Annotated in this window: 42 protein-coding genes and 1 pseudogene (2 of these 43 running past the window's edge); 25 read left to right on the top strand and 18 right to left on the bottom strand. The window is 61.1% G+C overall.

Translation table 11 applies throughout. The annotated features are described in order from the left end of the window. Nucleotides 1-448, bottom strand: the 5' portion of a protein-coding gene (locus AC1RRC_RS27790; RefSeq protein WP_493058857.1) for a flavodoxin family protein. Its footprint begins 122 nt before the window's first position; the window shows 448 of its 570 coding nt (coding positions 1-448); it begins with the start codon at nt 446-448; the stop codon falls past the left edge of the window. Between the two features lie 18 nt (nt 449-466). Further along, nucleotides 467-955 carry a DUF2938 domain-containing protein gene (locus AC1RRC_RS27795; RefSeq protein WP_493058858.1) on the bottom strand — a complete coding sequence of 163 codons (489 nt, stop codon included), beginning with the start codon at nt 953-955 and terminating at the stop codon, nt 467-469. A gap of 81 nt (nt 956-1036) precedes the next feature. On the opposite strand from AC1RRC_RS27795, the gene AC1RRC_RS27800 reads away from it, so the two are divergent. From AC1RRC_RS27800 to AC1RRC_RS27810, 3 genes are read left to right on the top strand one after another with little or no spacing between them, the layout of a single operon-like run. Next, nucleotides 1037-1471, top strand: coding sequence for a helix-turn-helix domain-containing protein (locus AC1RRC_RS27800; protein ID WP_493058860.1), 435 nt, complete (start codon nt 1037-1039; stop codon nt 1469-1471). 1 nt (nt 1472) lies between these two features. Beyond that, the gene (locus AC1RRC_RS27805; RefSeq protein ID WP_493058862.1) at nt 1473-1919 is read left to right on the top strand and encodes an AAA family ATPase; all 447 of its coding nucleotides are present in this window, start codon (nt 1473-1475) and stop codon (nt 1917-1919) included. After that, entirely contained in the window at nt 1909-2676 is a 768-nt protein-coding gene (locus AC1RRC_RS27810) for a tRNA(His) guanylyltransferase Thg1 family protein (protein WP_493058864.1), read from the top strand. Before AC1RRC_RS27805 ends, AC1RRC_RS27810 begins: the two co-directional genes overlap by 11 nt. A 44-nt stretch (nt 2677-2720) precedes the next feature. Here the strand turns inward: AC1RRC_RS27810 and AC1RRC_RS27815 are convergent, their stop codons facing one another. Together AC1RRC_RS27815 and AC1RRC_RS27820 are read right to left on the bottom strand one after the other, a co-directional pair. Further along, nucleotides 2721-4397, bottom strand: a complete 1677-nt coding sequence (locus tag AC1RRC_RS27815; RefSeq protein ID WP_493058866.1) for a hypothetical protein — start codon at nt 4395-4397, stop codon at nt 2721-2723. A gap of 42 nt (nt 4398-4439) precedes the next feature. Further along, complete coding sequence (locus AC1RRC_RS27820) at nt 4440-7508, bottom strand: TonB-dependent receptor (protein WP_493058867.1); 3069 nt, start codon at nt 7506-7508, stop codon at nt 4440-4442. 173 nt (nt 7509-7681) lie between these two features. Here AC1RRC_RS27820 and xylF point away from each other — a divergent pair, with 173 nt between their 5' ends. Genes xylF through AC1RRC_RS27840 form a run of 4 tightly spaced genes read left to right on the top strand, consistent with a single transcriptional unit; the run spans nt 7682 to nt 13799 of the window. Beyond that, nucleotides 7682-8689: a D-xylose ABC transporter substrate-binding protein gene (gene xylF, locus AC1RRC_RS27825; protein WP_493058869.1), complete on the top strand. Its 1008-nt coding sequence runs from the start codon at nt 7682-7684 to the stop codon at nt 8687-8689. Between the two features lie 2 nt (nt 8690-8691). Continuing rightward, entirely contained in the window at nt 8692-10218 is a 1527-nt protein-coding gene (gene xylG / locus AC1RRC_RS27830; protein WP_493058870.1) for a D-xylose ABC transporter ATP-binding protein, read from the top strand. Further along, a complete protein-coding gene (locus AC1RRC_RS27835) occupies nt 10215-11342 on the top strand; it encodes a sugar ABC transporter permease (RefSeq protein ID WP_493058872.1) in 1128 nt (375 codons plus the stop codon). The genes xylG and AC1RRC_RS27835 overlap by 4 nt, the downstream gene beginning before the upstream one ends. 57 nt (nt 11343-11399) lie before the next feature. Further along, the gene (locus AC1RRC_RS27840; protein ID WP_493058873.1) at nt 11400-13799 is read left to right on the top strand and encodes a glycoside hydrolase family 3 N-terminal domain-containing protein; all 2400 of its coding nucleotides are present in this window, start codon (nt 11400-11402) and stop codon (nt 13797-13799) included. A gap of 50 nt (nt 13800-13849) precedes the next feature. On the opposite strand, the gene AC1RRC_RS27845 is transcribed toward AC1RRC_RS27840, so the two are convergent. Both AC1RRC_RS27845 and AC1RRC_RS27850 read right to left on the bottom strand, forming a co-directional pair. Then, entirely contained in the window at nt 13850-15772 is a 1923-nt protein-coding gene (locus tag AC1RRC_RS27845; RefSeq protein ID WP_493058874.1) for a methyl-accepting chemotaxis protein, read from the bottom strand. Between the two features lie 96 nt (nt 15773-15868). After that, a complete protein-coding gene (locus AC1RRC_RS27850) occupies nt 15869-16780 on the bottom strand; it encodes a LysR family transcriptional regulator (protein ID WP_493058877.1) in 912 nt (303 codons plus the stop codon). Between the two features lie 132 nt (nt 16781-16912). On the opposite strand from AC1RRC_RS27850, the gene gcl reads away from it, so the two are divergent. The 5 genes from gcl (at nt 16913) to AC1RRC_RS27875 (ending at nt 24390) form a co-directional block, all read left to right on the top strand. Then, nucleotides 16913-18655 carry a glyoxylate carboligase gene (gene gcl / locus AC1RRC_RS27855; protein ID WP_493058879.1) on the top strand — a complete coding sequence of 581 codons (1743 nt, stop codon included), beginning with the start codon at nt 16913-16915 and terminating at the stop codon, nt 18653-18655. Nucleotides 18656-18726: 71 nt separating this feature from the next. Continuing rightward, nucleotides 18727-19506, top strand: coding sequence for a hydroxypyruvate isomerase (hyi, locus tag AC1RRC_RS27860; RefSeq protein ID WP_493058880.1), 780 nt, complete (start codon nt 18727-18729; stop codon nt 19504-19506). Between the two features lie 116 nt (nt 19507-19622). Then, nucleotides 19623-20510, top strand: a complete 888-nt coding sequence (gene glxR, locus AC1RRC_RS27865; RefSeq protein WP_493058881.1) for a 2-hydroxy-3-oxopropionate reductase — start codon at nt 19623-19625, stop codon at nt 20508-20510. A 115-nt stretch (nt 20511-20625) separates the two neighbouring features. Next, nucleotides 20626-22056, top strand: a complete 1431-nt coding sequence (gene pyk / locus AC1RRC_RS27870) for a pyruvate kinase (protein ID WP_493058883.1) — start codon at nt 20626-20628, stop codon at nt 22054-22056. Nucleotides 22057-22215: 159 nt separating this feature from the next. Continuing rightward, complete coding sequence (locus AC1RRC_RS27875; protein WP_493058884.1) at nt 22216-24390, top strand: putative bifunctional diguanylate cyclase/phosphodiesterase; 2175 nt, start codon at nt 22216-22218, stop codon at nt 24388-24390. Between the two features lie 69 nt (nt 24391-24459). Here AC1RRC_RS27875 and AC1RRC_RS27880 read toward each other — a convergent pair whose 3' ends face one another. The 3 genes from AC1RRC_RS27880 to AC1RRC_RS27890 are packed head-to-tail and all read right to left on the bottom strand — an operon-like array spanning nt 24460 to nt 28840. After that, on the bottom strand, nt 24460-27114 hold the full coding sequence (locus AC1RRC_RS27880) for a bifunctional acetate--CoA ligase family protein/GNAT family N-acetyltransferase (RefSeq protein ID WP_493058885.1): 2655 nt from the start codon (nt 27112-27114) through the stop codon (nt 24460-24462). A 45-nt stretch (nt 27115-27159) separates the two neighbouring features. After that, entirely contained in the window at nt 27160-27768 is a 609-nt protein-coding gene (locus AC1RRC_RS27885; protein WP_493058886.1) for an NAD(P)H-dependent oxidoreductase, read from the bottom strand. A gap of 19 nt (nt 27769-27787) precedes the next feature. Beyond that, a complete protein-coding gene (locus AC1RRC_RS27890; RefSeq protein WP_493058887.1) occupies nt 27788-28840 on the bottom strand; it encodes a zinc-dependent alcohol dehydrogenase family protein in 1053 nt (350 codons plus the stop codon). A 239-nt stretch (nt 28841-29079) separates the two neighbouring features. On the opposite strand from AC1RRC_RS27890, the gene AC1RRC_RS27895 reads away from it, so the two are divergent. Beyond that, a complete protein-coding gene (locus AC1RRC_RS27895; RefSeq protein WP_493058888.1) occupies nt 29080-29475 on the top strand; it encodes a hypothetical protein in 396 nt (131 codons plus the stop codon). A gap of 9 nt (nt 29476-29484) precedes the next feature. On the opposite strand, the gene AC1RRC_RS27900 is transcribed toward AC1RRC_RS27895, so the two are convergent. Both AC1RRC_RS27900 and guaD read right to left on the bottom strand, forming a co-directional pair. After that, nucleotides 29485-30249 (bottom strand): alpha/beta fold hydrolase, encoded by a 765-nt coding sequence (locus AC1RRC_RS27900; RefSeq protein ID WP_493058890.1) that lies wholly within the window; start codon nt 30247-30249, stop codon nt 29485-29487. 132 nt (nt 30250-30381) lie between these two features. Continuing rightward, entirely contained in the window at nt 30382-31701 is a 1320-nt protein-coding gene (guaD, locus tag AC1RRC_RS27905; protein WP_493058891.1) for a guanine deaminase, read from the bottom strand. 187 nt (nt 31702-31888) lie between these two features. Between guaD and purF the strand changes: the two genes are divergently transcribed. Then, nucleotides 31889-33277 (top strand): amidophosphoribosyltransferase, encoded by a 1389-nt coding sequence (purF, locus tag AC1RRC_RS27910; protein WP_493058892.1) that lies wholly within the window; start codon nt 31889-31891, stop codon nt 33275-33277. Nucleotides 33278-33335: 58 nt separating this feature from the next. Here purF and uraH read toward each other — a convergent pair whose 3' ends face one another. Further along, on the bottom strand, nt 33336-33689 hold the full coding sequence (gene uraH, locus AC1RRC_RS27915) for a hydroxyisourate hydrolase (RefSeq protein ID WP_493058893.1): 354 nt from the start codon (nt 33687-33689) through the stop codon (nt 33336-33338). 191 nt (nt 33690-33880) lie between these two features. On the opposite strand from uraH, the gene AC1RRC_RS27920 reads away from it, so the two are divergent. Next, entirely contained in the window at nt 33881-34711 is an 831-nt protein-coding gene (locus tag AC1RRC_RS27920) for an outer envelope protein (RefSeq protein ID WP_493058895.1), read from the top strand. A 159-nt stretch (nt 34712-34870) separates the two neighbouring features. Here AC1RRC_RS27920 and AC1RRC_RS27925 read toward each other — a convergent pair whose 3' ends face one another. Both AC1RRC_RS27925 and AC1RRC_RS27930 read right to left on the bottom strand, forming a co-directional pair. Then, nucleotides 34871-39400, bottom strand: coding sequence for a trypsin-like peptidase domain-containing protein (locus AC1RRC_RS27925; RefSeq protein ID WP_493058896.1), 4530 nt, complete (start codon nt 39398-39400; stop codon nt 34871-34873). Nucleotides 39401-39405: 5 nt separating this feature from the next. Continuing rightward, nucleotides 39406-40851 (bottom strand): metallophosphoesterase, encoded by a 1446-nt coding sequence (locus AC1RRC_RS27930; RefSeq protein WP_493058898.1) that lies wholly within the window; start codon nt 40849-40851, stop codon nt 39406-39408. A 133-nt stretch (nt 40852-40984) separates the two neighbouring features. On the opposite strand from AC1RRC_RS27930, the gene AC1RRC_RS27935 reads away from it, so the two are divergent. From AC1RRC_RS27935 to AC1RRC_RS27945, 3 genes are all read left to right on the top strand, one after another. Beyond that, entirely contained in the window at nt 40985-41590 is a 606-nt protein-coding gene (locus AC1RRC_RS27935; protein WP_493058899.1) for a YdeI/OmpD-associated family protein, read from the top strand. A gap of 62 nt (nt 41591-41652) precedes the next feature. Beyond that, a complete protein-coding gene (locus AC1RRC_RS27940) occupies nt 41653-43725 on the top strand; it encodes a response regulator (protein WP_493058900.1) in 2073 nt (690 codons plus the stop codon). Between the two features lie 47 nt (nt 43726-43772). Continuing rightward, a complete protein-coding gene (locus tag AC1RRC_RS27945) occupies nt 43773-44234 on the top strand; it encodes a YaiI/YqxD family protein (RefSeq protein ID WP_493058902.1) in 462 nt (153 codons plus the stop codon). Between the two features lie 24 nt (nt 44235-44258). On the opposite strand, the gene AC1RRC_RS27950 is transcribed toward AC1RRC_RS27945, so the two are convergent. From AC1RRC_RS27950 to AC1RRC_RS27965, 4 genes are all read right to left on the bottom strand, one after another. Beyond that, nucleotides 44259-44498, bottom strand: coding sequence for a hypothetical protein (locus tag AC1RRC_RS27950; protein ID WP_493058904.1), 240 nt, complete (start codon nt 44496-44498; stop codon nt 44259-44261). A gap of 64 nt (nt 44499-44562) precedes the next feature. Further along, nucleotides 44563-45996, bottom strand: coding sequence for a GGDEF domain-containing protein (locus AC1RRC_RS27955; protein WP_493058906.1), 1434 nt, complete (start codon nt 45994-45996; stop codon nt 44563-44565). A gap of 161 nt (nt 45997-46157) precedes the next feature. After that, on the bottom strand, nt 46158-47783 hold the full coding sequence (locus AC1RRC_RS27960) for an HAL/PAL/TAL family ammonia-lyase (RefSeq protein ID WP_493058907.1): 1626 nt from the start codon (nt 47781-47783) through the stop codon (nt 46158-46160). A gap of 52 nt (nt 47784-47835) precedes the next feature. After that, nucleotides 47836-49098, bottom strand: coding sequence for a urate hydroxylase PuuD (locus AC1RRC_RS27965; protein WP_493058908.1), 1263 nt, complete (start codon nt 49096-49098; stop codon nt 47836-47838). 322 nt (nt 49099-49420) lie between these two features. Between AC1RRC_RS27965 and AC1RRC_RS27970 the strand changes: the two genes are divergently transcribed. The 7 genes and pseudogenes from AC1RRC_RS27970 to xdhB all read left to right on the top strand — a co-directional run. Beyond that, a complete protein-coding gene (locus tag AC1RRC_RS27970) occupies nt 49421-50356 on the top strand; it encodes a LysR family transcriptional regulator (RefSeq protein ID WP_493058909.1) in 936 nt (311 codons plus the stop codon). Between the two features lie 148 nt (nt 50357-50504). After that, complete coding sequence (locus tag AC1RRC_RS27975; RefSeq protein WP_493058910.1) at nt 50505-50741, top strand: hypothetical protein; 237 nt, start codon at nt 50505-50507, stop codon at nt 50739-50741. Nucleotides 50742-50806: 65 nt separating this feature from the next. Next, nucleotides 50807-51427, top strand: coding sequence for a PEP-CTERM sorting domain-containing protein (locus AC1RRC_RS27980; RefSeq protein WP_493058911.1), 621 nt, complete (start codon nt 50807-50809; stop codon nt 51425-51427). Between the two features lie 274 nt (nt 51428-51701). Continuing rightward, nucleotides 51702-52931, top strand: a pseudogene (locus tag AC1RRC_RS27985) (allantoate amidohydrolase); the annotation flags it as partial. A 193-nt stretch (nt 52932-53124) separates the two neighbouring features. Beyond that, on the top strand, nt 53125-54426 hold the full coding sequence (locus tag AC1RRC_RS27990; protein WP_493058913.1) for an NCS2 family permease: 1302 nt from the start codon (nt 53125-53127) through the stop codon (nt 54424-54426). 49 nt (nt 54427-54475) lie between these two features. After that, complete coding sequence (xdhA, locus tag AC1RRC_RS27995) at nt 54476-55960, top strand: xanthine dehydrogenase small subunit (protein ID WP_493058914.1); 1485 nt, start codon at nt 54476-54478, stop codon at nt 55958-55960. Nucleotides 55961-55970: 10 nt separating this feature from the next. Beyond that, nucleotides 55971-57671 carry the 5' portion of a xanthine dehydrogenase molybdopterin binding subunit gene (gene xdhB / locus AC1RRC_RS28000; protein WP_493058915.1) on the top strand. It continues 651 nt past the right edge of the window, so only the first 1701 of its 2352 coding nucleotides appear in the window; it begins with the start codon at nt 55971-55973; the stop codon falls past the right edge of the window.

The raw sequence follows: 57671 nt of genomic DNA on the forward strand, positions 1-57671 counted from the left end.
GGCCGGACCACGAACCAAGGCGGTTGGCGGCTTCGTCATATGGCACACCCGCATGCTGCTCCGGCACGATTGGATTACCCACCCACAGCATGCCATGCTGCATGGCGAACACGAACATTGACATCAATGTGGATTGCTTGTCGCCCGCGGGCAGCGACGATACCGTGAAGCCCGCCGCCAGCTTGCCTTTCAATGCCTGCATGCGCCACATCTTGCCGGTCGCATCCATGCAGGTCTTGAACACGCCGCTGACGCCGCCGAGGTATGTGGGCGAACCGAAGACGATGCCGTCGTAATCCTGCAGCAGTTGCGGCGACCGGGCCACCTCTTCCGCCGTCAGCAATTCCGCGTCAATGCCCGGCGCCTGCGGCACGCCTTCCGCAACCTGCATGGCAATGTATTTCGTGTGCCCGTGGGCACTGTGATAAACGATGGCGATCTTTTTCATGCAAGGCTCCTGGTAAGGTCAAAACAAAGCGCTCAGTGCCGCGGCCAGTTCGGCAGCCAGATACAGCCCCAGCCCGAACACGGTGTGGTTGGCCACGCTGCGCAGGCAATTCTTCAGCGGCGTGGGGGTTTTGGAGGAAGCGATGCCGGCGCCCATGGCGGGCTGCATGACGAGCAATGGCGCGGCGACCGTCGCCATGCCGACCGCCAGCGCCGGTAACAGGGTTGGACTGCCGGTCCATTGCATGCCCTGCACGGTGACCAGCAGCGCCGCAAAGGCAATGCCGATCGCGTAGTGCACCAGCCAGCCCAGCGCGAGTTCGCCCGGCACGGGCGGTGACTTGGCAATGGCAGGATGCGCAAACGTCCCGTGGGCGAGATGGCCGGTCCAGCGGCCAATATAAGCAAAATTCAAGGTGGGCACGCCCAGCCGTTTCAGCAGCATCAGCCATATATCCATGACCGCGGTGGCGCCGATGCCGATCAAGATGACGTTGACGATTTCCATAATGTTCACTCCCAGTTGACTCAATTCTTCGATGCGTCCACTATAGAAGTTGAAGTCAACTTCAAGTCAAGGGGCTGGAAAATGGATATAGCGGAAGTCGCCAAAGTCACCGGCGTGCCGGCATCGGCATTGCGCTATTACGAAAAGAAGGGATTGATCGTGTCCACCGGCCGCCAGGGACTGCGGCGCACGTTCGGCAAAAATGTGCTGGACCAGTTAGCGTTGATTTCGCTGGGCCAGTCGGCGGGGCTGTCGCTCGATGAAATCCGGTCGATGTTTCTGCCGGACGGAGAAGCACAGATCGACCGCCAATTACTGGCAGCAAAGGCGGAAGAAATTGACGCACTGATCACCCGGCTGCAAGCCATGAGCGATGGCTTGCGCCATGCGGCGGCATGTCCAGCCCCCAGTCATGCCGAATGCCCGAAGTTCCAGCGCCTGCTGAAAGCAGCCGCCTCGGGCGCCATTGAGCGGCGCTGGAAAACTGCCGTGTATCAAAATCCGAAAGGTCATTAATTTGGAAGCAATACTTTTTGTCGGCATCCAGGCAAGTGGGAAGTCGTCTTTTTACAAAGAGAACTATTTCAATTCGCACCTACGGATCAGCAACGACCTGCTGAAGACCAAGCACAGGGAAAAGATGTTGTTGGGGTACTGCTTCGAGACCAGTATGCCGCTAGTGATCGACAACACCAACGTCACCAGGGCGGTGCGGGCAAAGTATATCGAGCTGCTCCGGCAGCAAAAATACACCATCAAATGCTTTTACTTCAAATCGGATGTCAGCCGCTCATTGGCCTGGAACAGCACCAGGAAAGGGCCCGACCTGATTCCGGAAGTGGGTATTCTGGGCACCTATAAACGCCTCGAAATCCCGGCGCGCTCGGAAGGGTTTGATGAAATGTATTACGTGGATTTTGATAATGGAACACATATTGTGAAGGCATGGGAAGATGAAGTTTGACGATCTGGATAAGGCAATGCGCGTGTATGAGACGACTCACGACCACTGTGTGCTGCCAGGGATTTACATGGTGGCGCGCATCGATGGGCGCAGCTTTACCCGGCTGACCAAGGAAACCGCTGGCTTCGAGGCGCCGTTCGATGCCCGCTTCCGCGACTTGATGATTGAAACCACGAAGCACTTGATGAACTGCGGCTTCAAGGTCATTTACGGCTACACGGAAAGCGACGAGATTTCCTTGTTGTTCGATCCGCACATTAACGTCTTTGGCAGAAAACTAAGGAAATACAACTCGATCCTGGCCGGAGAAGCGTCCGCGAAATTCAGCCTGACGCTGGGCAGCCTCGCGGCATTCGATTGCAGGATTTCCCAACTGCCGACCAAACGCCTCGTTATCGACTACTTCCGGTGGCGTAACGAAGATGCGCACCGCAATGCGCTGAATGCACACTGCTACTGGATGTTGCGTAAAGAGGAGGTTGACGCAAACAGCGCCGCAGCGCAGATCTCGAAGAAATCAACGGCGGAAAAAAATGAATTGCTGTTCAGCCGGGGAATCAACTTCAATGAACTGCCGAACTGGCAAAAACGTGGGATAGGTTTTTATTGGGGCTCCGAAACAAAGACTGGCTACAACCCGCAAACCAATGCAGAGGTCACGTCGATCAGGAGCGTCATCAAGTGCGATCTGGACTTGCCAATGAAAGATGAGTACAGCGACTTTGTGAGCGCGATCCTGGACCAGCACCGCATGTGATCCCTGGTGGCAGCCCAGCCGCAGCTGGACTGCCAGGCCGTGTGTCATTGCGGGTGCGCCGCCGGCAACTTCAGGGATGCCAGCACCGCATCGATATCCACGCCATGGAATCGCTGTGCCGCATCATACACTGTGCTGCATGCGACGTCGGCGGCGCCGCCCTGCTCCAGTCCCAGCCGCACTTGCTTGCGCCCGGCGCACGCGCCGCTCAACGCCAGTACCGCGCCAGGATCGGTCAAGACCACGCCCTCGACCTGCGTAATCCGCATGCCGCCTTTGAGCGCGCGGCATTGCACGCCGCTGTCCACGATGATCAGGCCGTCTCCCGGGAAATAACTGACGCCGTCACAATCTTCCCGCATTAGTCCTTCAAACGCTTGCAACAGCATCAGCTTGCGCTGCGACGGCGTGGCCGCAATGGGGCGCGCCAGCCCGGTGGCGTCGAACAGGGCGCCGAACGCCCGCCGTAGCGGCACGCCGCGTTCCAGCAATTCAGGCAGCCAGCGCGCCTGGCACCCGCCCGGCGCGCCGGATTTGCCATCGCCACCGCACTCCAGCGCATGGGCGAAATCCGGCTGCTTGCCCGCCTGCGCACTGCGGTACAAGCCGCTGAAACGCGCCAGCGCGGTATCGCCGCCCTGCCGCGCCGCCAAGGCATACACATAGGCCGGCAAGCCGCAACGGTAAGCCAGCTGGCGGCTACCGATTTCCCGCTTGCCGAGCGCACGCCATGCGCGCTGTCCAGCGCCCAGCAGGCATTCGGCCAGCGCATCATCGAGCACGCGGGCCGCCTGCTGTTTCGAGAGCCAGCCGTTTTGCACACTGACCACCCAGCGCAGGAATTCCGCACCGCCTTCGTGGATCAGGCGTTCGTCGGCATAGGCATCGAACGCGTCGCGCAATTGAAAACGGTGACTGAATTCGTGCGACACCAATAAGGTCAATTGTTCTTGCTCCGCCGCCGACGGCTGCAGCGGCCAGTTCACGAGACCAAGCCGCAGCACGTCCGCCGCATCACCATCGATGCCGACGCCGCCGGGCGCCTCCACCCGCGCCGCCGCCAACACCGGCATGCTGAACGGCGCATCGGGCATCGCCGCTTTCAGGTAAGCAATGGTGCCACGCGCCACGCGGTCGATGTGCGCGACATTCGCCGCGCCCAGTCCCGGCGCATAGTAGCGGATGCCTTCCGGCGACTCCCCCAGCGGCACCGACGACAGCAGCACACCCATGTCGCCGCCATCCCTTACCTCCGCACTGACTTCCCCACTGCCGGCCACCGTGCGCCCCTGCAACGCGAGCGCTTTCGGTGCAATGAAACGGTAAGTCCCCGGCCCGCATTGCGGACCGACCGCGAAATTACTGGTGTGGACATACACGGCATCACCGAGCGGGAACGCGGGTGGATAACCGGGCCGTCGCTCGGTTGATACCGGCACGCGCAGCCGTACGGCGGGACAGGCGCCGTCCCTGCGGTGCAGCGCATCGCCAGCGGCACTACCGCACTGGTCGAGCGGTTGCCAGTTCCGGCGGATCGCAGCGCCATCGGCGCCATGCTTGTCAAACGGCAGCTTGCCACAATCGGCGGGGAGGAAATACGACGCCACCAGGTGGTCCGGCGCGGCCATATTCAATTCGACGGTCACACCGGACGCACTGGCGGCCAGAGGCGCTGCGCCACCGGCAAGCAGCAGCGCCGCAGTCAGGGATTTGATTGCCAATTTTGATATCCAATGTATCAAGAATCGGCAATCATACTGCACTTAAAACGTCTTGCGCACCCCCACCGAGAAAGTACGGCCCGGCGAATACTTCGAGAACGTCGCGTTCGGGAACTGGAAGTACGTGCGGCGCGAGCCATTGTTCAAGTTCACGATGTCAAACGTCACCGTCGGCCAGCCATCGCGGTCCAGCACCTTTTCCAGGTCCACATTGGACGAGAAATCGAGCTGCTTGTAATCGTCCGAGTACAGCGCGGCATTCGGGATGCCGTTCTGGTTGCCCGGCGCCACCTGGCTGCCCTTCGAGAACGTGTGCGACAGGCGCGCCATGTAGCCGTGGTTTTCGTAATACACGCCCAGGTTGTTGGTGCGCTTCGGCACGCCCAGCGCCACGAAACCGGTCGAACCTTCACCGCTGGCTTGCTGGTTGATGAAGGTGATGGTTTCATTAAAGCCGAAACCGCGCCATGGCAGTAATTTATCGAGCGGCTGCACCCAGCCCAGTTCCAGGCCGCGGATGCGCAAGGTGCCGTCGGCATTGCGCGGACGGGTCAGCACCACCGTCGCCGCATCCGGACCGCCACGCGAATTGATGGCGGCTTGCTGCAGCGGCGTCAGGCTGCCGTATGTGACGCCAAAAGCAGCCAGTGCGGAAAACGGCGTCGTGATGTTTTCATTGACCGTGAAGCCATCGACTTTCTTCTGGAAGGCCGTCACGCTGATGTACCCTTCGCGCCCCGTGTACCAGTCCAGGCCCAGGTCGATGTTGTCGGAAATGTAGGGCTTCAAGCCGGCATTGCCCACCGAGCCCACGTCCGCCGATACACCGGAGAAGTTGATGCCCGGACGCAGCGCATTCGGATCGACGCGCGTCATCGTGCGAGAGACGGCGCCACGCGCCACGATATCGCTGCGCAGGTTCAGCGCCACGGTGGCCGACGGCAGCACGTTGCTGTAATTGGTTTCCTGGTACACCCACTGGTCCACGTTCGGATACTTGCTGCCGTTGAGCGTCAGGTTCGCATTGCGCGGATCGGTCAGCGAATTGTACGAACCCACCGACTGCCGGGTGCGCACATAGCGCACGCCGCCGTTATAGCGCAGCCCGTAACCCAGCACCTTGGCGTCACCGCTGGCTTCCAGGTAAGTACCGGTGGTGCGTTCGCCGATGAAGCCCGAGCTGGCGCCGGTCGATGACGATGCCGTGTACGGCGCGGAACTGTTGTAGGCGTCGTAATTGGCATCCTTGCGGAAACGTTCCCAATCGATCACTGGCATGCCGTGCGGACCGGCGACGATGTAGCTTTGCAGCTTGGATGCCGGCACCAGTGATCCGCCATAGGTCAGCGGCGTGGTGGCGCCTGCCGTGTAGCCGGTGCCATAGCCCGGATACAGCGCGGCGGCGCTGGCGCCCGGGGTGCTGGCGCCGTCGCAGGCCGGGCCGCCGTTGGGGCCCAGCAGGAACACGCTCGGATTGTTGCCGCACACGGCGGCTTGCCATGCGCCGGAATTATCCTGGGCGCGGATACGGCGGTTGATGTCATCGTAGGCGAAGCCGCCCTTGACGTTAAAGGCCTTGTCGCCCCACGTCAGGTCCGTATGAAAACCCTTGGTGCGGGTTTCACGCAATTCGTTCTGGATGTTGAGGCGGCCGCCGGCCCAGACATAGGACGCCGGGTTGTTCAAATCCAGGCTCGACACCACGCCGGGCACGCCCCCATCCATCGTGTAAGTGACGGTATTGCCGCCATTTTCCGCCGTGATCGGCATCACGGTCGGCGCTTCGTGGCTGAAACGGCTGCGGTTGAAGTTGGCCTGCGCATCGAGTTTCAGGGTCGGCGTCAGTTGCCATTCCATGCCGGGGTTCACGCCAAACAAGTCGACCTTGTCGCGGCGCGGACCGTATTCGATAAAGTTGCGCGCATTCGCGTAGGTGCCGCCCGTGACCACGCAACCGCTGGCGCAATCGCCGCGGTCCACCGTCATGTTCAGCGGAATGGCGGCATTGTTGCGCACCGCCCAGGTATAGGCGATGCGCTTCATGTCGTCATCCTTCTTGCTGTACATGGTGTCCAGGTAGAAGTGCAAGTCCTTGGTCGGCCGGTATTCCGTGCTGACGATGGCGGAAATCTTGTCGCGCGTGCCGTAGTAATCCATGGTGCGGGCCAGGCGCGGCAAAATCGCATTGTCGATTTGCTGGATCGTCAGGCCCGGATTGTGCGCCAGCAGGAAAGCCTGGTCGATCACTGTCCCAGGCACCAGGCCGTTGCCGGCATTGGCCGGCACGGTGGCGGGGATGCTCCAGTTGCCGCCCCCCGTGTTGTTGCGGGTCGGCGAGGTATTTTGCGCGGCCGACAGGTTCGGGTTGGTCCAGCCCACGGTCTCAAAGCCCACCGTGCGCGCTTCCTGGTGCGAGAATGCAATGCCGCCCAGGATGCCGAAGGTGTCGCCAAACGTTTTGCTGGCCAGCACCGAGCCGCGGCCGCCAGTCTTGTCAGCGATGTTCGCGCGGGTGCCTGTGAAACTGACGGCGAGATTCGTGCCCTCCTTGTCGAACGGGCGCGCGCTGCGCAAGTTCACGACGCCGGCCGCGCCCCCTTCGAGCATATCCGCCGTCGGGCTCTTGCTGACGGTCAGTTTGGTGAACAAATCCGTCGGCAGTAAGTCCAGGTCGACTTCGCGGTTACTGTTCTGGCCATCGATCGGGCCGGACGACGCCACCGCGATCTGCGAATTGTTCAGCAGGATTTTCGTGAAGCTCGATCCCAGGCCACGGATCTGGATGTTCATGCCCTCGCCCGTCACGTCGCGCGATACTTGCACGCCGGGGATGCGGCTCAACGATTCCGCGATGTTCTTGTCGGGGAATTTGCCCAGGTCTTCGGCATTGATGGAATCCTGGAAGCCCAGCGATTCCTTCTTGTCTTTCGCGGATGAAATCAGGCTGCTGCGGAAGCCTGTCACCTGGATCGATTGCACGTCTTGCGGTGTGGATTGCGGTGTGGACTGCGCATAGGCTTGCGCAATCGACATCGCCATCACCGTCAAACCCACCACCACCTGGCGCCGCATACGCGGCTGGGTTCCTTGTTCTACGCCTTGCTTGGCCATGCTGTCTCCTGAAATTATGTTAGCGCAACCACTAAAGTGTAGATCTGCCGAAATCTGAAGTCAACACTTTTAACATGAAATGTCTAGCGCAATCATTTCATTAGAAAGGAAATGATTGACTAAAAATGGTAGCGCTATTAATTTAATGGTAGAAAAAAATAAGGAGACTGAAGATGAATGCAATCATGAAAGCAGCCGCGCTCGCCGCTGCCCTGACACTGGCCGCCGCCGGTCCCGCGCTGGCGGACGCAAAAAACCCGAAAATCGGTTTTTCCATCGATGATTTGCGCGTCGAGCGCTGGGTGCGCGACCGTGATTTCTTCACGGCGGAAGCGGAAAAACTGGGCGCGAAAGTCTATGTGCAGTCGGCGGACGCCAGTGAACAGCGCCAGATTGCGCAAATCGAAAACCTGATTTCACGCGGCGTCGATGTGCTGGTGATCGTGCCGTACAACGCCACCGTGCTCAATAACGCGATCCGCGAAGCCAGGAAAGCCAAAATCAAGGTGGTGTCGTATGACCGCCTGATCCTCAATGCCGATATCGACGCCTACATCTCGTTCGATAACGCCAAAGTCGGCGAACTGCAGGCGGCCGCCATCACCCAGCTGAAACCGAAGGGTAATTACTACCTGCTGGGCGGCGCCCCGACCGACAACAATGCCAAGGTCCTGCGCGAAGGCCAAATGAAAGTGCTGCAGCCGCTGATCGACAAAGGTGACATTAAAATCGTCGGCAAGCAGTGGGTCAAGGACTGGAGTCCCGCGGAAGCGCTGGCCATCGTGGAAAACGCGCTGACGGCCAACGGCAACAAGATCGATGCCGTGGTGGCGTCCAACGACGGCACGGCGGGCGGCGCGATCCAGGCGCTGACCGCGCAAAAACTCGCCGGCAAAGTCGCCGTATCGGGACAAGATGCCGACCTCGCGGCGGTCAAGCGCGTGATCGCGGGCACGCAGGCCATGACGGTCTATAAACCCCTGAAAGTCATTGCCGCCGAAGCGGCAAAAATCTCGGTGCAACTGGTGCGCAATGAAAAACCGGCGTACAACGCGCAACTGGATAACGGCTTCAAGAAGGTCGACAGCGTGCTGCTGAAACCGGTGCCGCTGACCAAGGCCAATGTCGACCTGCTGGTGCAGGACGGCTTTTATACCAAAGCCCAGCTTTCCGCCCACTGAACATGTCCGGCTACTTGTTGGAAATGAAGGGCATCGTCAAGCAATTCGACGGTGTCCGTGCGCTGGACGGCATCGATATCAAGCTTCAGGCCGGTGAATGCGCCGGCCTGTGCGGCGAAAACGGCGCCGGCAAGTCCACGTTGATGAAAGTGCTGTCCGGGGTCTATCCGCATGGGACGTATGAAGGGGAAATCCTGTGGGACGGCAAGCCGCTGCGTGCGAAAACCATCCGCGACACGGAACAGGCCGGCATCGTCATCATCCACCAGGAATTGATGCTGGTGCCGGAATTGTCCGTGGCGGAAAACCTGTTCCTCGGCCACGAACTCACCTTGCCCGGCGGCCGCATGGATTACGCGGCCATGAACCGGCGCGCGCAGGCATTGCTGGCGGAGTTGAATATCAACGATGTCAACGTGGTGCTGCCCGTCAGCCAATTTGGCGGCGGTCACCGGCAACTGTTTGAAATCGCGCGCGCGCTCAACAAGAATGCGCGGCTGCTGATCCTCGACGAACCGTCGTCGTCGCTGAGCGCCAGTGAAATCCGCGTCCTGCTCGATATCATGCGCTCGCTGAAAGCCAAGGGCGTCACCTGCGTCTACATCTCGCACAAGCTCGATGAAGTGGCGGCCGTGTGCGACACCATTGTCGTGATCCGCGATGGCAGGCACATCGCCACCACGCCGATGGCGGACATGAGCGTGGAGCGCATCATTGCGCAAATGGTGGGGCGCGATATGAACCAGCTGTACCCGCCCCGCCTTCATACGCCGGGCGAGACCGTGTTCGAGGCGCGTCATGTCACCTGCATTGACCGCGACAACCCGCGGCGCAAGCGGGTCGACGATATTTCATTTGCGGTGCGCCGGGGTGAAATCGTCGCCATCGCCGGGCTGGTGGGCGCGGGCCGCACGGAGCTGGTATCGGCGCTCTTTGGCGCCTATGACGGGCCGTATGAAGCGGAAGTGTGGCTGGAGGGCCGGCGCATCGATACCGGCACGCCTTTGAAAGCCATTCGCGCCGGGCTGGCCATGGTGCCGGAAGACCGCAAGCAGCATGGCATCGTACCGGACCTGTCGGTGGGGCAGAACATCACGCTGTCCGTGCTGGGGCAATTTACCCGTGCCACACGGATCGACCAGGAAGCCGAGCTGAAAACCATCGGGCAGCAGATTGCCAGCACGCGGCTGAAGACGGCCAGCCCCTACTTGCCCATCACGGGCCTGTCCGGCGGCAACCAGCAAAAAGCCGTGCTGTCGAAGATGCTGCTGACGCGGCCGGCCGTGCTGATTCTCGATGAACCGACGCGGGGCGTGGACGTGGGCGCCAAGTACGAGATTTACCAGCTGATGCAAGACCTGGCCAGCCAGGGCGTGGCCATCATCATGGTGTCGTCGGAAATGCAGGAAGTGCTGGGCGTGTCGGACCGTGTCCTGGTGGTGGCCGAAGGCCGCCTGCGCGGCGACTTTATCAACGAGGGCCTCACGCAGGAAACCATACTGGCCGCGGCCATGAATGTAGACCGATGAAAAAACTCTTCACCCAATACAAAATGCTGGCCCTGCTGATCGCCATCGGGCTGATCTGGGCCTACTTCAGCTACAAGACCGACGGTGGTTTTATCACCCCGCGCAACATGTCGAACCTGATGCGGCAAATGGCGATTACCGGCATAGTCGCATGCGGCATGTCGCTGGTGATCATTGCCGGCGAAATCGATTTGTCGGTCGGTTCCCTGCTGGGTTTACTGGGCGGCGTGGCCGCCGTACTCGACGTCACGCACCACTTGCCGCTCCCGGTCAATTTATTGGCGGTGCTGGTGCTCGGCCTCGTCATCGGCCTGTGCAATGGCTACCTGACCGCCTACCTCGGCATTCCCTCCTTTATTGTCGGCCTGGGCGGTATGCTGGCGTATCGGGGCATCGTGCTGGGCGTGACAGGCGGGCTGACCATCGCGCCGGTGTCGGACAACATGGTGGCCATCGGCCAGGGATATTTATCGCCACAGTGGGGCGTGGCGCTGGGCGTGGTGCTGCTGGCGGTTGCGGCGCTACTGACCTGGCAACAGCGCCGCAACCGCGCGGCCCATGCCTTGACGGTGGCGCCGATGTGGCGCGACGCGGTAAAACTGGCGGCGGTTGGCGCCGTGCTGGCGGCGTTTGTCTCGACCCTGAACGCGTACGAAGGTATTCCTTTACCGGTACTGCTGCTACTGGCGCTGCTGGGCATCTTCACTTACATCACCACGCAAACCGTGTTTGGCCGCCGCGTTTACGCGGTGGGCAGCAATATGGAGGCGACCCGCCTGTCCGGCATCAATGTCAAAGCCGTCAAGCTGTGGATCTTCGGCATCATGGGTTTGATGTGCGCGCTGGCCGGCCTGGTCAACACGGCGCGACTGGCAGCCGGGTCGCCATCGGCCGGCACGTCCGGCGAACTCGATGCGATTGCCGCCTGTTTCATTGGCGGCACATCGATGCGGGGCGGCGCCGGCACCGTGCATGGCGCGCTGATCGGCGCACTGGTGATGGCCAGCCTCGATAACGGCATGTCGATGCTGGACGTCGACACTTACTGGCAAATGATCGTCAAGGGCGGCATCCTGACCCTGGCGGTCTGGATCGACGTCAGCACCCGTACCGGCAAGCGCTGACGCGCCTGCAACGCTTTTTCTTGCAACACCCTTCCAACACTCACACTCAGCTACCCGATGATGAATAACCGCCGGCAGTTCCTGACTGCCACCACGGCCCTGGCCGGTTTCGCTTCCCTGCCCGCCTCCGGCGCATTCGCCGCAACGGCGGTCCGCCCCCTGTACAAAGACCCCAACGCCCCCGTCGCGGCGCGCGTGAAGGATTTACTGGGCCGCATGACCCTGGAAGAAAAAACCGCGCAAATGCTGTGCGTCTGGAACGAAAAACGCGCCATTGAAGACCAGCGCGGCGATTTCTCGCCGCACAAAGCGTCACAAGCCTATCCACACGGGCTGGGCATGCTCGCCCGGCCATCCGACCACCAGGGCGGCGCGACACCAGACACCGCTGGCGGCGCCGGCGACGATGGGTCACGTCCCAACCGCAGCGCGCGCGAAACCGCCGACTATGCGAATGCCGCGCAAAAATGGGCGATGGAACAAACGCGCCTTGGCATTCCCCTGTTCCTGCATGAAGAATCGCTGCATGGCTATGCGGCCAGGGATGCGACCAGCTTCCCGCAAGCCATCGCCCTGGCCTCCACCTTCGACACGGCGCTGGTCCGCAAGGTGTTCAGCGTGGCGGCCCGCGAAATGCGGGCGCGCGGCGCCAACCTGGCGCTGGCGCCGGTGGTCGACGTGGCGCGCGAACCGCGCTGGGGCCGCATTGAAGAAACCTTTGGCGAAGATGCGCACGTTTGCGCGGAGATCGGCAAGGCTGCCGTGCTGGGCTTCCAGGGCGAACAGCGCAAGCTGGGGAAAGACAAGGTGTACACCACCCTGAAACACCTGACTGGCCATGGGCAACCGGAAAGCGGCACCAATATCGGCCCGGCCGAAGTCACTGAGCGCACCTTGCGCGAAGAATTCCTGCCGCCATTCGAGCGCATCATCAAGGAAACCCACGTGGCGGCGGTGATGCCGTCCTATAACGAGATTGGCGGCTTGCCATCCCATGCGCACCGCTGGCTGTTGAAGACAGTGCTGCGCGACGAATGGGGCTTCAAGGGTGTGACCGTGTCGGATTACCTGGGCGTACAGGAACTCATCACGCGCCACCGCCTGGCCGACACGCCGCAGGATGCCGCGGTGCTTGCGGTCAAAGCCGGGGTCGATATCGAAACGCCGGATGCCTTTGGCTACAAGCTGTTGCCGCAACTGGTCAAAGACAAGCGCATCGCGATGGCGGAAATCGATGCGGTGGTGGCGCGCATCCTGGAGTTGAAATTTGATTCCGGCCTGTTCGAGCAACCATATGTCGATGCCCCCCAGGCGGAACAAATGACGGCGGCGCCGGATGCGGTGGCGCTGGCGCGCGAAGCCGCCGTGCGTGCCGCCGTGCTGCTGAAAAACGACAAGGGCGTGCTGCCGCTCGATGGCCGCAAGGTTGGCAAGGTGCTGTTGCTGGGCACCCACGCCAGGGATTGCCCGATCGGCGGCTATTCGGACGTGCCGCGCCATGTGGTGTCGATTTATGAAGGGATCAAGGCGGAGAGTGAACGGCAGGGCTTCCCGTTCGCGTATGCGGAAGGCGTGCGCATCACGGAAGAACGCATCTGGGGTAAGGATGAAATCACATTCACGCCGCCTGAAATCAACGCGAAACTCATCGCCGAAGCCGTGGCAGCGGCGAAAAGCGCGGACACCATCATCATGGTCCTGGGCGATAACGAACAAACCAGCCGCGAAGCCTGGGCCGACCAGCACCTGGGCGACCGCCAGTCGCTCGATTTGATGGGCCAGCAAAACGCGCTGGCGCAAGCGATTTTCGATCTCGGCAAACCCACCGTGGTGTTTCTGCTCAATGGCCGTCCCTTGTCCGTCAACCTGCTGGCGGAACGGGCCGATGCGCTGATCGAAGGCTGGTACCTGGGCCAGGAAACCGGCCACGCCGCGGCCGACCTGCTGTTCGGCCGGGCCAACCCGGGCGGCAAACTGCCGGTCACGATTGCCCGCAACGTGGGCCAGTTGCCGATGTTTTACAACCACAAGCCATCCGCGCGGCGCGGCTATATCGATGGCGGCACCAAACCGTTGTACCCGTTCGGCTTTGGCCTCAGCTACACCACGTTCGCGTTTTCCGCGCCAACACTGTCGTCGGCGTCGATCGCACGCAACGGCGCCACGCGGGTATCCGTGAACGTGACCAATACCGGCAAGGTGGCGGGCGACGAAGTGGTGCAGCTGTATATCCGCGACGACATCAGTTCCGTTACGCGTCCGGTGCTGGAATTGAAAGGCTTCCAGCGCATCACGCTGGCCCCCGGCGAGACGCGCACGGTCACGTTCGACATCGGCGTGCGGGAATTACAGTTCTACAACGCGGAGATGCGGCGCGTGGTGGAGCCGGGCAGTTTTACGGTGTCTGCCGGGCCGAATAGTGTGGAATTGAAGCAGGTGAAGTTGATGGTTGTGTGACGCCGGGCATGGGGTGCAGCGGCGAAGGTGCGCCGCGCCCCATGCAACAATCAGCGCAACGCCAGCGCGGTCCGTCCGGACCTGCCGCCGCTGCCGCTGCCGCTGGTATCGAGCTTGAACGTCCCGATCACCTGCTCCAGCTGCGCCGCCTGTTCCTGCAGCGACTGCGCCGCCGCCGCCGCTTCCTCCACCAGCGCGGCATTTTGCTGAGTCGCGTCGTCCATCTGCGTGATCGACAAATTGACCTGGCCAATGCCGTCGCTTTGCTCATGGCTGGCGGTGGTAATTTCCGCCATCAAGGTCGCCACGTGCTGCACGGATTTCACGATATCGCTCATGGCGTCACCCGCCGTATCGACCATCTTGCCGCCCGCCTCCACCTTGCCGACCGAGTCCACGATCAATTCCTTGATTTCCTTGGCGGCGGCGGCGGAACGCTGCGCCAGCGAACGCACTTCGGACGCCACCACGGCAAAGCCCCGGCCCTGTTCGCCGGCGCGCGCCGCTTCCACGGCGGCATTCAGCGCCAGGATATTGGTCTGGAACGCGATGCCATCGATCACACCAATGATGTCCGACATCTTTTGCGAACTGGCGGTAATCTGGCCCATCATGTCCACCACACTGGCCACCACCTGGCCGCCTTTGACAGCGGCATTGGTGGTCGCCGACACCAGCTTGTTGGCTTCTTCGGCATTGGCGGAATTCTGCTTGACGGTGGACGTCAGTTCTTCCATCGCCGCCGCGGTTTCCTCGAGGTTGGATGCCTGATGTTCTGTCCGTGCGGACAAGTCGAAATTGCCGGAGGCGATTTCAGCCGATGCGGTGGAAATCATGGTCGTGCTGTCGCGCACCTGCAGCATGGTGGTGTTCAGCGACGACACGAACTTGTTGAAGGCGTGCGCCAGCGCACCGACTTCATCTTCCGATTCCACCGGCATGCGGCGGCTTAAGTCTCCCTCGCCACTGGCGATTTCCGTCAGCATTTCCGCCGCGTGGGACACCGGCGCGGCAATCGCGCTGGCGACAAAGAAGATCGCCGCCATGCCGATCCCGCCGCCGATCACCGCCCCCACCAGCGCGGAAATCATGGCCGAGCGGCCGATATTGCCCAGCACTTCGGATTCCGGCACTTCGGCCACCACATAGGCATTCAGTTCGGGAATGAACGACGACGCCACGAATTGCGGGCCGCCATCACCTTTATAGCGGCCTTGGGCAAATTTCTGGCCACCCAGTAATTCTTTCGACAGGTCGGCGCTGAAACCAGGCATATCCTTGAGGAAATGCTTGCCGTCGACCAGCGCCGGATTGCGGTGCACAAGGAAGGCGCCATTCGGGCGCACCAGCGCCACCGAACCGGATTTGCCCAGCTTGTAGCCACGGATGGTGTCGGCCAGCGTGTTCACGCCCAGGCCCAGGCCGGCCACCGCCAGCTTGCCGCTGGCGGTCTGCACGCGGGTATTAATGAACAACATGTATTTGTCGGCGCTGACATCCTTGTCGATGTCCAGGGTGTACGGCGCGTTGCCGTTCACGAAGCCATAGAACCACTGGTCGCTGGCCTTGTCTTTCGACAGCGTGCGGTCATAGCCGGCGTCGGTGAAATACTTGCCCGTTGCATGCGAGACCCAGAACACGGTGGCCGCATTGTTTTTCGCCTTCAACTGCTTGGCATATTTTTTCCAGGCGTCGACGCCTTCGTCCGGCAACCCGGCCTCTTCCCAGTCATGCAGGAACGTATCGTTGGCCAGGGTCAGCGACACCGACAGCGGCTGGTTAATCTGCCGCAGGATGTCGTTACGGATTTCACCGATCTGCGCCGGCAATTCCTGCTCGACCACGCGCACCCGCGCGTTCTCGCTGGTCATGTAGACGCTGAGCGACGAGGAAATAAAAATGAAGAGTAACAAGCACAAACCCATGGCGAGCATAAGTTTGTTCCTGATGGACAGACGGCGCAGCAAGGCCATTGGAGCACTCCCGATATTTTATGAGTGGCCGTGCATTGATAGCCGGCCTTTATTTAAGTGTACATAGAACCCTTATATGCACACAGTAATTTTGCTTCATTTGTTGCGAGTCCAATACCCCGGTTGCGCGTATACCTGCTTTAACTCGTCTATAAAGAAACGTATCTTGGCAGGCAAGTGTCTTTGTTGTAGATAAACCGCCATGATGTCGTAATCGGGCAGCGCAAAGTCGTCCAGCACCGTGATCAGGCTGCCCTCGGCCAGTTGCGACTGGATTTCCCACGTCGAGCGCCACGCCAGTCCCAGCCCCTCGCACGCCCAGCGGTGCAGCAGTTCGCCGTCATTGCAATCCAAGTTACCTTGCACTTTAGTAGTAACTGGTTTGCCGCCCTGCTGGAAGTACCAGCCGCGCTGCTGCCCGCCCTGCAAATTAAACGCCAGGCAATTATGGTGCGCCAGGTCATCGAGGGTGCGGGGGATGCCCATGCGGTCAAAGTAATCCGGTGTGCCGCACACCACACGCCGGTTCTTGGCCAGCCGGACCGCCACGAAGCTGGGATCGATCACGCCGCCGATGCGGATCCCCAGGTCGTAGCCCTGCCGCACCAGGTCGATCACCTGGTCGGTCAGGTTGAACGACAGTTGGACATCCGGATTCTTTTTCAGGAAGGCCGGTGCGTGCGGTGCAACATGCTGGCGCCCGAACGACGCCGGCGCGGACACGATCAGGTGGCCGGTCGCCTTGTGCCGCCCTTCCGCGATATTGCGCTCGGCCACGTCGAAATCCGACAGCAGTTTGCGGCAATCGTCGAGGAACACATTGCCCTGTTCGGTGAGGGTCAGATGGCGCGTGGTGCGGTGCATCAGCTTGACGCCGAGGCGTTTCTCCAACGCATCAATGCGGCGTCCCAGCATCACCGGCGTAATGTTTTGCACTAATGCGGCTGCCGCCAAAGATCCTTTTTCGACCACCGCCACAAAGGCTTCGATTTGTTTGAATTTATCCATGTCAACATTATTCCATACTTGGAGTATCGAATAAACCGATTGTTTGTGGTCTTATCAAGCGAAGACAACGCCTATAGCATACAAAACATCCGCAACAGGTTCACAAACCAACAAACACTCAGGAGAACAAAAATGGCAAAGATGAAGGCAGCTGACGCAGCCGTCCACGTGATGCAGAAAGAAGGCATCAACGTTGCATTCGGCGTACCAGGCGCAGCAATCAACCCACTGTACGCCGCACTGAAGCGTAACGGTACCATCAAGCACGTGCTGGGCCGCCACGTTGAAGGCGCTTCCCACATGGCTGAAGGCTACACCCGCGCCGCTCCAGGCAACATCGGCGTCTGCATCGGCACTTCCGGTCCTGCCGGCACCGACATGATCACCGGCCTGTACTCCGCACAAGCCGACTCGATTCCTATCCTGTGCATTACCGGCCAGGCGCCGCGCGCCCGCCTGCACAAGGAAGACTTCCAGGCAGTCGACATCGCCGCCATCGCCAAGCCAGTGACCAAGTGGGCCACCACCGTGCTGGAACCAGCGCAAGTGCCACGCGTTTTCCAGCAAGCTTTCCACCTGATGCGCTCCGGCCGTCCAGGTCCGGTCCTGATCGACTTGCCATTCGACGTGATGCAAGCCGAGATCGAATTCGATCCGGACACCTACACCCCGATGGAAGTGTACAAACCAAAAGCCTCCCGCGCACAGATTGAAAAAGCGCTGGAAATGCTGAACGACGCCGACCGTCCACTGATCAACGCCGGCGGCGGCATCATCAACGCCAACGCTTCCGCGCTGCTGCAGGAATTCGCTGAAATCGTCAACGTGCCAGTGATTCCAACCCTGATGGGCTGGGGCACCATTCCTGACGACCACCCGCTGATGGCGGGCATGGCCGGCCTGCAAACCTCGCACCGCTACGGCAACGCCACCGTGCTGGCTTCCGACTTCATCTGCGGTATCGGTAACCGTTGGGCCAACCGCCACACCGGCTCGGTCGAAGTGTTCACCGAAGGCCGTAAATTCGTCCACGTCGACATCGAGCCAACCCAGATCGGCCGCGTGTTCGGTCCGGACCTGGGCATCGTGTCCGACGCCGGCTTCGCGCTGGAACTGTTCGTCGAAGTGGCGAAAGAATGGAAAGCCGCCGGCAAGCTGAAAGACCGCACCGGCTGGGTACACCAGTGCCAGGAACGCAAGCGCACCATGCTGCGCAAGACCGACTACGACCAGGTGCCAGTGAAGCCACTGCGCGTGTACGAAGAAATGAACAAGTACTTCGGCCGCAACACCCGCTACGTGTCCGCCATCGGCCTGTCGCAAATCGCCGCCGCGCAATTCCTGCACGTGTATGAGCCACGCAACTGGATCAACTGCGGCCAGGCCGGCCCTCTGGGTTGGACCATCCCTGCTGCGCTGGGTGTCCGTACCGCCGACCCGAAATCGGACATCGTCGCGATTTCCGGTGACTACGACTTCCAGTTCCTGATCGAAGAACTGGCCGTGGGCGCGCAATTCAAGCTGCCTTACATCCACGTCCTGGTCAACAACTCGTACCTGGGCCTGATCCGTCAATCGCAGCGCGGCTTCGACATGGACTTCTGCGTCCAGCTGGCGTTCGAAAACATCAACTCGCCGGAAGTCAACGGCTACGGTGTGGACCACGTCGCCGTGGTCGAAGGCCTGGGTTGCAAGGCGATCCGTGTGCACAACCCGGACGACATCATCCCGGCATTCGAACGTGCCCGTGAACTGATGGCGCAGTACAGCGTGCCGGTCGTGGTGGAAGTGATCCTGGAGCGCGTGACCAACATCGCGATGGGCACCGAGATCAACAACATCACGGAATTCAACGAAGTCCTGGATATCAAGTAATCCGTAGCCCATGCAGGGGACTCACCTCCCCTGCAAGCAACACCAGACGAAACAAAAAAAGGATACAAGACATGCCAAAGTTCGCCGCCAACCTGACCATGCTGTTCAATGAACTGCATTTCCTGGACCGTTTCAGCGCCGCGTCGCGCGCCGGTTTCAAGGGGGTCGAATTCCTGTTCCCATACGATTTCGAGCCGGAGCAACTGGCTGAAAAACTGCACCAGTTCCAGCTGGAGATGGTGCTGCACAACCTGCCGGCCGGCCACTGGGCAGGCGGTGAACGCGGTATCGCGTGCCTGCCGGACCGCGTTGGCGAGTTCGAGCAAGGCGTGGAACAAGCGATCCGCTACGCAAAAGTATTGAAAACCCAGCGCATCAACTGCCTGGTCGGCATTCCGCCGGCCAACGTGGAAAAACAAAAAGCGCAAGACACCCTGGTGCGCAACCTGAAGTTCGCCGCGAAAGAACTGAAAGCCGCCGGCATCCCGCTGCTGATTGAACCAATCAACACCTTCGACATTCCGGGCTTCTTCCTGTCGGGCACGAAACAGGGCCTGGACCTGATCGAAGCCGTCGGTTCGGACAACCTGTTCCTGCAGTACGACATCTACCACATGCAGCGCATGGAAGGCGAGCTGGCGAACACCATCAAGAACAACCTGTCCGTCATCAAGCACATCCAGCTGGCGGACAATCCTGGCCGCTTCGAACCAGGCACCGGCGAAATCAACTACCGCTTCCTGTTGAACTACCTGGATGAAATCGGCTACGACGGCTGGGTTGGCTGCGAGTACAAGCCGAAGAACGGCACCGTGGACGGTCTGGGCTGGCGTCAGGCATTGGCTTCGTAATACCTGATATGTGGAAGCCCGGCCTGAAGGCCCGGCACCCATGTTCAATTAAATGTGGATGCCCGGCCTGAAGGCCCGGCACCCATGTTATCCAAATAAATTCTAGGAGAATTATCATGGCAAAACTCGGATTCATCGGCCTGGGCATCATGGGCGCACCAATGGCTGGCCACCTGCAAGCCGGCGGTCACAAACTGTACCTGCACGACGTTAAAAACCCGCCGGCAACGCTGGTCGAAGGCGGCGCCACCGTGTGCACCTCGGCTGCCGAAGTGGCCAAGCGCGCCGACATCATTTTCCTGATGGTGCCGGACACCCCGCACGTGGAAGAAGTGCTGTTCTCGGAAGAAGGTATCGCCGCAGGCCTGACCGCTGGCAAGATCGTGGTCGACATGTCGTCGATCTCGCCGATCGCCACCAAGGAATTCGCCAAGAAGATCAACAAGAAGTCCTGCGCTTACCTGGACGCGCCAGTGTCCGGCGGCGAAGTGGGCGCCAAGGCAGCCAGCCTGACGATCATGGTTGGTGGTCCACAGGAAGCCTTCGACACCGTCAAGCCACTGTTCGACCTGATGGGCAAGAACATCACCCTGGTGGGCGGCAACGGCGACGGCCAGACCACCAAGGTCGCCAACCAGATCATCGTGGCGCTGAACATCCAGGCGGTTGCCGAAGCCCTGCTGTTCGCCTCGAAAGCCGGCGCGGACCCAGCCAAAGTGCGTGAAGCGCTGATGGGCGGTTTCGCCTCGTCGCGTATCCTGGAAGTGCACGGCGAGCGCATGGTGAAACGTACCTTCAACCCGGGCTTCCGCATCTCGCTGCACCAGAAAGACTTGAACCTGGCCCTGCAAGGCGCCAAGGCCCTGGGCGTATCGCTGCCGAATACCTCGGCCACCCAGGAATTGATGAACGCCTGCGCGGCCAACGGCCTGTCCGGCCTGGACCACTCGGCCCTGTGCCAGGCCATCGAACTGATGTCCAACCACAAAATCGCACAAGGTTAATTTGTGCCACTAAAAGCGGGGCGCTGCCCCGCTTTTTTTACGCCTGTACTTTTGAAACATGGGTGCCGGGCCTTCAGGCCGGACATTCACATATCAGTCCAAGAAAAAAATCATCATGCGCCGTGAACGTAAAGCCAAAATTGTAGCCACCCTGGGTCCCGCCAGCTTTGACCGCGCCGTCATCCAGGCCCTGTTTGAAGAAGGTGCGGACGTGTTCCGCTTCAACTTCAGCCACGGCAGCCACGCCGACCACAAAGCCCGCCACGACGTGGTGCGCGCCATCGAAAAAGACTTGGGCCGCCCTATCGCGATCCTGGCCGACCTGCAAGGCCCGAAACTGCGTATCGGCCAGTTCGCCGGCGGTAAAGTTACCCTGCAGGCCGGCGCGGAATTCACGCTGGACCGCAACCCGGAACCGGGCAACGAGCATCGCGTCTGCCTGCCGCACCCGGAATTGTTCGAAGCGGTCCGCGCCGGCCAGGCGCTGCTGATCGACGATGGCCGCGTGCGCCTGAAAGTCACCGACAGCGGCGATGATTTCATCCGTACGCAAGTGGTCAACACCGGCGTGCTGTCGGACCGCAAGGGCGTCAATGTGCCGGACGCCGTGCTGCCGATTCCCGCGCTGACGGAAAAAGACCGCCGCGACCTGTCGTTCGCGCTGGAACTGGGCGTGGACTGGGTCGCGCTGTCGTTCGTGCAGCGTCCGGAAGACGTGATCGAAGCGAAAGAACTGGTGAAAGGCCGCGCCGGCGTGCTGGCCAAGCTGGAAAAACCACAGGCGCTGGAGCGCCTGGAAGAAATCATCGAACATTCCGACGCGGTGATGGTGGCGCGTGGCGACCTCGGTGTGGAATTGCCGCCTGAGCGCGTGCCGGGCGTGCAAAAACGCATCGTGCGCCTGTGCCGCAAGCATGGCAAGCCGGTGGTGGTGGCAACGCAAATGCTGGAATCGATGGTCACCGCCCCGGTGCCGACCCGCGCCGAGGCGTCCGACGTCGCCAACGCGGTCTATGAAGGCGCCGATGCCGTGATGCTGTCGGCCGAATCGGCCAGCGGCCTGTACCCGGTGCAAGCCGTGGCGATGATGAACCGCATCATTTCCGAAGTGGAGCGCGACCCGCTGTACCCTGCCCTGATCGAAGCCCAGCGCGACGTGACGCAGCAAGCCAACGCCAACAAGGGCGACGCCATCAGCGCGGCGCTGCGCGACGTCACGAAAATCATGGGTGTGACGGCGACGATCGCCTACACCACGTCCGGCCACAGCGCCCTGCGCACCTCGCGCGAACGTCCGCTGGTGCCGATCGTGTCGATCACACCGAACCTGGAAACCGCGCGCCGCCTGGCGCTGGCCTGGGGCGTGCACAGCACCGTCAGCGCCAACGTCTACACGGTGGATGAGATGGTGGCGGCCGCCTGCCGCACCGCATTGGCCGAAGGCTTCGTGAAGCCGGGCGACCAGGTGGCGATTGCCGCCGGCACGCCGTTTGGCCAGCCGGGCACCACCAACCTGCTGCGTTTGGCGGAGATCTGGCCGCAGTAATGAGGTAAAAGGCCGCCGCTTTGCCGCGGCGGCCTTTTACCTCACCGAAATCTCGCGATTTCTTGATATATATCAATCAATTCACCATTGAACTACATCTAGACTTGTGGCTTAAAAGTCTACTTGCCGGCGCAACGCCGGCATCCCCAAGCCATGAGCATGCCTCCCAATTTAGACCAACTGGCCGCCAGCATGACGCCGCCAGCCACAGCGATCGCCGAACGCCTGGCTTACCTCGATATCCAGCCTGACGACCTTGCCGCGCTGCGTGCGGTCAGCCCGCTGCTGAAGCCGCACCTGGATACGGTGATTGAAGCATTTTATTCCCACCTGCGCCAATTCCCTGCACTGCGCGCCATGCTGGCAGACCCGCAAGTGGCGCAACGCCTGCAAAAATCCCATGTCGCGTACTTCGAACGCCTGACACAGGGAGAAATCGGCGCCGATTACGTGCAAAACCGCCTGCGCATCGGGCTGGTGCATCACTATTGCGGGCTGGAACCCATCTGGTACATCGGCGCTTACCGCAAATACTTGAGCGAACTGGCGGCACTGATCCAGCACTTGCTGGCGGAGACCCCTGCGCATATTGTGCCGGCGCTGCAGGCGCTGGGCAAAGTCGCCAGCTTCGACATGGCGCTGGCGCTGGACACCTACATCGAATGCGGCCGCCGCCAGATCATCGAACTCAAGGAATATTCGGAGCAAATCATCAGCAGCCTGCCGTGCGGCGTCATCGTGGCGGACGGTGAAGGACGGGTGCGCACTGTCAACCAGGCCATGCTGGATATGTCGGGTTTTTCCGAGGAGGAATTGCTGCAGCGGCGGCGTGACACCCTGATTCCCCTTGGCCGGCACGAGCCCGGCGAGGCCAGTCCGCAACCCTACGAATTCCTGTTCCGGCGCCGCGATGACGGCACGGTGTGGGTCAAGGCGACCTTTGCGCCGATGCACGCGGCGGATGGCGGCACCGTGACCGTGATCGAGGATATTTCACAGCGCAAGCGCTATGAGGAAGACCTGGTGCGGATGGCCAACTTTGATGCGCTGACGGGCCTGGCCAACCGCAGCCTGCTGTTGAACCGGCTCGACCACGCGATTGCCGGTGCGCGCCGCCAGCAGCGCTGCACCGCGGTCCTGTTCCTCGACCTGGACCGCTTCAAGACCATCAATGACAGCCTGGGTCACGACGCCGGCGACCGTGTCTTGATTGAAGTGGGACGCCGCCTGCAGCGCGTCGTGCGCGAAACCGACACGGTGGCGCGGATGGGCGGCGATGAATTCGTGGTCTCCCTGTCGGATTTGCATGACGAAACGCCGGCAGCCATCCTGTCCCACAGCATCCTCGACGCGGTGTCACGTCCCATGCTCATCCATGGCCACGAAATTGCGCTGTCTTGCAGTATCGGTATCAGTGTCTTTCCGCAAGATGGGGCCGATGCCAGGCAACTGCTGAAGAACGCCGACGCCGCCATGTACCAGGCCAAGGCGCTCGGGCGCAGCAATTATCAATACTACTCACCGGAAATGAATGCCCGGACCCTGGATCGCCTGACGCTGGAAAACAACTTGCGCCACGCGATTGAGCGGCACGAACTGCTGGTGCTGTACCAGCCGCAATACAGCCTCGCCACAGGCGCCATCACCGGTGTGGAAGCCTTGCTGCGCTGGCAGCCGCAGGGGCGCGCCATGATCACACCCGATGAGTTCATCCCGATCGCGGAAGAGACCGGCCTGATCGTGCCCATCGGCGAATGGGTGCTGCGCACGGCGTGCGCGCAACAAGTGGCCTGGCAGCAGGCCGGGCTCGGCTGTCTGCGCGTCGCGGTCAACCTGTCCGCGCGCCAGTTCAGGCAGGCCGGCATGGAAGCCATGGTGGAGCAGGCGCTGCACGATACCGGCTGCGACGCCGGTTGCCTGGAACTGGAAATCACCGAAAGCGTGTTGATGGATCGCCCCGACAGCGCGGTGGCAACCTTGAAGCGCCTCAGTGACATGGGCGTGCGGCTGGCCATCGACGACTTCGGCACCGGTTATTCCAGCCTCGCTTACCTGAAGCGCTTTCCAATCGATGTCTTGAAGATCGACCGCTCGTTTGTGAGCGACATCCCCGGCAGCACCGACGATGCCGCCATTGCCACTGCTGTGACCGCGCTGGCGCACAGCATGCAGCTGGCGGTCGTGGCCGAAGGTGTGGAAACCGAGGTGCAGCGCGACTTCCTGGCCTCGCTGCAATGCGACTATGCGCAGGGCTACCTGTACAGCAAACCTGTCTCGGCCGACGCCATGGCTGCCCTGCTTTCAGCCTGCGCCACGCTGGCGGCCTGCTGCTAGCGGCCTGCGGTTAGCGGCCTGCATTTAGCGGGCCGGGGCTAGCGGCCTGTGGTTTGCGGCGCGCACTGGCTACAGCGCCAGCCGCAGCGGCACCGCACCGTCTTCGGCGTGGCCAGTGGTAAAGCCCAGCGAACGCGCCAGCGCCAGCAAGCGTTCATTGTCATGCAGCGCCACGCCAGTCATCGCCTGCAGGCCGCTGGCGCGGCTGTATTCAATCAGCCGCTGCATCAGCATGCGGCCCAACCCCTGCCCCTTCAAGTCCGAGCGGACGGTCACGGCGAATTCACCGTCGATATTGTCCGGATCGGCCACCACCCGCGCGACACCGAGCGTTTCCGTTTCCCCGCCAGCCGTTTGGCGCACCGCGACCAGCGCCATTTCGCGCGCATAGTCGATCTGCGTGAAACGCGCCAGCTGCGCCGGACTCAGCACGTTAACGGCGGTAAACATGCGGAAATGGATGTCTTCCGCGCTCAGCGCCCGGAAGAACGCCACATGGGCGGCGCCGTCTTCCGGCCGGATCGGGCGGATCACGATGTGCCCATCGCGCCACGCATGGATTTTCACCAGGTCTTGTGGGTACGGCATGATGGCCAGCCGCGCGCCGGCGGCCGGTTGCAGGCGGATGCGCGCATCGAGCGCCAGCACGCCGCCGGCATCGGCCAGCAGCGGGTTGATGTCGAGCTCCGCGATCTCGGGAATATCGGCCGCCAGTTGCGCCACCCGCACCAGCACGTCGCACAGCGCATCCATATCGACCGGCGCCTGCTGCCGCACCGCGCCCAGCAGGCGCGCGACCCGGGTGCGCGACACCAGGTCGGCCGCCAGCACCCGGTTCAGCGGCGGCAAGCCGATGGCCTGATCCGCAATGGCTTCCACCGCGACGCCGCCATGGCCGAACAGCACCACCGGGCCAAACAGCGGATCGGCGCCGATGCCGACGATCAATTCGCGCGCCTGGGGCCGGCGCGCCATGGCTTGCACCGTATAGCCTTCCAGCCGCGCCTCGGGGCAACGCAACGCCAGCGACGTGCCGATCGCATTGAGTGCGGCCAGCAGCGCCTGTGGTCCCGCCACGTCGAGCACCACGCCGCCGACATCGGATTTGTGCGTGACATCGGGCGAGCGCAGCTTGACCGCCACCGGGTAGCCGATCTCCGCCGCGGCGGCCAGCGCGTCATTGGTGTCGCGGGCCACGCGCGTTTCCACCGTGGGAATGCCATAGGCGGACAGGATCGCCTTGGCTTCGGCTTCCGGCGCCGTGGCCACGCCTTGCGCCAGCAGGCCGCGCACCAGGGCGCGCGCCGTCATGGTGTCAACGCCGGGGCCGCGCAGCGGCGGTGGCGATTCCAGCAGCAGGCGCTGGCTGTCCGCATAGCGCACCATTTGCAGGTACGCTTCGACCGCCGATTCCGGTGTCTCGAATTGCGGCAGCCGGGCCTCGGCGAAGATGGCCCTCGCCTGGCCCGCCACGGCGCCGCCCATCCAGCAAAACAGCACCGGTTTGCCGGCATCCGCCGCCAGCGGCGCCAGTTCCCGCGCCACCTCCGCGCTGGAAACGATGGCGGTCGGCGCATGCAGCACCAGCACCGCGTCCACGTCGCTGCTGGCCAGCAGCACGCCCAGCGCATGGCTGTAGCGCGCGCCCGGGGCGTCACCGATGATGTCAACCGGATTCGCATGCGACCAGGTACGCGGCAAACCCTGGCCCAGCGCAGAAATGGCTTCTTCGCCCAGCACGGCGGGGACGCCGCCGCCGTCGATCATGGCGTCCACCGCCAGCACACCCAGTCCGCCGCCATTGGTGACGATGGCCAGCCGCCCGCCGCGCGCCGGCCGTGACAGCGCCAGTGTGGCGGCCGCCTCGAACAACTGTTCCGCGCTGCGCACGCGCAGCATGCCGGCGCGCCGGAACGCCGCTTCACACACCAGGTCGGCGCCGGCCAGCGCGCCGGTATGGGTGGCCGCCGCGCGCGCCCCGGCCGGCGCACGCCCCGCCTTCAAGACCAGCACCGGCTTGCCACGCGCCGCACTGCGCGCCGCGGTCATGAATTTGCGCGCGTTGCCAATGCCTTCCAGGTACAGCAGGATCGCATCGGTCTGCGCGTCGCCCGCCAGGTAATCGAGCATGTCCGCCACATCGACGTCGGCGCAATCGCCGAGCGACGCAAAGGCGGAAAAGCCGATCCCGCGCGCACCGGCCCAGTCCAGCATGGCGGTCACCATCGCGCCCGATTGCGAAATAAACGCGATCCGGCCGGGGCGCGCATCGCAGGGCGCGAAGCTGGCGTTAAGTTTCGCATGGGGCGACAGCAGGCCGACGCAATTGGGCCCCAGGATACGCAGCAGGTGCGGCCGCGCCGCATCGAGCATGGCCTGGCGCAAGGTGGCGCCGCCGCCGGCCGGCGCATCGAGGCCCGCCGTCATGACGATCACGGCACGCGTGCCGCGCGCGCCCAGTTCGGCCACCACGCCGGGCACGGCGTCCGGCGGCGTGCAGATCACCGCCAGCTCGGGCGCCTGCGGCAGTTCGCCAATCGACGCATAGCAGGGCAACCCCGCCATCTCGGCGTGATGCGGGTTGACCGGATACAGCGCGCCTTGAAAACCGCCCTGCAGCAGGTTGCGCAGCACGGTGGCGCCGACACTGCCGGCGCGCTCCGAGACACCGATCAGCGCCACCGATTGCGGTGCAAAGAAATACTTGAGGTTACGTATGGTCATGCCTGCTCCGATCATGTTCAGCCGCCGTCCCCCGGACGACAGGCGTTATTCCGCCGCCGCGCCCAGCGCGCGCATGCGCGCCAGCCAGCGCTGCGCGCGCTGCGGGTTGAGCTTGCCAACCATGCCGATCAGCGTGCGCCGCACCGGCGCAATCCCGACAAAGCCCAGGATGTTGCGTTCCAGCGAACGCACCGCGTGGGCCTGGAAATACCAGCGGTATATCGTGGCCGGCATGCCCATCGTGACCACCACGCGCGCGCTGCGCCCGGCCAGCGCCTTGTGCGCAAAGGGATTGCCGCCTTCGGCCCGGAAGGCAAAGCCGGGGCGCGCCACCTGTTCCAGCAGCGCCTTCAACAACGCCGGCATGTCGCCCAGCCACAGGGGAAACACCAGCACCAGGTGGGTGGCGCCGGCGATGGCCTGCTGCACCGGCAACAACACGGCCGGTGTCTCGCCCTGCTCCCAATCGTGCTGGCTACGCAGCAACGGGAAGTCCAGCCGTGCGATGTCGACCCGGGTCACCGCGTGCCCCGCTTCCCGTGCGCCGGCTTCATAGGCATCGGACAGCGCGTGGCAAAAGTGGCGCGCGCCGGCATCAGGGTGGCCTTCGATGATGACGATGCGCTGCGCGTTGGCAACGGTGCCCGCCTTCATTCGTACCCCAGCAGGCAGCTCATGCGGGCGCTCCGCCCGGGGTGATGATGACCTTCAGCGCGCCGGTCTTGGCCGCATCGCCGAATGTGGCGTACGCCTGGCCGATGTCTTCCAGCGCAAAGCGGTGCGTGATCAGGGTGGACGGGTCGAGTCGCTTTGACTGCACGGCTTTCAGCAATTGCGGGATCACGGCGGTGTCCACCAGCCGCGTGGTGATCGTGATGTTGTGCGACCACAGGCGCGCCAGGTCCAGTTCCGCCTTGCCGCCGTGCACGCCGACGTTGGCCACCGTGCCGCCCGGCGCAATGATGGCCGTGCACAGTTCAAACGTGGCGGCAATGCCGACCGCTTCGATGGCGGTATCGACGCCGCGCCCGCCGGTCAGTTCCAGCACCGCCATTTCCGCCGCGCGACCCACCGCGCGCACCGTATGGGTGGCGCCGAACTGGCGGCTGACGGCCAGCCGGTGTTCGTCGAGGTCGACCATGATGACCTCGGCCGGGGCAAAGAATTGCGCCGTCATCAGCGCCGCCAACCCGATCGGGCCGGCCCCGACAATGGCAACCGTGCCACCCGGCTGGATTTTGCCGTTCAACACGCCGCACTCGAAGCCGGTCGGCAAGATGTCGCTCAGCATGACCAGCGCTTCTTCCTGCGCGCCGGGCGGAATGTGATGCAGGCTGGTGTCGGCGTGCGGAATCCGCACATATTCCGCCTGGGTGCCATCGATCCTGTGTCCCAGCAGCCAGCCGCCGCTGGCGCAATGCGAATACATGGCTTTGCGGCAGTATTCGCACGTGCCGCACGACGTAATGCAGGAAATCAGCACATGGTCGCCAACGCTGAAATTACGGACCGCGCCGCCAACCTGCTCAACGATGCCGACGCCTTCGTGGCCCAGCGTCGTGCCGGGCAGGCAATCGGCCACGTCGCCTTTGAGGATGTGCAAGTCGGTGCCGCAAATGGTGGTGTGGGTGATGCGGATAATGGCGTCGGTTGGCCCCGCCAGTTCCGGCATGGGTTTGTCCTTCAGGACGGGACGGCCGGGACCTTCATAAACAAGCGCGCGCATGGGGGACTCCGTTTGAGTGGGATGTCATTCAAGGTAGTCCAGCGCGGGCGTCAAGTCATCGCGATAATTTGATCGGGGTCAAAATATCGGGGAATTCTTTGCTTAAATGCAGCGTGGCGCGCGCCGAATGGCCCGCAGCGGCATTTTTCATTTCAGATGGGAAAGTTTGATCCACATCACGCCGTCCAACATTTCCACCTTGCACACTGGAGCACACCAATCACCCACAGGAGCCCAGCATGCCGACCGCCAACCCAACCGCCAATTCCCGCCTGACGTACGACCCGTTGCATACCGCCCTGCTGGACCAGATCTTCCGTACCACCGGTTCGCAAAAACAGACTTTCCCGCACGAGTTCAGCGTGCTGGTGGACCGGCTGGAAGACGATTTCCGCGCCAGTGAAGCCGTGCTGGAGGCGCTTGGCTACACCAGGGTGGCGGTATATCGCGAACAGCATGCACGGGTGCTGCTGAACCTGCACCATGCCATCTCGGCGCTACAGCGCGGCATCGGCACCCCGGCGGCGCATGCGCTGCGGGACCTGGGGCTGTGGCTGCCGCACCACCTGGAGACACTGGATGCGGAAGTGGCGCAGGCGGCAGGCGGCAAGCGGCCGCTGGCCGCCTGCCACTGAGCCAGTCCGTCACACGCGTTCGCGCGATACGGCCGCCAATGCGGCAATCGCATCCGTCACCAGTTCCGGCTCCGACATTTGCGGGAAATGGCCGCTGCCCGCCGCCTTGATGCGGCGCCCCAGCGGCGACAGCAGCGCCAGCGCTTGCTGGCTGCGCTCACGGGCAGCCAGCGCATCGCCGGAAGCGGCCCAGCCGGGCGGCGGCTTGGCGCCGGACAGCACGGTGACGGGAATCGCGGGAAAAGGCGGCGCCGCATGGATTTGCGCCACGGATTGCGTTTCGTTGGCGACTTCCCCGTTCGGATCGGGTTTGACGAACGCGTTCAGCACCCGGTTGATGAAGCGCGCCACGGGCCCGGCATGCGCCTTCATGGCGCCCACGTCCTCTGGCGCCGCCGCTTCCAGGAACAGCACGCCGGCCACCTCTTGCGGATGCAGGCGCGCATACAGGTTCGCATATAGCCCGCCAAACGAATGCGCCACCAGCACATATGGCGCCGGCACGCCGGCCTGGCGCAGCAAGGCGCGCAACTGGCGCACACCGAGTTCCGCCGTTTGCGGCGCCACCGGTTTGCCGCTGCCGCCAACGCCGGGGCGGTCGTAAATGAACACCTGTCCCAGTTGCGCCACCCCGGGAAACAGCCGGAACCAGCCTTCCATCGGGCCGCCCGCGCCATTGATGAACACGATCGCGGGACCGCCCTGCCCCGCCATTCCGTAGGCCAGTTTCTGGCCATCGATGGCGGTAATGCGTTTTTCCGGTAAATGCTGCATGCGTCGCCTCTGCATAAAAGAAGAATAGCGATGTTAGCATTTCAACCACATTTTCAACTTATTACTGGCTTAACGCAAAACGGGCCGATATCCCGTGGGATACCGGCCCGCTTCTTTGACAAAAGTCAGTACTTATTCGCCGCGCTGGTGCACCTGCTTGCCGGCCGAATACGTCGCGGCAACGGTGCGGTCGTCGCCCAGCAGCGCCAGCGCGAACAGCAATTCTTCCAGGCTGTTGGTACGCGTGGTGCGGCGTTCCAGCAGTGGCGTGGCTTTCGGGTCGAGCACCACGAAGTCCGCTTCCGTGCCGGCCGCGAAGTTGCCGATGGTGCCTTCGAGCTGCAGCGAGCGGGCGCCGCCCAGGGTCGCCAGGTAGAACATGCGCAGCGCCGGCATGTAGGTGCCGCCCATGCGCGCCACCTTGTAGGTTTCGTTCATGGTTTGCAGCATCGAGAACGACGTGCCGCCGCCCACGTCGGTCGCCAGCGACAGCGTGACGTTTTGCTTGTCGGCTTGCGCGAAGTCGAACAGGCCGCTGCCCAGGAACAGGTTCGAGGTGGCGCACATCGACACGGCGGCGCCGGTGGCGGCCATGCGGGCGCGGTCTTCATCGTCCAGCCACACGCAGTGCGCATACATCGAACGCGGGCGCAGCATGCCGTAGTGGTCATACACGTCCAGGTACGAGCGCGCGTTCGGGTACAGCGATTTCACCCATGCCACTTCATCGGTGTTTTCCGCCACGTGGGTTTGCAGGAACACGTCGGAATACTGTTGCGCCAGTTCGCCGCACAGCTGCATTTGCGCTTCGGTCGAGGTTGGCGCGAAACGCGGGGTCAGCGCGTACAGCTGGCGGCCCTTGTTGTGCCAGCGCTTGATCAGCTCTTCGCTCTCGCGCGCGCCGGTTTCCGCGGTGTCTTGCAGGAAGTCCGGGCAATTGCGGTCCATCATGACCTTACCGGCGATCATGCGCAGGTTGCGTTCTTCGGAGGCCGAGAAGAAGGCGTCCACCGATTCCGGGTGCACGGTACAGAACACCATCGCGGTGGTGGTGCCGCAGCGGGTCAGTTCATCGAGGAAGAAGTCGGCCACGCCGCGTGCGTGTTGCGGGTCCTTGAACTGGCGCTCGGTCGGGAAGGTGTAGGTATCGAGCCATGGCAGCAGGCCCGGCGCCGGCGACGCGATCATGTCGGTCTGCGGGTAGTGGATGTGGGTGTCGATAAAGCCCGGCATGATGACCTTGCCACGGTAATCGCGCACTTGCGTCCCTTCCGGCAGCGTGTCTTTGAGCTTGTCGTAGTCGCCGGCCGCCTTGACGCGGTCGCCATCGACCACCAGCAGGCCGTCTTCGAACCAGCTGTAGGCATTGTCATTGAACGCTGGATCCGCAGTGAAGTGCAAAATGCTGGCGCGGAACGCCTTGATGGTTGTCTCTTGTTGTTGAATGGTCATGATTATTAGTGTTAGGTGGGTCGGTCGGCATGGCCAGGCGAGTCTGTCACCACATGCCATAAGAAGTTATCACCGATGATTCGCCCGCTCATATGAGTGTATATATGGCCATTATCTGAAACCAGCCCTACCTTGTGCAGTGCGGCGCGCGGTACTGTCTCGTTTGTAACATTCCAGGAGTCCGACCATGTGTGGCATCGTCGGCGTGCTGACGCACGCCCCTGCTAATCAAACCCTCTACGATGCGCTGCTGTTATTGCAGCACCGCGGCCAGCAAGCCGCAGGCATCGCCACCGACAACGACAGCGTGTTCGCCATGCACAAGGCGAACGGTCTGGTCACCGATGTCTTCCGCACCCGTAACATGCGCACCCTGCGCGGCCGGGCCGGCATCGGCCATTGCAGCTGCGCCGCCTATGGCCCGTCCTGCGACGAGGAAGCGCAACCGTTTTATGTCAACGCACCGTACGGAATCACGCTGGCCCATAACGGCCAGGTCGCCAATGGCGACGCGCTGCGCCGCGAATTATCGGTGACGGGACGGCGTCATATCAATACCCCGTCCGACGCGGAAGTGCTGCTCAACGTACTGGCGCACGAAGTGCATGCGGCCAGCCAGGGCGAATCGCTGGCGCCGGCCATGCTGTTTACCGCCATCGCCTGCCTGCAGCGCCGCGTGCAAGGTTCCTATGCCGCCGTGGCGCAGGTGGCGGGACATGGCATCCTCGCGTTCCGCGATCCGCAAGGCATCCGCCCGCTGTGCCTCGGCGTGCGGACCACCAATCAAGGCAACGAATACATGTTTGCCAGCGAATCCGTCGCGCTCGAAGGCATGGGCTTCAGTTACGTGCGCGATGTGGCGCCCGGTGAAGCGGTGTATGTCAGCCTCGATGGCGAACTGCATGCGCGCCAGCTGTCCGTGCAACAGGGCGCCCGCCCTTCCGCCTTTGAATTTGTCAGCCTGGCGCGGCCCGATTCCATCATCGATGGCGCCTCGGTGTATGCGGCGCGTTTAAGGCTGGGCGAACTGCTGGCCGAACAGGTGCGTGCGCAGCTCGACGTCAGCACCATCGATGTGGTGATGCCGTTTGACGACATCGCGCGTCCCGCCGCCATCCAGCTGGCCTTGCGACTGGGCCTGGTTTACCGTGAAGGGTTTATACAGAACCGCTATCCGGGCCGCGCATTCGACTTGCCGCCATCGGCCGTGGTGCGCAAGCCGGTGTCGCACCGCGTCAACACCATCGGCGCCGAATTCAAGGGCAAGCGCATATTGCTGGTGGAAGATGCGATTGTCGACGCGGCCAGCACACGCGAGATTGTGCAACTGGCGCGCCTGGCTGGCGCCACGTCGGTGGCGCTGGCGTCCACCGCGCCGCCAGTGCGGCATCCAAAAGTGTATGGCGTCGACTGGCCGGCCCGCAGGAAGCCCGCCAGCATGGGCGCCACGCATGACGAAATGCGCGCCAACGTGACGGCCGATGCGCTGGTGTTCCAGGATTTAAAAGCGTTGAAGGCGGCCATTGCCGGCGCCAATCCGGCGCTGCGGGAACTCGAGATTTCCTGCTTTGAGTAACGGTAAATAAAACAAAGGGCGCATCAAGCGCCCTTTGTTCATTGGATCCCCGCGAAAATCAGCTGCCGCGGTAGGTCGAGTACGCCCATGGCGACACGACGATCGGTACGTGGTAGTTGGCGTTCGGATCGGCGATACCGAAGGCGATCACCACTTCATCGATGAAGCGCGGCGATGGCAGGTTCACGCCCTGGCCCGCGAAGTAGTCGCCCGCGCCGAACACCAGTTCGTATTTACCGGCCTTGACTTCGTCGCCTTGCAGCAGCGGCACGTCGCAACGGCCATCGGCGTTGGTGGTGTCGGACTTTACCAACACTTTCTCAACGCCGTTCACGCGGTACAGCTTCACTTGTACGCCCGCGCCCGGCTTGCCCTGCGTGATGTCCAAAACGTGGGTGCTCAGCTTGCCCATAGAGTGTCTCGCTTTCTTTTCGATTGAATTCGGTTGAATTGACAGGCTCCGTTTGGAGGCCCGGTATGAAAATCATATACGGCAGAGCACTGTCGGATATATGTCTTGATGGATAACAACCATGAAACGGGCGGACATAATCGGGCCTCCAAGACCTTAAAAACCATAGATCAAACAAAGGGAGACGTAAGATGCACAAAGCTTTACGAGTAGCAGCCACCGGCACCATCGCAGCCATGGCATTCGCCACCGGCATGCAGCAAGCGAGTGCCGCGGACTGGTCCGACACCTCGATCGGTTACCGTTATGGCACCAAGTTTGCAGAGCCGTTCAATCCGAAGGACATCGACAAGCACATCGTCAATGTGACCCACGCGAGCGGCAACAAGTACGGCAGCGACTACTTCAACGTGGACTTCCTGGAATCGGACAGCACCGACGCCAGCGCACAGGAAGCCTACGTCCTGTACCGTCACACCTTCGACATCGGCGCCATCAGCGGCTCGCCAATCAAGTTCGGCCCGGTGCGCGGCGTCGGCATCACCGCCGGCTTTGACTGGAACACCAAGAACGATCCATTCTACGCATCGAAAAAACACATGCTGGTGGCCGGTCCGACCCTGATGATCGACGTGCCTGGTTTCCTGAACGTGAGCCTGCTGGCTCTGTGGGAAAGCAATAAGCCGGTCGGCGTCAAGAGCCGCTACTCGTATGACACCCACGCGATGCTGAACGCATCGTGGGGCATCCCGCTGGGCAGCGGTTTCTCGTTCGAAGGCTACGCCAACTTCATCGCCTCCAAAGGCAAAGATGAATTCGGCGGCCCGACCAAGCCGGAAACCAACATCGACGCACAGATCATGTACGACCTGAGCCCGTCGCTGGGCATGAAGCCAAACAGCCTGAAAGCCGGCCTGGAATACCAATACTGGCGCAACAAGTTCGGCAACAACTCGAAGGGCGCGGCAGGTTCCGGCGCCTTCGCGAAAACCCCGATGGTGCGCGTGGAGTACCACTTCTAAGCGGTATCCGGCTGAGTAATCCAGCTTAGTTATCAAACTTAAACAATCAAGTGTGTGAACTTGGGCCCGGGCAACCGGGCCTTTTTTTAAATGGCACATTCGGCTGGCAACTCACAGTTGGGAACATCAGTTTGTCCGGTCACGGCATAGAACCTACCGCTACCGCGCAACGATCAGGCGGCATTCCAGATTCCATTTTCGGAGGGACGCATAGCCTTTCACGCGCTGGTATGCCACTCCCTGATCAAAGATCACACACTTCAGGTCGAAGTCCCGGATGATTTCACCTAGTTGCCCCTCAACAAAGGTGCGTAGGCGGTCACAAAATTTGTACGCATGGCCATCTACAACTCTGATCTTGAAATTGCATTGCCCATAAAACATGTCAGTTTTCCAATCCAAACTGAGGAGGGCAAGGGTTGGCTCGAGGCCAGCATATTGAGCAAGTAATGCACTAGCTTGCTCATTCTCCCGTTCCAATCCTGGAATGTTGGGAAGACTGCAATAAGTCCCGTATGTATAACGTTGCGGCTCGGTTATCTGAATGGGAATTTCCCTGTGAGCCTGCCGTATGGGTACTACATAGTTTTGTACGAATTTCGCCCATGAATCCGGCAGTATACGAGTTCCTTGCTGTAAATGTTCGCGGCGTTGATTTAGTTTCTCCAGTAACTCAATGTAAAGCGCCTTTATGTACGGCCTTGGTTCAACGATGCGCTGGAGCATCCAGAGTTCTGGTAAGGTAAATTGATAGAGATGCTGAATATCGTCGTGATCGAGTAAGTCACGGTATTCCTGCGCCGCAAGGTCGGTACAGCCGAGGACGAGCAGGGTTAATGCTCGATTGGATTGTAAACAACAAGTTCGCTCCTGCTTCAACGCTTCATCGGTCCTTTCTAACGATTTGCTAAATAGTACCTGCGCCCGCGCATGGTCACTGTCAGCCAACTCGACCAGGCCAGCAAGGTAAAGATACCAAGGTTCACTGGTATTAGCTTCCAACAAATTCGCTGCTTGGCTTCGAGCTGCCGCCTTGTCACCCAATGCGAGATTAATCCCCACTGAGAAGCCGAGGGCGGATTCGTCCGAAGGGGTGCGCACCAGAATCTTTGCAAATAATTTTCCCGCAGCGTGAAGGTCACCGATTAGTAGAAGGCATTGCGCGCGCTTCGATTTCCTGTGGTCTTCACAGGGCATGATGAGTTTGGCTTGCCGATAGTCGCTCAGTGATTCTCGCCACATGCCAAGTTGGAAGAATGCATCGCCACGCCAACGGATGGCATCGGCGTCCAGCGGGTTCAGGCGAAGTGCTTCGTTAAAAACCGCAATGCCCTCCCCCACTCTATTGCATTGCACTAAGCTGTCAGCAAGATATTTCAACGCCCAAACGCTTGAGTTGTGAATTTCGGTTCCATTTGCGTAGGGGTCAACTCCCAAAGCACGCACAATAGAGGCAACACTTTCGTCGTAACGATCAAGTTCCCAAAGTACGGCACCTTTTCGTAGAAGTACCCAATCCGAATTGGGATCCAGCCTTAGTGATTCGTTCAGGTCGACTAACGCCTTCATTGGGCGATGAGCGCACCAATACGCGCAGCCACGATCAGCCCATGGATTTGAATCGGAAGGATATAGCCGAACCAATTCATTCAGGTCGGGCAGTGCCTCGCGATGCCGGTTGAGTGAAAAACGGAGTTGAATTCGTAGTTCTATAAGATCCCGCGACAGGCGAGCGTCGGATGGGACAGGGAGTGCTGCAAGGATCGGGAGTAGCCCGGCACGCCACTGCGTTTTTGTTTCGACATGCAATAGATTCTGCACACCTTGTATGCAGCAATCGGCTGTCAAGAAACCGGTCTGTAACAGCTTTAGCGCTTCCCAGTGACGTGAATTTACGCATAACTGATGAAACGCGAGCTCGCGGGCCTGCAATTTAGTAGCCGGGTCCAAGGCGAGCGCCACGGCATCTTGCCAATTTTGCGCATGCAATAGATCGGTCATGGCAGAGTTCTCTTCGAATTGCTTGCATTCGATTTCGGATAAACTCCTCACCTTCTCCAATGCGGCGCGCACCTCCGGTTCCAAGTCTGCCAGCGCAGCGCATTGGTCAATGGAACCGGAGTTCCTGAGCAGCGCCGGGATACGGGAGCGAACCGAGGCCGGTATCCGAGGATTACTCAACAACGGATGCAGCAAGTCGTCGGTCCTCAAATCGGAAAGACTCTTCAGTATTCGGTCAATCCTCCAGTCTGGCAAATTCGGATCTTCAAGCGTGGCATAAGACCATTGTGTGGCGATGTCGCGAGCCCGGTGCTGGACAGTCGACCACATCAGTCGACTTGCAATTTCGAATTGCACGTGAGAGGAGGGCTTTAGGTCGGCATCGGCAAGGAAGCTGGCAAGGTGTTCGTCGGCAGTGATGTGCGTAAGGTCCCAAATAACACCACTGGCACGGCCAGCGTCCGCCAATTGAAGTAGTAATTTCCGCAAGTTATCAAGCCGCTCCTTGAGAATCGGCAGATTAGCCAATCGGCCAATCTGACCTATTGGAGCAAGGTGCCGACTATGGCACTTGAGAGCCGAGTCACCGTTGACTGCGTCAATATAGGCAGTTGGTGCGAGCAGATCGAACAACTCTACAGCAAACTCGTCGCGGCGGCTGAACCCATCCTGCACCATCTCGATAATGAGATCAATAGTTCGCCGATCCTGCAGCAGCGATAGCGCGTGCAAAATCGGAACGATATCATTGGACTCCGCCCAGAGTCCCATAACGAAGAGTGCTACTGCTTCCTTTTTTTGCTTGACTAACTCTTGAATGAGCGCACAGGAAGTTAGCGTTGGCTCGTGCAGCCGCGCGAGCTTACGTGCAGTCATATACTCGCAAAATGACTGGTGTATCCAATTGATCCTGCTTCCATCGGCGACGATGAGTCCGGATCGATTGCAAACTGTGTCAAACAATCGCTCTGCCGTACGCCTTGCGAGGATCCGTGTGTATCCGACATCATTGGTGAGAAAATTGCCCAGCGCAACGAGGGCAGCCGGATATTCGATCATATCCTTGCTATCTAACATTTCGGCCGCAAGATATTCCAAGGCGTCCTCAAACACGTCGGCCAATTCCCGCCCCATGTCTGTGGCGAGGCCCCTGCCTTTAGCCTCCGATAACCAAGCGTTGACAAAATGCTCATATGAAGCTGTACGCCGCATGGATTGGCTGCCATTCCGCATTTCCGGATCCGCATACGCGTCCATTGACAGTTTTAACAAGAGGGGATTGCCCAAAATAGCATTGAGTGCACGTTCAGAATTCCAGCGCAGGAAACTTTCGGACTCCGCTTCGTTCATCTGGTTGCCGATAAGTACGGCCTGCTGAGTGTCGTCCAGCGGCAATATCTCCCCCTTGTCGAATCGATTAAATTCAAAACCCAACTCAACGGGACGCGTCGCTACAATGAAAGAATAGTTTTCTGCAACACGGAGGATAATCGCATGTACCGCCTCGCGTTGCTCCTTAGGTACCTCATCAAGGCCATCAAGGAGGAGGAGCCAGCGAATTTGAAATCGGTTCGGCCAATGCTCCAAGAAGCCAGCGGGCAGCCGCCGCGTGAGCAACACCTCCATTGAATTTGCCAAGGTGTTTGACAGCGTATCTTCTAAACTGCCATGTGACGCACTCGCGATGCTTCGTAACGACAGCAGTAGGGGAAAAAATGCTCCTTGTTCATGTGAGCCAGGCAAAAGCGACGTGCACAACTCTGACGCGACTCGCCGGAGAAATGTGCTTTTCCCGGCTCCGGGAGGGGCTTGCAAGATTATGCGGACCTTGCCGTCCGGTGTTGTCGACTTTGCCAAAAGGCTTTGCACTGAAGCGATGTCCCCGTGGCCCGTCCGGACGGTGGGACTGACATAATGATCCTGATGGCGCCCACTCAGCGAGAGGGAGCGATAACGCGACGGACAGAACTTGGATAGCAGCTTACGGTAAGTATCAAAGGCCTGCTCTTGTTCGTCGCCGGGAAGCGGGCAGATGGGAGGGAGTTGAGTGCTATCGTTCCGTGTCACATATTCCAGTGGACATGCAAACATCGTTCCGCCGACCGCTACCTCTTGGGATAATGCACCTGCGTCGCCATCCCATACTGGTTGATCCGCTGTTACTTCTAAACGTAAGATGCCGACGACGACACCTTCAACGATGCAGGGTGCCCCGGACATTCCCGTCAAGCGGTGTCCATGAGATGCGCCAAGCTCACGGCAGAACAACTGGTGCAATCGTCTCATTTGCGCGGAATTGCAGCACGCCGTGATCGTGCCACCAACGTGCATGCCATCTGGACGAAGGTCGGGATAGCCATACGAAATCCATTGTTTTCCTTGGTACGATGCACGCAGGCTACCTAACGGGAGCGGTTGAACGTCGTGCAAGGGCGCTTCAAGCTGTAACAGCGCCCAGTCGTCCTTTGCATTTCCGCCACATACTTTGGCTGGTGCGACCTTATTCAACAAAGCACAATGAAAATGAAGGGTGATTCGCTCAAGGTGTGAGCAGTACTCCGAACCAATTGGATTGGCCACAACATGCCAGGCGGTCAGGGCATATTCTGGCGCGATCAGAAATGCGGTGCCATCGTTTGTTCCCGCCTGGACAGACGCAATGCCCTGCTCGAATCCTGTGGGTTCCATGGCTATTATTCTTGATCTGGAGAAAACGTTTTTATCTGAGCTGCCGGCTTTCGTCCATCAGCGAAAATTTCAATCTCAGCGAAGGTTGGGCGAAATTCAATGTAGTCTTGCACGTCCCCGTGCTCAAGGGTGCGCACAAAGTTCTCAAGCGCCTTCTGCGCCTCTTGCGGAGGCAGATCAAGCAACTCAAATGGAAAGCGGATGAGGTCACACCAGGTGCCGGTGTTCAAATATGTCCCTTCTTCCATATGAATTTCCTTCGCGAGATGCGTATGGCCGAAGACCACAACGTCAAATCCACGCTTCAGCAGATTTCGCGCTGGCTCCCGATAGGTTGGCAACTCCGTGTCCATGTTGAATGAATAGTCATGTCGACCGGCTTGCAAGGCCGTCATGAGCGGACTGATGCGTTGACTCAGCGGTTTTGATTTTCCCGCAACAAGTAATTGCAAGTATCCCCAAGCTGACCTATGCAGCCCTCCTGCAATCTCACCACGATGTCGGGTCGCACCCATACCGCCCTCTTCAGGCATCGACTCGTCCAGATAACGCTCCACAGCCGCTGGCGCTATATGCCGCTCTAGCAACACCGACTTCAACAACGCCTTCCCTGCGCGGGAGCCATTGACCTCACCCTTTTGTTGTGGTCGACCGGCCGCTGTCGGACGATGGAGGAAAGAGCGCGCATGAAGGGAGGCCAAAAATAACAGGTGGATTCTATATTCTGGCGCCAAGGCCAGCAGAATCGGTAAAACGGCCTCGGTCTCCGGCTTGAGCAAGTCGATAAAGGGGTAGCGTGGCTTTATGCGGTTCATCACAGCAGATACAAGCAGACTGCCCAATGGGGGATTGAACACCGTATCCTGCTTGATTTCCTCGCCACGGGATTGACTGGCACGCATACGCCTTAGCCGATCATAGTTGACCGTGTTAAATCCATCATAGCGATTGCCGTGCTCGATCAACACGTTACCAGTCACGTAGGCTTCACCGTCATAGATAAAGCGGACGCAGCGCTCATCCGCACCAAGTTCGCTGAACAAAGTGGCGCGGACCAATGGCAATGACAATTCAACGTCGTGGTTCCCGAGTAATATGGTCAAGCTGTGTCCATGAGCAATGAACTTGGCAAGCGCTTGAAAAAAAGGCCGATCACGGCGGATCATCATCGCAAGGCGGCTTGCTGCGGCTTGACCGTCGGGGATGAATGGATACCAAGGTCCGGCGTCGTCCCACTTTTCCGCGAGAAAGTCGACAAAATCTCCGTTGATCACCAATTCAACCGGAATTCCGTCCTGAGTGTGCCTGCGGTGCAGCATGCACACGAACTCCGCCAATAAGGGAACGGCCCTGCACATCCGAAAACCACGATCGCTGACGTGCTTCGGATCACCGTATTCGCCGCCGATGTGCAAATCGGAAATGACATAGAGCTTTCTGTGCGTGTCCATGTGCGCCCCGTGCGGTGCTACCGATGTGGAATCGTACCATGTGCTAATCAGCGATATCCTAGCAGGCATTAGGCTGGACGTCGGAAAGCCCCTTCAGTATATTTCTGCAAATACCCCCTGACTGGATACCGCCATGCCCACCCTGGATCCCCGCATCGACGCCTATATCGCCGCCTCGGCCGAATTCGCGCAACCGATCCTCGAACACATCCGCGCGGTCGTGCATGACACCTGTCCCGACGTGGAAGAAACCATGAAGTGGAGCTTTCCGCATTTCCAGTACAAGGGCATGCTGTGCAGCATGGCATCGTTCAAGGCGCACTGTGCGTTCGGTTTCTGGAAAGGCGAATTGCTGATAGCGGCGGAAGATGACAAGGGCAAGGACGCCATGGGCCAGTTCGGCCGCATTACCTCCGTCAAGGACTTGCCGTCCCAGCGCACGCTGGCGTCGTACATCAAGAAGGCCATGAAGCTCAACGATGACGGCGTCAAGGCGCCGGCCCGCGCCAAGCCGGCCACGCCGCGTGAATTGACGGTGCCGGACTACCTGATTGCGCAACTGGAACAGTCGCCGGCCGCGCTGGAGCATTTCACGGCTTTTAGCACCAGCAAACAACGCGACTATGTCGAGTGGCTCGAGGATGCCAAGACGGAAGCGACGCGCGTGCGGCGCATGGAACAGGCGCTGGCATGGATCGCCGAGGGGAAATCGCGCCATTGGAAATACGAAAAGTGCTAAATGTGGGGTAGTTCCCGCCGGGACTGACAGTCACCGCCATATATGAGTTAGAGTTCTGTCTTATGGAATCGACAGTACAAAGCGAAGAATTCATCCGGTTGAACTTCCCCAGGCTGGCAGCGGCGCTGGAATACATGCCGGTCGGCGTCACCATTGTCGACACCGACCTGACCATCCGCTACTGGAATCCGGCCTTTTGCCAATTACAGGGGTTTCCGGTTGAGGTGATGCACCCCGGCGTCACGATGGCCGAAGTGTTCCGCTTCATCGCGTCGCGCGGCGACTACGGGCCTGGCGACATCGAACAGCATGTGGCCACCCGGGAAGCGCTTTGCCTGAAGTTCGAACCCCACAATTTCACGCGGGCCCGGATGGATGGCGTGCTGCTCAATATCATTGGCCGCCCGATCTATGGCATCGACGGCGCGGTCAGCGGTTTCGTCACGATTTATCACGATGTGACGTCCGAACGGCACTACGAAGAACAACTGGAAGCCAAGAACAAGGAATTGCAGCAGGCCAAGCAACTGGCCGAGGCGGCAAGCCTGGCCAAGGGCCAGTTCCTGTCCAACATGAGCCACGAAATCCGCACCCCGCTCAATTGCGTGATCGGCATGGCTTACCTGGCGCTGAAAACCGAGCTGGACCCGCGCCAGCGCGACTACCTGGAAAAAATCCGCTTTGCCGGCGAACACGTGCTGGGCATCATCGACGACATCCTCGATATCTCCAAGATCGAGGCCGGCAAGATGGAAATCCAGCACATCGACTTTTCACTCGACCAGGTGATCCAGACCTTGACCACGGTGGTGGCGCCGAAAGCAGCCACCCGCAACCTGGAACTGGTGTTCGATCTCGATCCCACCTTGCCGCCAGTGCTGGTGGGCGATCCGCTGCGGCTGGGCCAGGTGCTGATCAATTACGCCAACAACGCCATCAAGTTCAGCGAACAGGGCCGGATAGAGATCCGCATGCGCAAGATGGTCGGCGACGCCAACGATTGCCTGGTGCGCTTCGAAGTAAGCGACCAGGGCATCGGGCTGACCCAGGCGGAGATGGCCAAACTGTTTGTCTCATTCCAGCAAGCCGACACCTCGACCACGCGCGAATACGGTGGCACCGGCCTCGGCCTGGCGATCTGCAAGCAGCTGGCCCAGCTGATGGGCGGTGACGTCGGCGTTTACAGCCAGCCCGGGGTCGGCAGCACGTTCTGGTTCACCGCGCACCTGGGCGTATCGTATAAGACCTTGCCCGCGCTGATCAGCCAGATCGGCGACGCCGCCGGCGAACTGCTGGCCAGCGCCCGTGCCTCGGCCATGATGGCGGTGTTGACGGAAGCCCGCATCCTGCTTGTCGAGGACAATACCTTCAACCAGCAAATTGCCCAGGAAATGCTGGAAGAAATGGGCGCCGTGGTGTGCCTCGCCAGCAATGGCGCCGATGCGCTGGAACTGTTGCGCCAGGCCGAGTTCGACTGCGTGCTGATGGATTTGCAAATGCCGCTCATGGATGGCCTGGAAGCGACCCGCCGCATCCGCGCCGACCCGCAACTGGCCCATATCCCGGTCTTGGCCATGACAGCCACCGCGACCACCGAAGCGCGCATGCGCTGCATCGATGCCGGCATGAACGATTTTATTTCGAAGCCGGTCCATCCTGCCCTGATGTACCAGACCATCGCCAATTGGCTGCCCCGGCGCGGACAACCGGGCGGGACGCGGCAACCGCCGGCGCCACCGCCCGCGCCGGCCCCACGGCCGGCCGGCGGCGGCGATCCGGCCGTGTTCGACTTGTCGGTGCTGTCCACCCTGCTCGGCGACGACCCGCCCAAGGTGCGCAAGTTTGCCTACAAATTCCTGCTCAGTTCACAGGAAGGGGTACGCGACATGGAGGCGGCGCTGGCCCTTGGCGACGTGCAGCCGGTCCGCGAACTGGGCCACCGCATCAAATCCGCGGCGCGCAGCGTCGGCGCGTTCCGTATGGCTGATTTGTGCGAAGCGCTGGAGGAACTGGCGCCGGGCGATGCGGCCAGCGAGCTCGCTGGCGCACTGGCCATCGTGGCCCAGCTGAAAGAGGTACTGCAGCAAGTAACGCAACAAGTGACGCAGCTCACCGCCTGCGCCACAGATGAGTAGCAGACGCTGTATCATCGCACCTCGCCTTACCAACACTGGGTTTATTTATGCACATCTGGGTCGATGCGGACGCCTGCCCCGCCGTCATCAAGGACATTTTATTCCGGGTCGCCGAGCGCATGCAGCTGAGCGTCACCCTGGTCGCCAATCAACTGATGCGGGTACCGGGATCACGGTTTATCCGCGCGCTGCAAGTGCCGGCTGGCGCCGATGCGGCTGACGCGGAAATCGTGGAACGGGTCAATCCGGGTGACATCGTCGTCACCGGCGACATTCCGCTGGCCGCACTGGTGCTGGAAAAAGGCGGCCTGCCGCTCAATCCTAGGGGCGAGTGGTATACCAAGGACACGATCGCCCAGCAATTGACCATGCGCAGTTTCATGGAAGAGTTGCGCGGCGCCGGTGTCGATACCGGCGGCCCGGCCGCTTTTTCTCAAAGCGACCGGCAGAATTTCGCCAATGCGCTGGACCGGGAACTGGCGCGGCGTAAGCGGCAGCCGGGCGGCTAGCGCGGTTGCGCGCGGCGGGAACGGTTACAGCGCAATGTCCAGGCGCTTCAAGCGCTGCCCATACACACCATACACGCACGCTTCGCCATCGACCGTACCGCACAATGCCCACCCGGTGCGGATCTTGCGCACGGTAACCGGTACTTCCAATGCGCGCGACAGTTTCTCGGCCCAGCCGGCGGCGGCGCCCTGCCCTTTGAACAATTCGTGGCCGTCAACAATGACGGTGGCATCGAACACGGATGCTGAAAAAATTGAATCCATAGCGGTCTCCTGATAACGTAACGTGGCGCCATCATAAGACTTGCCGCGCGTTCGTGCAAAAGCGTCAGGCGACCTGCATCGCCACCTGCGGCGCCGACGTCGCATAGCCGTTGCGCCCCGCTTCCTTGGCCTGGTACAGCGCGCGGTCGGCCGACGCCACCAGTTGCGCGGCCGGCGCCGCATCGCCACGGCCATCCGCTTCCGTCCCGCTCCACGCCGCCACCACGCTGCCGACACCGATGCTGACCGTCACATGCGGCCCGGCCAGCGACGCCCCGTGCGGCAAGGCCAGGGCCACAACCGCATCGCACATGCGCTGCGCCAGGCGCTCCGCGTCGGCCATGCTGGTCTGCGGCAGCAAGACCACGAATTCCTCCCCGCCATAGCGGGCCACCAGGTCGCCGGCGCGCCGCGTGGCCCCGGCCAGCGCCTGCGCCACGGCCCGCAGGCAGGCATCGCCGGCAGGATGGCCGCGCGTATCGTTGTAGCGCTTGAAGCAGTCGACGTCGATCATCAACAGCGCCAGCGGCGCCCCGGCCCGCATCGCGCGGCGCCATTCGCGCTCGAGTTCCTGATCGAACGCGCGCCGGTTGGCGATGCCGGTCAAGGCATCGGTCGAGGTCAGGCGGCGCAGCACTTCCATCATGTCGAGCAAGTGCGCATACATCAAGCCGCTTTCCAGCAACAGCACCAGCAGCACGAAACTGGCCGCCAGCAAGCCATAAATGCGCCCCGCATAAAAGCCGAGGTCGAAGCGGCCGCCATTGAGCATGGCCGACAAGGCGATATCCACCAGCCACGCGCACATCACCACCATCAGCCACATATCCAGCACAGCCCTGCTCCGGCAACGCCACAGCACCACCAGCGCGGCCACGCTCAACAGCCAGACCGTGGCGATCACTTTGATCATCGCGGGCGAATACCGGTTGCCCACCATGATGTCCGGCAACAGCGACTGGCCCAGGGTGACCAGCACCGTCAGTCCGCCGACCAGCAGCGGCACAAACAACAACGCCAGCGCCAGCGGCCAGCCGTGACCCAGCGGTGGTTGCTCGGCTTCACCGCGCTTGAGCAATGCATAGGCAATCACAAATAGCGGGAAGCCGCCATGCCAGAACATGTACAGCCACGCGGTGCTCTGCGGCCCGGCCCCCAGCAATCCGGCATCGCTGAACACACCCGGGTAGGTCAGCATGTGGACCACGGCAATCAGCGCGCAAAACAGGTAGCCGCCCGCCAGCACAAACAGCGAGCGCATGCGGAAGGAATGGAATTGCCCGAACAGCAGGATGGCGGTGACCAGGTCGCAGATCACCAGTGCGGATTCGTAGACCGGGATAAAAGCCCAGATCCGCGCCAGTTGCGTCTTGGCGAACGGCGCCATCGCGGCGAACACCGCCAATGACAGCAATACGACGCCCCACGCCAGCCGCCGCGCCCGTGGGCTGGCAGGCAACGTGGATAAAAATGCCTGCTCACCTCGCGGCGCGCCCATATGCTCCCCCGTGAAACTGTTTTTATAGTAACTATCATAAGGATACTATCGAGGACGGCGGGGCAACATACGGGATCCACCTACAAACGGGATTACGGGCGGTAAACGTAAAAAAACCCCGGTCACCCGGGGTTTTTCAGTGTGGCGTACTACCGACAGGCTTATACGAACGCGCCGATCTTCGCTTCCACCGCCTTGCGCACCGAACCGCTGGTGATGAAGGAGTGTGCCACTTGCACGTCGTTGTGGAACCAGCGGTCGCCTTCCAGGCAGGCCGGGATCTGCTTGCGGATTTCTTCGTAAGCAGCTTGCGTGCCCTCGCCCAGCACGAAGCCTGGCAGCAGGTGTTCCGTCATGGTCAGGCCCTGGGCCGCGAACAGCATTTCCACGCCCACGATGTACTGCGTGTTTTGCACGATGGTGTGGGCTTTGCGCGCGCACCAGGTCGAGTTCGAGATGTGGTCTTCCGAGTTGGCTTTCGACGGGATCGAATCCACCGAACCCGGCATCGACAAGGTGCGGTTTTCCATCACCAGCGACGACATCGAGCACTGGATCACCGGGTAGCCGGTGTTCACGCCGCGCAGGCCGGACATCAGGTTGCGTGGCAGGCCCCACGACAGGGTCGGGTCGATCAGGCGGGCGATGCGGCGCTCGACGATCGAACCCAGGTCGGTGATCGCCATGGCCAGCAAGTCCATCGCTTGCGCCAGGTATTGGCCGTGGAAGTTACCGCCGGAGATGATCTCGAAACCGCCGCCATCCTTGCCGAAGATCAGCGGGTTGTCGGTGGCCGAGTTGATCTCGTTTTTCACGATGCCATCGATGTAGTCCAGCGCATCGAACACCGGGCCATACACTTGCGGCGTGCAGCGCAACGAGTACACGTCCTGGATACGCGGGGTGTATTCGATGTCGGTGCGGCGCAGTTCGTCCGGGAACTGGATCGCGCGCGCTTCGTGCGTGGTGCGGGTCGAACCCTTCAGCAGCTTGCGCACGGTGGCGGCAGTCTTGATCTGGCCTGGGTGCGGGCGGGCTTGCTGGATACGCGGGTCGAAACCAGCCATCTCGGCACGCATGGCTTCCAGGGTCAGGCCCAGGGATACGCAAGCGTCGGTCAGCAGGTTGCGCGCATCTTCGGCGGCCATGACAGCCACGGCCAGGGACGCGGTGCAACCGTTGATCAGCGCGGAAGCGTCCTTGGCTTTCAGGTCGAACTGGACCGGGCCCACTTCCGATTTGGTGATGGCTTCCGGCGCGGACATGCGCACGCCTTTGTAGATCACTTCAGCTTCGTCGAAGCCGGCAATCGCCGCGCCCAGGTAAGCCAGCGGCGCCAGGTCGCCGGACGCGCCGACCGAACCTTTTTGCGGCATGATCGGGTGGATGCCGGCGTTGATGAAGGCCAGCAGGCGGTCCACCACTTCCACGCGCGGCGCGGAATAGTTCGAGGCGAAAGCGTTGGCGCGCAGCAGCATGGTGGCGCGCGACACTTCTTCCGAGAACGGCTCGCCGATACCGCCCGAGTGGGCTTTGATCAGCTGGGTCTGGAACAGTTCAATGTGCTCCACCTTGATGCGGGTGTCTTTCAGCAAGCCCACGCCGGTGTTGAAGCTGTACATCATGGGCGCTTCATCGTGCATCCAGGTCGATTCGATGTAGTCGCGGCTTTCCTTCAGCGCAGCGCGCGACGATGCGGCCAGTTCCACCTTCGCGTTGCCGCGTGCCACCGCCAGTACTTGTTCAGCGGTCAGGGTGAAGCCGTCGATAATCACTTTTTCAGTCATGGTATTTCCTTCGTGTCAGAGGAATCCCCGCTTGGCGCGGGGATGTCGTCTATCAGTTCGCGCCCGATTCGAACCAGGTACCGATCAGCGCACGTTCCGCGTCGGTCATCTGGGTCATGTTCGCCAGTGGCATGTCCTTGTTCTGGACGGCGCGCTGGAACACGCGCTGTGCCTGCTGCTTGGTCTGCTCAGGGGTATCAAGAATGATGCCGCCTGGCGCCGAAGCAAAGCCTGGCTGGGTCGGGTTGGCCGAGTGGCAGGAGGCGCAACGCTGAGTCACAACAGCCTGTACCGAAGCCAGGTCGGCGGCGTTTGCTGCGGGAGCAGCAGCAGCGGCATCGTGGCCGTGGGCATCCGCAGCGGCAGCGACTGGCGCTGCGGCTGGTTTGCGTGGTGCGGGAGCAATCGCCACCGCCACAGCGACCAGCAGGGCGCAACCAGCGGCAGGGAAGCCGATCGACACTTTACCGGCGTGACGCAGGTTGAAGAAGTGACGGATCAGGACGCCGGCAGCCATGATGGCGGCCAACACCAGCCACGAGTACGAGTGGGTGTAGGTCATTGCATAGTGGTTGCTGATCATGATCAGCAGCACTGGCAGGGTGAAGTAGTTGTTGTGCACGGAACGCACTTTGGCGCGCTTGCCGTAGATCGGATCAGGCGACTGGCCTTTTTCCATGGCTTGCACCAGTTTGCGCTGGCCAGGAATAATCACGAACAACACGTTACCCACCATCATGGTGCCGATCATGGCGCCAACGTGGATGTAAGCAGCACGGCCCGACAGGGTGTGAGTCAGCACGTAAGCAGCGGCCACGATCAGGACAAACAGCACGGAGCCCAGCGCGGCCGGATTTTCCGACAGCTTGGTCTTGCACAGCAGGTCATACACCAGCCAGCCACCGAGCAGGGTGCCGATACCAACGCCAACAGCTTGCAGGCTGGTCAGGTCGGCAACGTTTTTGTCGATCATCATCGCCGAGGCGTTGAAGTAGTAGACGATGAACAGCATCGCGAAACCGGTCAGCCAGGTCGCATACGCTTCCCATTTGAACCAGTGCAAGTCTTCCGGCAATTCGCCAGGGGCCACCAGGTATTTCTGCGGGTTGTAGAAGCCGCCACCGTGCACGGCCCACAATTCGCCGCTCACGCCTTTTTTGGCCAGTTCACTGCCTGGCTTCGGTGGCCGGATCGAGTTGTCCAGCCAGACGAAGTAAAACGATGCGCCAATCCACGCAATGCCGGTAATCAAGTGCAGCCAGCGTACCAGCAGGTTCAGCCACTCCACCCCATACGATCCGAATAAAGCTTCCATGAGTTATTCCATTCTTAGTCTTGTTCATCTGCCTCGTTTTGGGCTTTCAGATGAGCGAGGCTGACGCCCCCAATCCAGTCGTGCTACTGCCGCCCCTACGACTGTGATGACTACCTGCGCTTGGCAAGCACCCATCAACCTGCACCCGGGCTCGGAAGGTGTCTCCTCTCTTTCCGGGATGGTGCAACGATATCGCCCCTGCCCCGCGCGAGTCCTGCACCATTCCATATAACTTGCATATGTTTCCCGTTATAGGTCTTACGCGCAGGAATATGCGAACCTGTTATGCATAAGTGAAAATAACCGACCTCAGGAGAGACACATGTCACGCTTGCCAGAACACCTGGACCTTCACCTCATACGTATCCTGTACCTGCTGTTGTGCGAAAAGAATGTTTCGCGCGTGGCCCTGAAATTGAATCAGCCGCAGCCGTCGATCTCGGCCTCGCTGCGCAAATTGCGTGAATTGACGGGCGACCCGCTGCTGGTGCGCGGTGGCCGCGGCATGGTCCCGACCCAGCACGGCGAGAGCCTGCTGAAGCCGGCCAAACGCATCCTCGATGAAACCGAGGCGCTGTTCAGCCCGAAAACCGCGTTCGTGCCGCAAGAGGAAGCCCGCACCTTCCGCATCGCGGCGCCGGACTATATGAATACGCAATTCTTCACGGAAGTCATTGCCCGCGTGCGCCGCGAATCGCCGAAAAGCCGTTTGGTGATCCACGCGCTGGGCCCGGACGCCGACTATGTGCGCCTGCTGTCCGATGGCGAACTGGACCTGGTGATTGCGAACTGGGACGAGCCGCCGCATCACTTGCACATCTCGAAACTGTTCGATGATCCGATCGTGTGCCTGATGCGCGCCAACAGCGCCTATGCGCGCCGCACGCCGAAAGACGGCATGACGGTGGAAGATTACCTGACCCTACCGCACGCCGCGCCGGCGCTGATCTTACCGGGCTACCACGGCAACATCGACGCCTTCCTCGAGCAGCAAAACATGGAACGCAATATCGTGGTGGAGTCGGCGCACTTCCGCATGCTGCCGTACATCGTGTCGCAGACGGACCTGGTGTTGACGGCCGGCCAGCAGTTCGCGAATTTCTATGAAAACACGCTGGGCTTGAAGTCGTACAAGGTGCCCGTTAAATTCCCGCCACTGCGCTTCTACCAGCTGTGGCACGAACGGGCGCACCAGGCGACCGAGCACAAGTGGCTGCGCGCGCAAGTCAGCACGGCGGCAAGGTTGCTGGCGAAGTAAGCTGTCCCGACGTGATGATCGGTGTCGTTCCGGCAAACCTTATGGTGGAACTGCATGGTGTGCAACGCACCGCGCAGGCATTGGGCTTGACCGTGAACGGCTGACGCGGCGCCTGCAACGTGACACCGCCCCGGCGTCGGCCGATCCGATGGCGCCGCAGTTTGTGGAACTATTGGCGCCGCCGGCATCATCGAACAGCGCATCGCCGCCGACGCCGAAGCGCTCGGCGGAAGGCGTTCGTCCCCAGTTATTGTGGCGTTACATTTTTGTTGGCATCGGCATCTTGGCAACAATTGTGACTGAAAAGGTGTCGGGAAATTTGACACCAGCGAGTTTGTCGAAGGGCAATAAAATTGCCGAATGGACTATGTCATTGATTTATTGAAATTTTACACAGACTGGCACGCGGATTGCTTTGATTGCCGCACTATCAATCCTGTGGAGTTCAGTATGTTCAAAAAAATGCTTGTTGCTTTAACTGTAGTGGTGGCCGCCAGCGCTGCTCAAGCCACCGTACTGTCGCCGTCCAATGCCTACGCTACTTACAATGGCGGCATTCTCTTTGGGCCGGTATTTGCCGGCGATGCCGGCCAAGGTGAAATGAGCCGTCTTTATGAAACGTTTGATTTGCCTGGCTACGCCGCAGGCACGACGGTGACCTCGGCCACCTTCACGATTTCCAGCGACAGCCGTTACCTCAACGCGGGCAATCCGCTGGGCCTGTATGCGGTCAACAGCGACACGCCTGTGACCAACTGGTCCGCCAATCCGGCGCTGGGCACGCTGATCGCCTCGTTCAATCCAGGCCAGGACATCACCAACCTGTCGTTCGACGTGACGGCGTTCATCAACAGCCAGTACAGCGGCGACGGCAAGGCGACCCTGGCCATTGCAGGCCTGACTGAAGGCCTGGGACAGAATTCCTGGACCTACTTCTCCAACCAGGATGGCGCGCTGGACGTGATGGTCAGCCAGGCCTCCACCGTGCCGGAACCGTCGACCATGGCGCTGCTGGCCCTGGGCGCGCTGGGCGTGGCTGCATCGCGCCGCAAGGCCGCTAAAAAGCAGTAAGGAAAGTCAAACCTGTGCAGGCGAGGGCGAAGGCAGGAACTTCCGCCCTGCATGGGACCCGACAGAGCTCACACGTTGGCCACGAAGGACGTGATTATCGGACCCGCGCTTCGTCCGTTAGTCCGCCCCCCCTCCCCGCGCTATAGCGCTCCCGTTTCATCACATATCGTCACGACCATATAAATCCGGCCTGGCCGACCTCTATGATCGATGCGCATCCTCACCACCGGACCGCACGATGACGACTCTGAAGCAACTAAATACCCCGCAACAGCATACGCTGGGCGCCACGGTCGTGGCATGGGCTGAGCAGTTGAGCACGCTCAGTGAAGACAAACACGGGCTGACTTGCACCTACATGACGGCCACGCACCGCGAAACCGCCGTGCAGCTGATGCAATGGATGCGCGAAGCGGGCATGCACGCGCACATCGACGCGGTCGGCAACGTGGTGGGCCGCTTCCTGTCAACCGATCCGCAAGCCCGCACCCTGATCACCGGTTCGCATTACGACACGGTCCGCAATGGCGGCAAATATGACGGCAGGCAAGGCATCCTGAGCGCGATCGCCGTCGTCAAACACATGAACGACAAGGGGATTTCACTGCCCTTCCACCTGGAAGTCATTGCCTTTGCCGAAGAAGAAGGAGTGCGTTTCAAGAGCACCTTCCTCGGCTCGTCCGCCGTGATCGGCCAGTTCGACCCGGAATTATTGGAGTTAAAAGACCGCGACGGCGTCGTGCTGCGCGACGTGCTGGCCGAAGCCGGCCAGGATTTAAGCAGCATCGACGCGATTGCCCGCGATCCGTCCGATTTGCTCGGTTATGTGGAATTGCATATAGAGCAGGGCCCGGTGCTGCTGGACAAAGGTTTGCCGGTCGGGATCGTGACCTCGATTGCCGGCAGCCGCCGCTTCCTGGTGGAGTTCACGGGCGTGGCCAGCCATGCCGGCACCACGCCGATGGCGATGCGCAAGGACGCCGCCACGGCCGCCGCCGAAGTATTGTTATATGTGGAACAGCGCTGTAACGAAGACCAGGCGTCTTCGCTGGTGGGCACGGTCGGCCAGTTGCAGGTGCCAAACGGTTCCGTCAACGTGATCCCGGGCGCCTGCCACTTTTCGCTCGACATCCGCGCCGGCAATGACACGGCGCGGGACGCGGCCGTGGCCGACATCCTGGCAAAAATTGAAACGGTGTGTCAATCGCGCAACATCGACGTCACCATCGAACCCATCGTGGAAGCCGGCTGCGCGCCGTGCGCGCCATGGCTGATGGCGCAGCTGTCCGCCGCCGTGGAACGGGCCGGTGTCACCCCGTTCCAGCTGGCGTCCGGCGCCGGTCACGATGCCATGCTGATGGCGCGCGTGACCGACGTCGCCATGCTGTTTACCCGCTGTGGCAATGGCGGTATCAGCCATAACCCGCTTGAAACCCTGTCGGCCGACGACGCCGATGTCGCGGCCCGCATCCTGCTGGATTTCCTGCGCCACTTCAAGCCCAAACCCGCGCGCGCAGCGACCCGCGGCGCCCGCGCATCGTCTCCAGTGGAAGCGCCAACCGGGGAATATACGGAATAATCAATAAAGGTTATGCCCTTTCTCATAAGCAGCCGAGCACCTCATCAGCGACAGTACATATAACGCGGCATATAGAAGACCGCGTGGCTAAACGAATGAGAAAGCGGAGAGACGCGACATGAACTTCCTGGATAACTATTTCAAGCTCAGTGAACACGGCACCAACGTGCGCACCGAAGTGCTGGCGGGCTTTACCACCTTCCTGACGATGGCGTACATCATCTTCGTCAACCCGTCCATCCTGGGCGATGCGGGCATGCCGAAGGATGCGGTCTTTGTCGCCACCTGCGTGGCGGCCGCCATCGGCACCCTGATCATGGGCTTGTACGCGAATTTCCCGATCGGCCTGGCGCCGGGCATGGGCTTGAATGCCTATTTCGCCTACGGCGTGGTGCAAGGCATGGGCTTTTCCTGGGAAGCGGCGCTGGGCGCCGTGTTCATTTCGGGCTGCTGCTTCCTGCTGGTGTCGCTGCTGCGCATCCGCGAAAAAATCATGAATGCGATCCCGCCCTCGCTGCGCACGGCGATTCCCGCCGGCGTCGGCTTGTTCCTGGCGCTGATTTCGCTGAAAAACGCCGGCATCGTGGTCTCCAATCCCGCCACCTTCCTCACCATGGGCGACCTGCACAAGCCGCAAGCCGTGCTGGCCATCATCGGCTTCATGGTGATCGTGGCGCTGGACCGGTTGCGCGTCACCGGCGCCCTCCTGATCGGCATCATGACGGTCACCGTGCTGTCGTTCTTCTTCGGCGGTAACGAATTCAAAGGCATCGTGTCGGCCCCGCCGTCGATCGACGCCACCTTCATGAAACTCGACATCATGACCGCACTGGCCAACGGCCTGCTGAACGTGGTGTTGGTGTTCTTCCTGGTGGAACTGTTTGACGCCACCGGCACCCTGATGGGCGTGGCGCAGCGCGCCGGCCTGATGAAAGACGGCAAAATGCCGCCAGCCATGAACAAGGCCCTGCTGGCCGATTCCGGCGCCATCATTGCCGGTTCCATGATGGGCACCTCGTCCACCACCGCGTTTATCGAAAGCGCCGCGGGCGTGCAGGCCGGCGGCCGCACCGGCCTGACCGCCGTCACGATTGCCGCGCTGTTCCTGCTCGCACTGTTCATCGCGCCCCTGGCCGGCGTGGTGCCGGCCTATGCCACCGCCCCCGCCCTGTTCTTCGTTGCCTGCCTGATGCTGCGCGAGCTGACGGAGATTAACTGGGCGGAAACCACGGAAAGTATTCCCGCCGTCATCACCGCGCTGGTGATGCCTTTCACCTACTCGATTGCCAATGGCCTGGCGCTGGGATTCATCAGCTACGCCGGCCTGAAACTGTTGACTGGCAAACATCGTGAAGTCAGCTATATGCTGTGGGGAATTGCGGGTATTTTCCTGTTCAAAACAATTTACTTACCCGGCTGATCATCATTAGCGATTGTCCGATATAAAAATTAATAGAGGAGTCTAGAAAATGTCCCAAGAGCAGTCTCAACCGATTCGGTTCTTCTATCAGGGCAAGGTCCATGAAGTGACCGACGTGGCCCCGACCCGCACCTTGCTGCAGCACCTGCGCGAAGACCACCATTGCACCGGTACCAAAGAAGGCTGTGCCGAAGGCGACTGCGGCGCTTGTACCGTCGTGATCGGTTCGCTGATCAACGGCGAACTGGAAATGCGCAACGTGAACTCGTGCATCCAGTTTGTCCCGACGCTGGACGGCAAGGCCGTGTTCACCGTGGAAGACCTGAAGCAGCAAGACGGCAGCCTGCACCCGGTGCAGGAAGCGCTGGTGGAGTGCCACGGTTCGCAGTGCGGTTTCTGCACCCCGGGCTTTGCCATGTCGCTGTGGAGCCTGTACCTGAAGCAGGAAGGTAAGAGTGAACCGGTATGCCGCAAGACCATCAACGAAACACTGTCCGGCAACCTGTGCCGTTGCACCGGCTATCGTCCCATCCTCGATTCGGCCCAGCGCATGCTGGAATTGCCGCACGTGGACTTCGACAAGGCCGCGCTGGCCGCCGCATTGCAAGAAATTCAACGAGACAAAATGTTCAGCTATACCCATAGCGGCCAGACCTTCTATGCGCCGCGCACCCTGGCGGAACTGGCGCAACTGCGCGCCGAACAGCCGACCGCCACGATTTTAGCCGGCTCGACCGACGTGGGCCTGTGGGTCACCAAGCAAATGCGCAACCTGGGCAACGTGATCTACGTGCGCATGGTGAAAGAATTGCATAACCTGGCCATTGTGGACGGCATGCTGGAAATCGGCGCCGGCGTATCGCTGGACGACGCGTATAAAGCGGTGCTGGAACACTACAAGGATGCCTCGCTGCACGAACTGTGGCAGCGCTTCGCGTCGCAGCCGATCCGTTCCACCGGCACCCTGGGCGGCTCGGTCGCCAACGGTTCGCCGATCGGCGACTCGGCGCCATGGATGATCGTGCTGGGCGCGGAAATCGTGCTGAACGGTTCGCAAGGCCGCCGCTCGATGCTGTTGCAAGACTTCTACCTCGACTACATGAAGAAGGATTGGCAACCGGGCGAGTTCGTGGAAGCCGTGCGCATCCCGATGCCAAAAGCCAACCAGCAATTCCGCACCTGGAAACTGTCGAAACGCTACGACCAGGACATTTCCGCCGTGGCGGCGGCGTTCTCGCTGGAACTGGACAATGGCATTGCGCGCAACGTGCGCATCGCATTCGGCGGCATGGCGGCAACGTCCAAGCGCGCGCCGAACGCGGAAGCCGCGATCGAGGGTAAGCCATGGAATGAAGACACCATGAAGGCCGCCCACGCCGCGCTGGCAACCGATTACACGCCGCTGACCGACATGCGCGCCACGGCGAACTATCGCCTGAAAACCGCACAAAACCTGGTGCAGCGCTTCTGGCTGGAGACCCGCCCTGACGGCGCCCTGCCAGCTTCTTCCGTCAACGCGTTCGCATTCGCTTAAGGAGTCATTCATGAACAGCAAATCCGAAGCCTTCATGACCATTGGCGCAGCGAAGGGCTGGGCCGAAGTCGGACAAAACCACCCGCACGAGTCGGCCATCCTGCACGTGCTGGGCGAAGCCACCTACACCGACGATATCCCGGAAGCGCAAGGCACTTTGCACGCCGCGCTGGGCATGTCGCCAAAAGCCCACGCACGCATAGTCTCGATGAACCTGGACCCGGTGCGCGCGATGCCGGGCGTGGTCGACGTGCTGACGTACAAGGACATCCCCGGCACCAACGATTGCGGTCCGATCATTCATGACGACCCGATCCTGGCCGAGGAAAAAGTGGAATACGTGGGCCAGCCGATGTTTGTCGTGATCGCCAAGACGCACGACCAGGCCCGCCATGCCGCCCGCAAAGCGGACATCCAGTGGGAAGAGTTGCCAGCCATCCTGACGCCGGAAGCGGCGCGCGATGCGCAATCGTTCGTGGTGCCGCCGATGCGCCTGGAACGCGGCAATGCGGCCGAAGCGTTCAAGAAGTCGAAGAACTTCCTGAAGGGTAAATTGCACGTGGGCGGCCAGGAACAGTTTTACCTGGAAGGCCAGATTTCGTATGCGCTGCCTAAGGAAGGCAACGGCATGCACGTGTATTGCTCGACCCAGCACCCGACCGAAATGCAGCACGTGGTGGCCCACGCCCTGCACTACCCGTCGCACGCGGTGCAGATCGAGTGCCGCCGCATGGGCGGTGGCTTCGGCGGCAAGGAATCGCAATCGGCGCTGTGGGCGGCTTGCGCCGCCGTGGCAGCGGCCAAGCTGCGCAAGCCGGTGAAACTGCGCGCCGACCGTGACGACGACATGATGGTGACCGGCAAGCGCCACTGCTTCTACTATGAATACGAGATGGGCTATGACGACAATGGCCTGATCACCGCCGCGAAAGTGGAAATGGTGTCGCGCGCCGGCTTCTCGGCCGACCTGTCGGCGCCGGTGGCAACCCGCGCGGTCTGCCACTTCGACAACACGTATTACCTGTCGGACGTGGATATCCGCGCCATGGCCGGCAAGACCAACACCCAGTCGAACACCGCGTTCCGCGGCTTCGGCGGCCCGCAGGGCGCGATCGCCATCGAATACATCGTCGATGAAATCGCCCGCAACCTGGGGATCGACCAGCTGGACGTGCGTAAAGTGAACTTCTACGGCCGCAATGACGAAGAAGGCCGCAACGTCACCCAGTATGGCCAGAAGATCAAGGACAACGTCATCCATGAACTGGTGGCGCAGCTGGAGCTTGACTCGAACTACCGTGAACGGCGCAAGCAAGTGGATGCATTCAACGCCACCAGCCCGGTGCTGAAAAAAGGCCTGGCCATCACCCCGGTGAAATTCGGTATCGCGTTCAACGTGACCCACTTCAACCAGGCCGGCGCGCTGGTGCACATCTACACCGACGGTTCGGTGCTGGTGAACCACGGCGGCACGGAAATGGGCCAGGGCATCAACACCAAGGTGTGCCAGGTGGTGGCCCATGAGCTGGGTATTCCCCTGGCCAAGGTCCGCGCTTCGGCAACCGATACGTCGAAAGTGGCGAACACCTCGGCCACGGCGGCATCGACCGGCGCCGACTTGAACGGCAAGGCGGCGCAGGACGCGGCCGCCACCCTGAACAAGCGCCTGCGCGACTTCGCGGCGAAAACCTACAGCGTGGCGCCGGAAGAA

The organism is Pseudoduganella sp. GW821-FHT12E03 (assembly GCF_058807115.1).

Coding starts and splice junctions, on each gene's coding strand:
- xylF (WP_493058869.1), top strand. CDS start 7,682: ATGAATGCAATCATGAAAGCAGCCGCGCTCGCCGCTGCCCTGACACTG.
- xylG (WP_493058870.1), top strand. CDS start 8,692: ATGTCCGGCTACTTGTTGGAAATGAAGGGCATCGTCAAGCAATTCGAC.
- AC1RRC_RS27800 (WP_493058860.1), top strand. CDS start 1,037: ATGGATATAGCGGAAGTCGCCAAAGTCACCGGCGTGCCGGCATCGGCA.
- AC1RRC_RS27945 (WP_493058902.1), top strand. CDS start 43,773: ATGCACATCTGGGTCGATGCGGACGCCTGCCCCGCCGTCATCAAGGAC.
- AC1RRC_RS27955 (WP_493058906.1), bottom strand. CDS start 45,996: ATGGGCGCGCCGCGAGGTGAGCAGGCATTTTTATCCACGTTGCCTGCC.
- AC1RRC_RS27960 (WP_493058907.1), bottom strand. CDS start 47,783: ATGACTGAAAAAGTGATTATCGACGGCTTCACCCTGACCGCTGAACAA.
- AC1RRC_RS27980 (WP_493058911.1), top strand. CDS start 50,807: ATGTTCAAAAAAATGCTTGTTGCTTTAACTGTAGTGGTGGCCGCCAGC.
- AC1RRC_RS27920 (WP_493058895.1), top strand. CDS start 33,881: ATGCACAAAGCTTTACGAGTAGCAGCCACCGGCACCATCGCAGCCATG.
- AC1RRC_RS27950 (WP_493058904.1), bottom strand. CDS start 44,498: ATGGATTCAATTTTTTCAGCATCCGTGTTCGATGCCACCGTCATTGTT.
- AC1RRC_RS27975 (WP_493058910.1), top strand. CDS start 50,505: ATGGCGCCGCAGTTTGTGGAACTATTGGCGCCGCCGGCATCATCGAAC.
- guaD (WP_493058891.1), bottom strand. CDS start 31,701: ATGACCATTCAACAACAAGAGACAACCATCAAGGCGTTCCGCGCCAGC.
- AC1RRC_RS27840 (WP_493058873.1), top strand. CDS start 11,400: ATGATGAATAACCGCCGGCAGTTCCTGACTGCCACCACGGCCCTGGCC.
- AC1RRC_RS27970 (WP_493058909.1), top strand. CDS start 49,421: ATGTCACGCTTGCCAGAACACCTGGACCTTCACCTCATACGTATCCTG.
- AC1RRC_RS27875 (WP_493058884.1), top strand. CDS start 22,216: ATGCCTCCCAATTTAGACCAACTGGCCGCCAGCATGACGCCGCCAGCC.
- AC1RRC_RS27820 (WP_493058867.1), bottom strand. CDS start 7,508: ATGGCCAAGCAAGGCGTAGAACAAGGAACCCAGCCGCGTATGCGGCGC.
- glxR (WP_493058881.1), top strand. CDS start 19,623: ATGGCAAAACTCGGATTCATCGGCCTGGGCATCATGGGCGCACCAATG.
- pyk (WP_493058883.1), top strand. CDS start 20,626: ATGCGCCGTGAACGTAAAGCCAAAATTGTAGCCACCCTGGGTCCCGCC.
- AC1RRC_RS27965 (WP_493058908.1), bottom strand. CDS start 49,098: ATGGAAGCTTTATTCGGATCGTATGGGGTGGAGTGGCTGAACCTGCTG.
- purF (WP_493058892.1), top strand. CDS start 31,889: ATGTGTGGCATCGTCGGCGTGCTGACGCACGCCCCTGCTAATCAAACC.
- AC1RRC_RS27850 (WP_493058877.1), bottom strand. CDS start 16,780: ATGGATAAATTCAAACAAATCGAAGCCTTTGTGGCGGTGGTCGAAAAA.
- AC1RRC_RS27940 (WP_493058900.1), top strand. CDS start 41,653: ATGGAATCGACAGTACAAAGCGAAGAATTCATCCGGTTGAACTTCCCC.
- uraH (WP_493058893.1), bottom strand. CDS start 33,689: ATGGGCAAGCTGAGCACCCACGTTTTGGACATCACGCAGGGCAAGCCG.
- AC1RRC_RS27890 (WP_493058887.1), bottom strand. CDS start 28,840: ATGCGCGCGCTTGTTTATGAAGGTCCCGGCCGTCCCGTCCTGAAGGAC.
- AC1RRC_RS27935 (WP_493058899.1), top strand. CDS start 40,985: ATGCCCACCCTGGATCCCCGCATCGACGCCTATATCGCCGCCTCGGCC.
- AC1RRC_RS27885 (WP_493058886.1), bottom strand. CDS start 27,768: ATGAAGGCGGGCACCGTTGCCAACGCGCAGCGCATCGTCATCATCGAA.
- xdhA (WP_493058914.1), top strand. CDS start 54,476: ATGTCCCAAGAGCAGTCTCAACCGATTCGGTTCTTCTATCAGGGCAAG.
- AC1RRC_RS27930 (WP_493058898.1), bottom strand. CDS start 40,851: ATGGACACGCACAGAAAGCTCTATGTCATTTCCGATTTGCACATCGGC.
- hyi (WP_493058880.1), top strand. CDS start 18,727: ATGCCAAAGTTCGCCGCCAACCTGACCATGCTGTTCAATGAACTGCAT.
- AC1RRC_RS27835 (WP_493058872.1), top strand. CDS start 10,215: ATGAAAAAACTCTTCACCCAATACAAAATGCTGGCCCTGCTGATCGCC.
- AC1RRC_RS27990 (WP_493058913.1), top strand. CDS start 53,125: ATGAACTTCCTGGATAACTATTTCAAGCTCAGTGAACACGGCACCAAC.
- AC1RRC_RS27795 (WP_493058858.1), bottom strand. CDS start 955: ATGGAAATCGTCAACGTCATCTTGATCGGCATCGGCGCCACCGCGGTC.
- gcl (WP_493058879.1), top strand. CDS start 16,913: ATGGCAAAGATGAAGGCAGCTGACGCAGCCGTCCACGTGATGCAGAAA.
- AC1RRC_RS27900 (WP_493058890.1), bottom strand. CDS start 30,249: ATGCAGCATTTACCGGAAAAACGCATTACCGCCATCGATGGCCAGAAA.
- AC1RRC_RS27925 (WP_493058896.1), bottom strand. CDS start 39,400: ATGGAACCCACAGGATTCGAGCAGGGCATTGCGTCTGTCCAGGCGGGA.
- AC1RRC_RS27810 (WP_493058864.1), top strand. CDS start 1,909: ATGAAGTTTGACGATCTGGATAAGGCAATGCGCGTGTATGAGACGACT.
- AC1RRC_RS27895 (WP_493058888.1), top strand. CDS start 29,080: ATGCCGACCGCCAACCCAACCGCCAATTCCCGCCTGACGTACGACCCG.
- AC1RRC_RS27845 (WP_493058874.1), bottom strand. CDS start 15,772: ATGGCCTTGCTGCGCCGTCTGTCCATCAGGAACAAACTTATGCTCGCC.
- AC1RRC_RS27880 (WP_493058885.1), bottom strand. CDS start 27,114: ATGACCATACGTAACCTCAAGTATTTCTTTGCACCGCAATCGGTGGCG.